Below are 55451 nucleotides of genomic sequence, written 5' to 3' on the forward strand. Positions count from 1 at the left end.
CCGGACTGCCCGCGCTGCGCACCGCGTTGGACGCCCTGCTGGACAAGGAGCGGGAGGAATTCCTCGACAAGGGATGAGCTCCCGCCGCACCCGCGCGGCCGCCGCGGCGCCGACGCCATACGCTGAAGGGGCGGCGGCCCCCGCCGCCGACACCACACGACACCGCGCCACCCACCGCGAAGGACTTAAGACCCCATGACCCGCGTGATCGCCGGCGCCGCCGGCGGACGCCGCCTGGCCGTGCCGCCCGGCACCGGCACCCGTCCGACCTCCGACCGGGCGCGCGAGGGCCTGTTCTCCACCTGGGTGTCCCTCCTCGGCACCCTGGACGGCACGCGTGTGCTGGACCTCTACGGCGGCTCGGGCGCGGTCGGACTGGAGGCCCTCTCGCGCGGCGCCGCGCACGTCCTGCTGGTCGAGGCGGACGCCCGCGCGGTCCGGGTCATCCGGGAGAACGTCCGTGCGATCGGGTTGCCGGGCGCCGAGGTGCGCAGCGGCAAGGCCGAGCAGGCCGTCGCCGGCCCGCCGCCGGCGAGCCCGTACGACGTGGTCTTCCTCGACCCGCCCTACGTCGTGAGCGACGACGAGCTCCGCGAGATCCTGCTCACACTGCGTACCGGGGGCTGGCTCGCGGACGACGCGCTGATCACCGTGGAGCGCAGCACCCGGGGCGGGGAATTCCGCTGGCCGGACGGCTTTGACGCACTGAGGGCCCGTCGTTACGGCGAGGGGACGCTTTGGTACGGTCGCGCCGCCTCGGCGTGCACTGCCGACACACCGTCAGGCACGTCATGAATGGACCGGAGAGCGAGGAACCACCGTTGCGCCGCGCCGTCTGTCCGGGGTCGTTCGACCCCGTCACCAATGGACACCTCGACATCATCGCCCGCGCGTCCAAGCTGTACGACGTCGTGCACGTGGCCGTGATGATCAACAAGTCGAAGCAGGGCCTGTTCACCGTCGACGAGCGGATAGAGCTGCTGCGGCAGGTCACCGCCGAGTACGGCAACGTGCGGGTCGAGTCCTTCCACGGCCTTCTCGTCGACTTCTGCAAGCAGCGTGACATCCCCGCCATCGTCAAGGGCCTGCGGGCGGTCAGCGACTTCGACTACGAGCTGCAGATGGCCCAGATGAACAACGGGCTCTCGGGCGTCGAGACCCTGTTCGTCCCCACCAACCCCACCTACAGCTTCCTCTCCTCCAGCCTGGTCAAGGAGGTCGCGACCTGGGGTGGCGACGTCTCCCACCTGGTGCCGCCGCTGGTGCTGGAGGCGCTCAAGGAGCGGCTGGGGCAGCAGTGAGAATCTGACGGGCCGTCAGTAGCTGCGGGGCGGGTCCGCCGGCCGTACAGTCGTCTCGTTCGTTACGTCGGCCGGAAGGCCCCCCGGATTCCAAGAAGGCGGCGACCGTCAAGGTGGACGTCCAGAAGAAGCTCGACGAGATCGTCACGACCGTCGCCGGCGCCCGTGCCCTGCCCATGTCGGCCTCCTGCGTCCTCAACCGGGCCGAGCTGCTCGCCCTGCTCGAGGAGGTGCGCGGCGCCCTGCCCGGCTCGCTCGCCCAGGCGCGGGAGGTCATCGGCGGCCGGGAGCAGCTCGTGGCGGACGCCCGCGAGGAGGCCGAGCGCATCCTGGAGTCGGCTCGCGCCCAGCGCGGCTCCCTGATCTCCGACACCGAGGTCGCCCGCCAGTCCCAGGAGGAGGCCGACCGCATCCTCGCCGAGGCCCGGCGGGAAGCGGCGGAGATCCGCGCGGAGGCCGACGACTACGTCGACAGCAAGCTCGCCAACTTCGAGGTCGTCCTCACCAAGACCATCGGCTCGGTCGACCGCGGCCGCGAGAAGCTGCTCGGCCTGCCCGGCGCGGACGCCCAGTCGGCGGACGAGGACGCTCCGGAGCGCAGCGCCGACCCCGCGACCCAGCGCCACCGCGCCGACGAGTACGTCGACGCCAAGATGGGCGCCGTCTCGGCGGTGCTGGCCAAGACGCTGGAGGCCGTCGGGCGGGGCCGCGAGAAGCTGCTCGGGGCCCGGCCCGCGGACGAGCTCGGCGCCCACATGGCCGCCCAGGACGGTCTGCGTACCGGCCGCCCCACGAGCGACGCCGACTTCCTGGCCGAGCTGGCCGCCCCGCAGGAGGCGCCACAGCCCTACTCCGCGCCTCAGGAGCCCCAGCAGCCCCCGCAGCCCGCTTGGGGCGACTACGCCGCCCCCGCGCCCGCCTATGCCGCTCAGCAGGACCCGTACGGCTACCCCCAGCACCAGGGCGCCCCCTACGCACCCCAGACCGATCCGTACGCCGTCCACGGCGGCTACCAGCAGCCCGACCCCTACGGCTGGCAGCCCCAGGACGGCGGGCACGGCTACGGCGCCCCGGGGGGCTACGGCGAGCCGCAGCAGCACGCCCAGCCGTACCAGCCCCAGCACGCCCAGGGTCAGCAGCCGCAGGGCGGGGCGCTCGACGAGACCAGCCTCTTCGACACCTCGATGATCGACCTCGACCAGCTCCGGCGGTACGAACAGGGGCGCTGAACCGGCCTCGCCGGCCGGTCCGATGGGTCCGGATTGGGTCCAGGGCGAGCCGTCCAGTATCCTGGCTCTTCGGTCGCGTGTACGTCCGCGATCCAGGCTGCCCTCCGTGCGTCAGAGCCCGGGGGTCGTCGTCACCGCAGCGTAGAAAGCAGGAAGCCCTGAACGCCCGCCTTGATCCCCGCAACCCTCTCGTGTTCGACACACGCGAGCTGGGCCGGCGACCCGGCGCGCTGAAGCGGGTCTCCCGCTCCGTCCCCGCTCCCCAGGACCTCGGCATCGAGGTCATCGGTGTGCCCGAGGGCGCCGCGGTGGAGCTGGACCTCCGGCTCGAGTCGGTCATGGAAGGGGTGCTCGTCACAGGCACCGCCCGTGCACCGCTCACCGGGGAGTGCGTAAGGTGTCTGGAGCCGCTGGAGCGAGAGCTCGAAGCGGACTTCCAGGAGATGTTCTCCTACCCCGACGCCGACGCCCGGAGCCGCCACGCGGACACCGGCGACGACGCCGAGGACGATGAGGAGGACATGCTCTTCCTCGAGGACGACATGTTCGACCTCGAACCCGTGCTGCGGGACGCGGTGGTGCTCTCACTGCCGCTGCAGCCGGTGTGCCAGGAAGACTGCCCTGGCCTGTGCTCCGAGTGCGGGGCACGGCTGGCGGACGACCCGGACCACCACCACGACGCCGTCGACATCCGTTGGGCGGCACTGCAGGGACTCGCCGGTTCCGACCAGGACGGCGAGAAGGAAAACGCACCCCGTGCCAACGGGGATGACTCACAGGAGAAGTAGCCGTGGCTGTTCCGAAGCGGAAGATGTCGCGCAGCAACACGCGCCACCGCCGGTCGCAGTGGAAGGCTGCGGTCCCCACCCTGGTGGCATGCGCTAGCTGCCACGAGCCGAAGCTGCAGCACATCGCGTGCCCGAGCTGCGGCACCTACAACAAGCGCCAGGTCATCGCGGTCTGATCGGCGGGTGACAGGCTTCATGTCAGATGCCACTACGCCGTCCCGCAGTCGCGGGAATGGATCGGCGCCGGCGGACACGGCCTCGTCTCACACGCTTCTGGAAGGGCGGCTCGGGTACACACTCGAGACCGCCCTTCTGGTGCGTGCGCTGACGCACCGGTCCTACGCGTACGAGAACGGCGGTCTTCCCACCAACGAGCGGCTTGAGTTCCTCGGGGACTCGGTCCTGGGTCTGGTGGTCACGGACACCCTCTACCGCATCCACCCCGACCTGCCCGAGGGCCAGCTGGCCAAGCTGCGGGCCGCGGTGGTCAACTCGAGGGCGCTGGCGGAGGTCGGCCGCGGCCTGGAGCTCGGCTCCTTCATCCGGCTCGGCCGGGGCGAAGAGGGCACGGGCGGCCGGGACAAGGCGTCGATCCTCGCGGACACCCTCGAAGCGGTCATCGGTGCGGTCTACCTCGACCAGGGCCTGGAGGCCGCTGCCGAGCTGGTGCACCGGCTCTTCGATCCGCTGATCGAGAAGTCCTCCAACCTCGGCGCAGGCCTGGACTGGAAGACCAGCCTCCAGGAGCTGACCGCCACCGAGGGTCTCGGGGTCCCCGAGTACCTGGTCTCCGAGACCGGTCCCGACCACGAGAAGACCTTCACGGCTGCTGCCCGCGTCGGTGGTGTCGCGTACGGCACCGGCACCGGCCGCAGCAAGAAGGAAGCGGAGCAGCAGGCGGCGGAATCCGCCTGGCGCGCCATCAACAGCGCGGCGGAAGCCCGCGTGGCGGCCGAGAAGGCCGCCGCCGAATCCGGTGTGGTGCCGGGGGACGACGCGTCCTCCGACAGCGTGCCGGGCACGGCGAACTGATACCCGGGCCGGGGGGGGGGGGGGGGGGGGGGGGGGGGGGGGGGGGGGGGGGGGGGGGGGGGGGGGGGGGGGGGGCGGCGGGCGGGGGGGGGGGGGGGGGCCCCCGCCGCCCCGCGGGGGGGGGGGGGCCCCCCGCCCCCCCCCCCGGCCCGCCCGGGGGGGCCCCGCCCCCCCCCGGGCCGGCCCCTTTTTCTCTTCCCGTTCCCGTCCCGGAAGGAATGCCGTGCCCGAGCTGCCCGAGGTCGAGGTCGTCCGCAGTGGCCTGGAGCGCTGGGTCTGCGGGCGCACGGTCGCCGCGGTGGAGGTCCTGCACCCCCGGGCCGTACGCCGCCACCTCGCCGGGCCGGACGACTTCGCCGCCCAGCTGACCGGGCAGCGCCTCGGCCCCGCCCGGCGGCGGGGCAAGTACCTCTGGCTGCCCGTCGAGCCGCCCACGGACACGGGCGAAGCCCCGGCCCGGGCCGTCCTGGCCCACCTCGGCATGAGCGGTCAGCTGCTCGTACAGCCCCAGGGCTCGCCCGACGAGAAGCACCTGCGCATCCGTGTCCGCTTCGCCGACGCCGAGGCGACCGAGCTGCGCTTCGTCGACCAGCGCACCTTCGGCGGGCTCTCGCTGCACGACACGGTGCCCGGGGACAGTGAGGGCCTTCCCGACGTCATCGCGCACATCGCCCGCGACCCCCTCGACCCCGCCTTCGACGACGACGCCTTCCACGCCGCGCTGCGTCGGCGCCGCACGACGATCAAGCGCGCGCTGCTCGACCAGTCGCTGATCAGCGGCGTGGGCAACATCTACGCCGACGAGGCGCTGTGGCGCACCCGGCTGCACTACGACCGGCCGACGGCGGGCCTGACCCGGCCGCGCACGGCCGAGCTGCTCACCCACATCCGCGAGGTCATGAACGAGGCCCTCGCCGCCGGCGGGACCAGCTTCGACGCGCTCTACGTCAATGTGAACGGCGAGTCGGGGTACTTCGACCGCTCGCTGGACGCCTACGGCCGGGAGGACGAGCCCTGCCGCCGCTGCGGCACGGCGATGCGCCGCCGGCCCTGGATGAACCGCTCCAGCTATTTCTGCCCGCGCTGCCAGCCCGCTCCGCGCCCCGCGCGATAAGCCCTAGCGCCCCGCGTCGTAGCGCTCCTGAGCCGCCAGGACCTCCGGCATCCGCTCCTCCAGCAGCTCGATCAGGCTCAGCAGCCGCTCGGCGGCCTCCCGTCCCAGCGGCGTCAGCCGGTAGTCCACCCGCGGAGGGTTGGTCTGCTGCGCCTCGCGGTGCACCAGCCCGTCACGCTCCAGCGCCTGGAGCGTCTGCGCCAGCATCTTCTCGCTGACGCCCTCCACCCGCCGGCGCAGCTCGTTGAAGCGCAGCGTGTCCTCGCGGAGCGCGCCGAGCGTGAGGCTGCCCCAGCGACCCGTGACGTGCCCCAGGGTGTCGCGCGCCGGGCAGTTGCGCGCGAAGACGTCGAAGGGCAGGTGCTCGTCCGGGCCGTCGTGCGTCGTCATGAGGACACCATACTGTGATGCAGCGCTAACCAGTAGGTTGCGCTTTCTAAAAGTTAGTGCTTTCCTGTGGTCACCCATTCGGCGCAACCGCTTCCTGGAGCCCCCTGTGACCACGCCTGTCGTCTCCATCGCCTACCACTCCGGCTTCGGCCACACCGCCGTCCTCGCCGAAGCCGTCCGGACCGGTGCCACCGAGGCCGGCGCGACCGTCAACCTGATCAACGTCGCCGAGATCACCGAGGCCCAGTGGGAGCAGCTCGACGCCTCCGACGCGATCGTCTTCGGCTCGCCCACCTACATGGGCACCGCCTCCGGCGCCTTCCACGTCTTCGCCGAGGCCACCTCCAAGCGCTGGTTCACCCGCGCCTGGCAGGACAAGCTGGCGGCCGGCTTCACCAACTCCGCCTCCAAGAGCGGCGACAAGCTGCACACCCTGCAGTTCTTCACCGTCCTCGCGGCCCAGCACGGCATGCACTGGGTGGGCCTCGGCGCCATGCCCGGCTGGAACAGCTCCACGGCCTCCGAGAACGACATCAACCGCCTCGGCTTCTTCCTGGGCGCCGGCGCCCAGACCAACAACGACCAGGGCCCCGAGGGCGTGCACAAGGCCGACATAGCCACCGCCGAGCTCCTCGGCCGCCGCATCGCCGAGCAGGCGCGGGTCTACGTCGCGGGCCGCGCCGCCCTCTGACGCACCCCGCCCGGCGCACCCCCGCCCCGGCCCGGACGGCTTGGAGACCGTCCGGGCCGGGGCGGCGGCGTTCAGTAGCCGAAGTCCTGCGTCCAATAAGGGCCGTTGCCGCCGTGATGCACTCCGACGCCGATGCTCTTGTAGTCGCAGTTGAGGATGTTCGCCCGATGACCGCTGCTGCGCATCCAGGCGTCCATCACCGTGTGCGCGTCCGGGTGGCCGCGCGCGATGTTCTCCCCGCCCAGGTTCCTGACGCCGCGTTTGGCGGCCCGGTCCCACGGCGTCCTGCCCTCCGGGTCGGTGTGGTCGAAGAACCCCCGTCGGGCCATGTCGTCACTGAAGGACTGGGCGAGGCGGTTGAGCTTGCCGCTCGCCCGCAGCGGACGGCAGCCCGCCTTCGCCCGCTCCGCGTTGACCAGGGACAGCACCAGGTGCGCCGCTGACGACCGGGGGTCGGCCAGCGTGCCGTGCACCTGCGCCAGGCCGTCGTCGGCGGCGGCCGCGGGGGAGTGCGGCTTCACCGCCGTGCGGGCCGGCCGCGCGGCGGGGGCACCGCGGCGTGGATCGGCGCCGGCGAACCGGTCGGCGGGCGTGGCCGACGGTGACGCCGAGGAAGGGGGCGCGGAGGCCGGGGCGGACGGCGGGCGTTCGGCCCCCCGGCTCGCCGGTACCGACTCGCGCAGACCGGCCTCGTCCACGCCGCCCGCCCGCGCCGCCCGGGCCCGCTGCCGCGGCTGCTCGCGCTGGTCCGCCCGGTCCGCCGGGGCGGCGGCCGGGCGGGAGTGCTGCTCGGGGGTCTCGGGCGGACCGTCGGCCCGCACCTGCCCCGTCGTACCGGCGCCGGGGGAGTGCCCGGCGCCGCCGCCCATCGAGAAGACACCGCTGGGCAGCAGTCCGGAGACCACCGCGACCGCGCCCATGGCCACGGCGGCGGACGCGCCCAGCAGTCCCGTGCGCCGGCCGGGCGCCGTGGCCTTGCCGCCCTTGGCCGTCTTGCTCGCCTTGCCGGTCCTGCCACCGGCCTTGCCCGCCGCGCCCGCCCGGGTCCGCTTGGCCCGGTGCGGACTCCTGTGGCGTCCGGCACCGGGGGGAGCGGTGCGGATGACGGGGATGGGCTGGGTTACTGCTTCGGCCGGATCCTCGAGCTCGAACACTTCGGCCGACTCGCTCGTGAGGGGATCCCGGGCTTTCCGGGCATTCGCCACCGCTTCGTCAGCGGTCGCGCGGGCAGAGCGTCGATGGCGACCCATCCGCTGCCTTCCTTACGTGTTCGGCGTGAAAGTGCGTCACTCGTACGGGGGAGCCGTATTTGGGCGCGACTGTACGGCACGGTGTGCCGGGCCGAAGTGCTGCTTATGTAATTGGCCGGTTAACGTGCAGACATGAACGAAGATGTCCGCCTCACTGCGTGGGTCCGTGGTCATGTGCAAGGTGTCGGCTTCCGTTGGTTCACCCGGGCCAACGCATTGCGCATCGGGGAGCTGATCGGCTTCGCCTCCAACCTCGCCGATGGCCGGGTCCAGGTCGTCGCCGAGGGGTCCCGTCAGGGGTGCGAACAGTTGCTCGACTGGCTCCGGAAGGGCGACACGCCCGGGCGCGTGGACGGTGTCACCGAGATCTGGGACACACCCAAGGGTGGATACGACGGCTTCGAGATCCGCTGATCGCACGACCGGGAAATCGCATTCCGACTCGATTCCGAAGGTCGGTCACGGGGGATGACCTACGAACACATATGCCTTTGGCATATGTGTTCACTGGAAATTGCCTGATGGTTGCCAACTCGGCCGCATCGTGCAAGGCTGCCTCTCAACGGATGATCTCTACGCCCCTCGGGCCCCGGGAGCGGAATGCGGCGCGGTTTCTCCCGCGTGCACCCCCGGGACGCCCGTGGATACAGGGTGTGATCGTGTTGACCGTCAAACCATTTGGTGAGACTCTGGAAGCCCCGCGCACCTTAGCTGTTTGGCATTGAAACACCGCAGTATGTGATGGCAGACACCGCGGGTGCGAATCCCTCACGACCCACACCGCTACGGTCGGTCACTCAGTGTGGAGGACCATCCATCATGGCAAAGGCGCTTCTCGGTTACGTCGGCGGCTCCGACCCCCGAGTCCTCTCCGAGATGCGACGGCTCCAGCAGCGTGTCCAGGACCTCGAATCCGAGCTCATTCGGATGCAGGCCGAGAACGACGCGCTGGCTGCCGCCGCTCACCACGGTGACTCGCTGCTCGACAGCATCGACGTAACCAAGGCGGAGCCTGCGCTCGCCTGATCGCGCTGCCCTGCCCCGGGGGCCCGGTCGGGCTGCACTGTCAGCCGCTTGAGAGTTGCAGTTGCAAGGGACGCTTCGGCGTCCCTTCGTCGTTTCCGGAGAATCGCCAGATTTCCCCCGTCGCCTCCTACGGATGATGTGCCCGGCACGTTCCCGGGTGAAACCGAGATGAACGGTAGAGTCCTACCGCGTGCACCTCAAGAGCCTGACCCTGCGCGGGTTCAAATCCTTCGCCTCTGCCACCACCCTGCGCTTCGAACCCGGCATCACCTGCGTCGTGGGTCCCAACGGTTCCGGGAAGTCCAATGTCGTCGACGCCCTTTCCTGGGTCATGGGCGAGCAGGGCGCCAAGTCGCTGCGCGGCGGCAAGATGGAGGACGTCATCTTCGCCGGGACGACCGGCCGCCCCCCGCTGGGCCGCGCCGAGGTCTCGCTGACCATCGACAACTCCGACGGCGCGCTCCCCATCGAGTACGCCGAGGTCACCATTACGCGGATCATGTTCCGCAACGGCGGCAGCGAATACCAGATCAACGGGGACACCTGTCGGCTCCTGGACATCCAGGAGCTGCTCTCCGACTCCGGCATCGGCCGCGAGATGCACGTCATCGTCGGCCAGGGCCAGCTCGACTCCGTCCTGCACGCCGACCCCATGGGCCGCCGCGCCTTCATCGAAGAGGCCGCCGGCGTCCTCAAGCACCGCAAGCGCAAGGAGAAGGCGCTGCGGAAGCTGGACGCGATGCGCGCCAACCTCGCCCGCGTCCAGGACCTCACCGACGAGTTGCGGCGCCAGCTCAAGCCGCTCGGCCGGCAGGCCGCCGTGGCCCGCCGGGCCGCCGTCATCCAGGCCGACCTGCGCGACGCCCGGCTGCGGCTGCTCGCCGACGACCTGGTCGCCCTGCGCGAGGCCCTGCGCACCGAGATCGCCGACGAGGCCGCCCTCAAGAGCCGCAAGGAGGCGGCCGAGGCCGAGCTGCGCACGGCCGCCCAGCGCGAGGCGGCGCTGGAGGAGCAGGTCCGCGAGCTGACCCCGTGCCTGGCCCGGGCCCAGCAGACCTGGTACGAACTCTCCCGCCTGGCCGAGCGGGTGCGCGGCACGGTCAGCCTCGCGGACGCCCGCGTCGTCAGCGCCACCACCGCCCCCGAGGAGGAGCGGCGCGGCCGCGACCCGGAGGACCTCGAGCGGGAGGCCGTCCGCATCCGCGAACAGGAAGCGGAACTCGAAGCCGCCCTGGAGGCCGCGAGCCGGGCCCTGGAGGACACCGCCGAGCACCGCGCCGACCTCGAACGCCGGCTCGCCGAGGAGGAGCGCCGCCTGCGCGACGCCGCCCGCGCCATCGCCGACCGCCGCGAACAGCTCGCCCGGCTGCACGGCCAGGTCACCGCGGCCCGCGGCCGGGCCGCCTCGGCCGAGGCCGAGATCGGCCGCCTCGCGGCCGCCCGCGACGAGGCGGCCGAGCGGGCCGCGGCCGCACAGGAGGAGTACGAGCGCCGGCAGGCCGAGGCCGACGGCGCCGACGCGGACGACGCCGAGCTGACCGGCCGTCACGAGAGCGCCAAGGCCGCCCTCGCCGACGCCTCGGCCGCCCTCGAAGCCGCCCGGGAGGAGGCGACCGAGGCCGAGCGCCGCCGGGCGGCGATCACCGCCCGTCACGACGCCCTGGCCCTTGGCCTGCGCCGCAAGGACGGCACGGGTGCGCTCCTGTCGGCGAAGGAACGATTGGGCGGACTCCTCGGCCCGGCCGCGGAACTCCTGTCCGTCACCCCGGGTTACGAACTTCCCGTCGCCGCCGCGCTGGGCGCCGCGGCGGACGCGCTCGCCGCCACGAGCCCCTCCGCCGCCGCCGAGGCCCTGCGCCTGCTGAAGAAGGAGGACGCCGGCCGCGCGGTCCTGCTGCTCACCGGGGCCCCCGAGGAGGCCCCGGAACCGCCCGGCCCGCACCGGAGTGCCGCCGAACTCGTGCGCGCCCCCCTCGAACTGCGGCCCGCCGTGCGCCGGCTCCTGCGCGGCATCGTGGTCGTCGACACCCTCGAGGACGCCGAGGACCTCGTCACCTCGCACCCCGCGCTGACGGCCGTGACGGCCGAGGGGGACCTGCTCGGCGCCCACTTCGCGCAGGGCGGCTCCAGCGGAGCGCCCAGCCTGCTGGAGGTCCAGGCGGCCGTCGACGAGGCGGCGGCCGAGCTGACCGCACTCGACGCGCGCTGCACCGCCCTGAACGCGCGGCGGCGCGACGCCGAGGAGCACCGTGCCCGCTGCGCCGCGCTCGTGGAGGAGCTCGGGGCCCGGCGCAGCGCCGCCGACCGGGACAGGTCGCAGGCCGCCCAGGCCCTCGGCCGGCTCGCCGGAGCGGCCCGGGCGGCGGCCGGCGAGGCCGAGCGGACGGCCGCGGCCGCCGATCGCGCCAGGGAGGCCCTGGCCCGTGCCACCGAGGAGGCCGAGGAGCTGGCCGAGCGTCTGGCGGCGGCCCAGGAGCGGACTTTCGACGAGGACGGCGCGGACGAGCCCGACACGTCCGTACGCGACCGCCTCGCCGCCGACGGGGCCAACGCGCGGCAGACCGAGATGGAGGCCCGGCTCCAGGTCCGTACGCACGAGGAGCGCGTGAAGGCGCTTTCCGGCCGGGCGGACGCGCTGGACAGGGCGGCCCGGGCCGAGCGCGAGGCGCGCGAGCGCGCCGAGCGGCGCCGGAGTCGGCTGCGTCACGAGGCCGAGGTCGCGGCGGCCGTCGCCGCCGGAGCCCGTCAGCTGCTGGCGCACGTCGAGGTCTCGCTCGTGCGGGCCGACGAGGAGCGGCAGGCGGCGGAGGCCGCCAAGGCCGAGCGGGAGGTCGAGCTGACCGCAGGCCGCGACCGGGCGCGCGAGCTGAAGAACGAGCTGGACAAGCTCACGGACTCGGTTCACCGGGGCGAGGTGCTGGGCGCCGAGAAGCGGCTGCGGATCGAACAACTGGAGACCAGGGCCCTGGAGGAGCTCGGCGTCGAGCCGGCCGGGCTGGTCGCCGAGTACGGCCCCGACCAGCCCGTTCCCCCCTCGCCCCCGGCGGAGGGCGAGGAGCTGCCCGAGGACCCGGACCACCCCCGCAACCGGCCCGTCCCCTACGACAGGGCCGAGCAGGAGAAGCGCCTCAAGGCCGCCGAGCGCGCCTACCAGCAGCTGGGCAAGGTCAACCCGCTCGCCCTGGAGGAGTTCGCGGCGCTGGAGGAGCGCCACAAGTTCCTCTCGGAGCAGCTCGAGGACCTGAAGAAGACCCGCAGCGACCTCCTCCAGGTGGTCAAGGACGTCGACAAGCGGGTGGAGGAGGTCTTCACCGCGGCGTACCACGACACGGCCCGCGAGTTCGAGGGCGTCTTCTCCCGCCTCTTCCCCGGCGGCGAGGGCCGCCTGGTCCTCACCGACCCGGACGACATGCTCGCCACCGGTGTGGACGTCGAGGCCCGTCCGCCGGGCAAGAAGGTCAAGCGACTCTCCCTGCTCTCCGGCGGCGAGCGCTCCCTCACCGCCGTGGCCCTCCTCGTGGCGATCTTCAAGGCCCGCCCGAGCCCGTTCTACGTCATGGACGAGGTCGAAGCGGCCCTGGACGACACCAACCTCCAGCGTCTGATCGCCATCATGAAGGAGCTCCAGGAGAGCTCCCAGCTCATCGTGATCACCCACCAGAAAAGGACCATGGAGGTCGCCGACGCGCTCTACGGAGTGTCCATGCAGGGCGACGGAGTGTCGAAGGTGATCAGTAGTCGACTCGGCTAAACCAAGATCACTTCAAGTGTTGAACTCAACCTGGTCAAAACCTGGGAGAAACTTCTTCGTCACGTTCTATTGACTTCGAAAAATGAAGACGTAGGGTCTCCCACGTTGCTTACGCCTTCAAGTGGTGGGCGCTTTGATCTTGTGCCCCACTGGAATGGCCACCCCCTCACCCCGGCAACGTGGCCGGGCCCCAGGAGTACACGTTGACCAGCACTGCGACGGCGCCGGGGACGGAGGGCCGCAAGGCCCAGCCCGACCACCTCGGCCATGTCATCTTCATCACCGCGGCCGCGGCCATGGGTGGCTTCCTCTTCGGCTACGACAGCTCCGTGATCAACGGCGCCGTCGAGGGCATCCGCGGGAAGTACGACATCGGCTCCGCCGCCCTGGCCCAGGTCATCGCCATCGCGCTGATCGGCTGCGCCATCGGTGCCGCCACCGCGGGCCGCCTCGCGGACCGCATAGGCCGCATCCGCGTCATGCAGATCTCCGCGACGCTCTTCACCATCAGCGCCGTCGGCTCGGCGCTGCCCTTCGCCCTGTGGGACCTCGCCTTCTGGCGCGTCCTCGGCGGCATCGCGATCGGTATGGCCTCGGTCATCGGCCCGGCCTACATCGCCGAGGTCTCCCCGCCCGCCTACCGCGGCCGTCTCGGCGCGTTCCAGCAGGCCGCGATCGTCATCGGCATCGCCGTCTCGCAGCTGGTCAACTGGGGCATCCTCAACATCGCCGACGGCGACCAGCGCGGTGACGTCATGGGCATCGAGGCCTGGCAGGTCATGCTCGGCGTCATGGTCGTCCCGGCCGTCCTCTACGGCCTGCTGTCCTTCGCGATCCCCGAGTCGCCCCGCTTCCTGATCTCGGTCGGCAAGACCGAGAAGGCCAAGCAGGTCCTGGCCGACGTCGAGGGTCACACCGTCGACCTCGACAAGCGCGTCGCCGAGATCGAGCACGCCATGAAGAGCGAGCAGAAGTCCACCTTCAAGGACCTGCTCGGCGGCCGCTTCGGCCTCCTGCCGATCGTCTGGGTCGGCATCGGCCTCTCGGTCTTCCAGCAGTTCGTCGGCATCAACGTCGCGTTCTACTACTCCTCGACGCTGTGGCAGTCGGTGGGTGTGAACCCGGAGAGCTCGTTCTTCTACAGCTTCACCACGTCGATCATCAACATCGTCGGCACCGTGATCGCGATGGTCCTGGTGGACCGCATCGGCCGCAAGCCGCTCGCGCTCGTCGGCTCCGTGGGCATGGCCCTCTCCCTGGCCCTCGAGGCCTGGGCCTTCGCCTCCAAGACGGCGGACGGCACCCTGCCGACCACGCAGGGCACGGTGGCCCTCGTCGCGGCCCACGCCTTCGTCCTCTTCTTCGCCCTCTCCTGGGGCGTCGTGGTCTGGGTCTTCCTGGGCGAGATGTTCCCCAACCGCATCCGCGCCGCGGCGCTCGGCGTCGCCGCGTCCGCCCAGTGGGTGGCGAACTGGGCCATCACGGCCAGCTTCCCGAGCCTCGCGGACTGGAACCTCTCCGGTGCGTATGTCATTTACGCGGTCTTCGCCGTGCTCTCGATTCCCTTCGTGCTCAAGTACGTGAAGGAGACCAAGGGCAAGGCGCTGGAGGAGATGGGCTAACCCCCCCCGCCGCCCCTCTCCTCGAAAGGGCGCTGCCCCCGGCTACGGCTGGGGGCAGCGCCCTTTCTTGTTGTGCGCGGCACGGCTGCGGCGTGCGGGCGAGTCGGTGCGGCCCGGTGGGCACGTTTGTGCCCACCCGTTCCGCCCTGCGGAACGATTGCCCACAAACGGGCGGCGCGGTTGCCCACAAACGGCGGGAGGGGGCGGGGTGGGATGGGGTCTGGCAGGGGGCGTAAAGCGTGATTTGCGGCGGCATTCGGGGTGCCGGCGCCAGGTGGGGCAGCCGCCGTAAATCATGCAGCCCCCAGAAGACCCCGTCCCACCCCGCCCCCGGACCCCAGGCGGGGCCGCACAAACGAAGAGGGCCCCCATGACGGGGGCCCTCAACAGAACAAGCGGTCAGCGCCTACGCGGCGGCAACCTTCTCGCGCTCCGCGCCAGAGGCCTCAACCGCCGTCTCGTTCTCGCGCGGCACCGGCAGCACCGCCATCAGCGCCGCCGAGATCACAATGGTGGCCGCCCAGCCCAGCCCGTACTTGCCGACGAACGTGCCGGACAGCGGCCCGCTGAACCAGTCGCACTTCGTGAAGCACAGGCCCGCCGCCAGCGCCACGGTCCACGCCGTCATCGCCTGCCAGCAGAAGCCGCCCACGTACCAGTACCGGCTCGTACGGCCGGTGTCCATCAGCCCCTCGGCGTCGTACCGGACGGCCCGCGCCCGGCGCCGCGCCATGTCGACGGCGTAGACGCCGATCCACGCGGAGAAGGAGACGGCCAGCAGGATCAGGAACGTGATGAAGGAGCTGAGGAAGCTCTTCGCGACGAGCATCAGCAGCAGACCGCCCACCAGGGAGATCATCGCGTTGATGCTGACGGCCATCGCCCGAGGCAGCTTGACGCCCATGGTCTGGGCGGTGAAGCCGGCCGAGTACATCGAGAGGCTGTTGATCAGCAGCATGCCCACGATCGCGGTGGCCAGGTACGGAACCGCCAGCCACGTCGGCAGGATGTCACCGAGGAAGGACACCGGGTCCGGCGCATCGGCGAGCTCGGGCGTGGCCACGGCCATCACGGCGCCCATGAGAACCATCGGCACCATCACCAGACCGGCACCGGAGACGGTCGCCCCGACGATCTTCTTGCCCGACGCGGCGTGCGGCAGGTACCGCGCGAAGTCGGGACCGGTCGGCACCCAGCTGATGCCACCGGCCGCGATGGTCCCGATGCCGGCGATCATCATCGCGGTCGTACCGGCCGGCTTGGAGAAGACCTCGTCCCACTCGATGTGCACGATCAGATAGCCGAGCACCAGCACGCTGAAGATGCCGAAGAGGTACGTCGACCACTGGTTGCACACGTTGAGCGCCTTGCGCCCCATGCCGCTCACCAGGAACGTGCAGGCGACGAAGACGAACAGCGTGACGACGATCAGCGGGGTGTTGCTCTTCACGCCGAGGAGCAGATCGAGAACGGTGAGCACCGCGTACGCGCCCGTGACCGCGTTGATCGTCTCCCAGCCGAAGCGGGCGACCCACAGGATCGCGCCCGGGAAGAGGTTCCCGCGCACTCCGAACGTGGCCCGGGAGAGCATCGCGCCGGGCGCGCCGCCCCACTTTCCGGACACGGACAGCACGCCGACGAGCCCGAACGACACGAGCGCGGCACACGCCGCGACGACCAGGACCTGCCAGAAGTTCAGGGCGTTGAAGACGATCAGCGCCGCGCCCATGGTGAGCAGCAGAACGCTGATGTTGGCGGCGACCCAGGTCGGGAAGAGCTCCCGGACCCGGCCGTGCCGCTCGTGGTCGGGTACGGGCTCGATGCCGCGGGTCTCGATGGCGCTTTCGGCGCCGGCGGCGCCTTCGGGGCTGGACACGTTGGCGCCGTCGGCAGCGTTGTCCATGGTGGGGGCCATATCGGGGGCTCCGTGCGGGGTGTGACAGGGCGGGGCCTGGGCAGAAAGGGACGTTGGGACTCTACGCGCGTCGCGTGAGCCCACGCCATCGTACTTTGATCTAACTTTGGCCGGTTAGTGCCGTTAGTCCTTGTCGTAAAGCACGAACCCCGCCGTCCCGACGGCACTGCGGCGCCCGGCGCCCGAGGTGTCCGATACTGGGTGCGTTATGGAAATCGTCATCCTTGCTGTAGTCATCGCTGTGGTCGCGCTCGGCGCGATCAGCGGGCTCGTGGTCAGCAGCCGCAAGAAGAAGCAGCTGCCCCCCGCTCCGCCGAGCAGCCCGTCCGTCACCGCGCCGCCCGCCGAGCCGCACGTCGGCGAGGAGGCCGAGACCCCGCGCGCGGAACCGCGCCGCACCGTCGAAGAGGTCGAGCTCCCCGAGGCCCCCGCCGCGGAGGAGACCGCTCCCGCCGTCGAGCCGGAGACCGCGGCCCCGGCACCGGCCGCGCCCGAGATCGAGGTCCCGGAGCCCACCGCCGGCCGCCTCGTGCGGCTGCGCGCCCGGCTCTCCCGCTCGCAGAACTCCCTCGGCAAGGGTCTGCTGACCCTGCTCTCCCGTGAGCACCTCGACGAGGACACCTGGGAGGAGATCGAGGACACCCTGCTCACCGCCGACGTCGGCGTCGCGCCGACGCAGGAACTGGTGGAGCGGCTGCGCGAGCGCGTGAAGGTGCTCGGCACCCGCACGCCCGAGGAGCTGCGCGCCCTGCTCCGCGAGGAGCTGCTGACCCTCATCGGCACCGACTTCGACCGCAGCGTCCACACCGAGCCGGGTGTGGGCGTGAACGGCGAGGAGAAGCCCGGCGTCGTCATGGTCGTCGGCGTCAACGGCACCGGCAAGACCACCACCACCGGCAAGCTCGCCCGGGTGCTCGTCGCCGACGGCAAGTCCGTCGTCCTGGGCGCGGCGGACACCTTCCGCGCCGCCGCCGCCGATCAGCTCCAGACCTGGGGCGAGCGCGTGGGCGCCCGCACGGTCCGCGGCCCCGAGGGCGGCGACCCGGCGTCGATCGCCTTCGACGCGGTCAAGGAGGGCATCGCCGAGAACGCCGACGTCGTGCTCGTCGACACCGCCGGCCGGCTGCACACCAAGACCGGGCTCATGGACGAGCTCGGCAAGGTCAAGCGCGTCGTCGAGAAGCACGGCTCGGTCGACGAGGTGCTGCTGGTCCTGGACGCCACCACCGGTCAGAACGGCCTGGTGCAGGCGCGTGTCTTCGCCGAGGTCGTGAACATCACCGGCATCGTCCTCACCAAGCTGGACGGCACCGCCAAGGGCGGCATCGTCGTGGCGGTCCAGCGCGAGCTGGGCGTCCCGGTCAAGCTCGTGGGCTTGGGCGAGGGCGCGGACGACCTGGCGCCCTTCGAGCCCGAGGCGTTCGTGGACGCCCTCATCGGCGACTGACGGGCACGTCGCCCGCAGCAGCAGGAAGAAGAAAGGGCCGCCGTCGCAGGTGCAGCTGCGACGGCGGCCCTTTCGCATGCGGGGGTGGGCTCCCGGACCCGCCGGGCGTCAGCCGGCGCCCGCGGAGCGGTGGCAGACGTACGCCAGCGTCCCCAGCAGCAGCCGCGCCTCCGGCGGGCGCCCCGCCGTGTCCAGCGCCGGCGGCAGCAGCCAGCGCATCGGGCCCAGGCCCGCGAAGTCGGACGGCGGCGCGGTGATGTGGTCGCCGTGGCCCAGGCCGCGCAGATCGAGCCGGGCGTCGTCCCACCCCATGCGGTACAGGAGCTGGGGGAGTTCCGCGGCGGCGCCGGGGGCGACGAAGAACAGCGCGCGGCCGTGCGGGGTGAGGGCCACGGGCCCCAGCGGCACCCCCATCCGCTCCAGCCGCGCCAACGCGTGCCGGCCCGCCGCCTCCGCGACCTCCAGTACGTCGAACGAGCGCCCGACGGGCAGCAGCACGGCCGCGCCGGGCACCTCGGCCCAGGCCGCCGCGGCCTCGTCCAGCGTGGAGCCGGCCTTGACGGGCGGGGCGAACGAGAGCGGGTGGGCTCCGGGCGAGGGGCACTCGGCGGCGCCGCACGAGCAGCTGACCCGGCTGCCGCGCGAAGCCCGGGCGCCGGGAACGACGTCCCATCCCCACAGGCCGGTGTACTCCGCGACCGTCGTCACGGACTCGGACGCGCGGCCCCGACGCCGAGAGCCCGAGCGCAGATCCCGGATGCCGCCGATTGTGAAGCCCATGCCCCCTCCAACGGGTCGTGCTCGCAGTTGGTTACGTGTCGGAGTGTCTCGGACACGGACGGTCGCCGACCCATGCCGCGAGGCGGCGCGACGGTGCGCGACCGGTGGTGCGCCGCATGACGCGCGCCGTGGCGTACATCCATTCACCTTCCCGCCGGTTTCCTCGTGTTCGTTCCGTGTCAAGTCAATCGCGATGCGGGCGGAAGGAGTTCATTCGTTGGGGTGGCGAATGGTGGCGTTTACTGGACTGCCCTCGCGGGAGCGGTGATCGTAGGATTACTTTCGGTACATGGGCCCTGCCGGACAAGCGGCCGCAAAGCGCGGCAAGCTGTTGGCGGTTCGCGCGTAGACGTGCGGATGCACGCTATGGATGTGGTTGCACGCATGGATGTCGAGGCACGTCATGGGTGCGGACGCGTAGACGCAGAGTTTTCGGATGGGGGCGTTCCCGTGAGCGGCAATGTCAGTGGTACCGGTGGTGCCGACAGGGCTGATAAGGCCGAGAAGCGCCCCAACGAGCAGCTGAACTCGTGGTTCCTGCGCAGCGGATGGTCGAAGGGCGAGCTGGCGCGGCAGGTGAACCGCAGGGCCCGGCAGCTGGGTGCCCATCACATCAGCACCGATACCTCCCGCGTACGCCGCTGGCTGGACGGCGAACAGCCGCGCGAGCCGATCCCGAAGATCCTCTCCGAGCTGTTCTCCGAGCGCTTCGGCTGTGTGGTGGGCGTCGAGGACATCGGGCTGCGCGCCGCCCACCAGTCGCCCTCCGTGTCGGGCGTCGACCTGCCCTGGGCGGCCCCGCAGACCGTGGAGCTGCTGAGCGAGTTCTCCCGCAGCGACCTGATGCTGGCCCGCCGCGGCTTCCTCGGGACCTCGCTCGCGCTGTCCGCCGGCCCCGCCCTCATCGAGCCCATGCAGCGCTGGCTGGTGCCCGGCACCCCCGGCCGGGAGAGCGCGGGCCCGTCGGACCGGGAGCGCCCCCGCCGCTCCCGGCTCTCCGCCCCGGAGCTGGAGCTGCTGGAGTCCACGGCCGTGATGTTCCGGCAGTGGGACGCCCAGTGCGGCGGCGGCCTGCGCCGCAAGGCCGTGGTGGGGCAGCTCCACGAGGTCACCGACCTGCTGCAGGAGCCCCAGCCCGAGGACACCTCCCGGCGGCTGTTCCAGGTCGCCGCCGAACTGTCCCAGCTCGCGGGCTGGATGAGCTACGACATCGGGCTGCACCCCACTGCCCAGAAGTACTTCGTGCTGGCCCTGCACGCCGCCAAGGAGGCCGGCAACCGCCCCCTGGGCTCGTACATCCTCTCCAGCATGAGCCGCCAGATGATCCACCTGGGCCGCCCGGACGACGCCCTGGAGCTCATCCACCTCGGGCAGTACGGATCACGGGAGACGGCCACCCCGCGGACGCAGGCCATGTTGTATGCGATGGAGGCCCGCGCGTACGCCAACATGGGCCAGCCCGCGAAGGTCAAGCGCGCGGTGAGCATGGCGGAGGACTGCTTCGGCGACTGCGAGCCGGGCGACGGCGACCCCGACTGGATCCGGTTCTTCTCCGAAGCCGAGCTCAACGCCGAGAACGCCCACTCCTTCCGCGACCTCGCCTACGTGGCCGGCCGCAGCCCCACCTACGCCTCGCTGGCGCGCCCCAAGATGGAGCGGGCCGTCCAGCTGTTCGAGCAGGACAACGAACACCAGCGTTCGTATGCGCTCAACCTCATCGGCATGGCCACCGTGCACCTGCTGGAGCGCGAGCCGGAAGAGGGCGCCGTCATGGCCGGGAAGGCGCTGAGGATCGCCAAGCAGGTGCGGTCCGAGCGCGTCAGCAACCGCCTGCGCAAGACCGTCGACAACGCCGTCCGCGAATTCGGCGACGTCGCCGAGGTCGTGCAGCTCACCGAGCAACTCGCCGTCCACCTGCCGGAATCCGCCGAGGCCACCCACGCGGTCTGAGCCGTCCGGCCCCCGTACCCGGCCGCGGTGACCCTCCCGTACCGCCCGACTCGGCCCCCCACGCCAGGTCACTCCGGAGGGTCGCCGCGGTCGGTTGTTCCCGTCGCGAGCCGTCCCGGGGGACGGCTCGCGCGGCCGTCCCGCCGTTCATCGGCGCGTAACACGTCCCCCCTCATCGTCACCGGCGCGAAACAACCCGTGGCGTCGGCTGAAACCGTGCCGCGCGAGCCTCGTGGCGACACCGGCCCACTGGGAAGACCGGCCCGCACGGGGGCACGGGCCGCGGCCACGAGGAGACGTCGACATTGAATGGCGCAGATACCGCATTCGTATTGATCAGTGCCGCGCTCGTGATGCTGATGACACCGGCCCTGGCCTTCTTCTACGGCGGCATGGTGCGGGTCAAGAGCGCGCTCAACATGCTGATGATGTCGTTCATCTCGCTCGGCATCGTCAGCGTCCTGTGGGTGCTCTTCGGGTACTCGCTGGCCTTCGGCGATGACCTCGGCGCCGGACTTCTGGGCAACCTCGACCACATCGGCTTCAAGGGCATCAGCCCCGAGACCCTCACCGGCGGCAAGGAGGGCATTCCTGTCCTGGCCTTCGCCCTCTTCCAGCTGATGTTCGCCGTCCTCACCCCCGCCCTGATGAGCGGCGCCCTCGCGGACCGCGTGAAATTCAGCGCCTGGGCGCTGTTCATCACGCTCTGGGTGACGATCGTCTACTTCCCCGTCGCCCACTGGGTCTGGCAGGCCGACGGCTGGCTCTTCAAGCTCAAGGTGATCGACTTCGCCGGCGGTACGGCCGTCCACATCAACGCCGGCATCGGCGCGCTCGCCGCCGTCCTGGTCGTCGGCAAGCGCATCGGCTTCAAGAAGGACCCCATGCGCCCCCACAACCTGCCGCTGGTGATCCTCGGCGCGGGGCTGCTGTGGTTCGGCTGGTTCGGCTTCAACGCCGGCTCGGCGCTCGCCGCCAACGGCGTCGCCGCCAACATGGCCATGAACACCCAGGTCGCCACGGGCGCCGCCATGCTCGGCTGGCTCGCCTACGAGCGCATCAAGCACGGCGCCTTCACCACCCTCGGCGCGGCCTCCGGCGCCGTCGCCGGACTGGTCGCCATCACCCCGGCCGGCGCGGCCGTCAACGCCTTCGGTGCCATCCTCATCGGCCTCGTCGCCGGCGCCGTCTGCTCCTGGGCCGTCGGATGGAAGTTCAAGTTCGGCTTCGACGACTCCCTCGACGTCGTCGGCGTCCACCTCGTCGGCGGCATCATCGGCACCCTGCTCGTCGGCCTCCTGGCCACCGGCGGCGTCGGCGGCCTGACCCAGCTCGGCCGCCAGGCCGCCGGGGCGTTCTCCGTCCTCGCTTACTCCTTCACCGTCTCCTGGGTGCTTGCCAAGCTCGTCGACAAGCTGATCGGCTTCCGGGCGAGCGAGGAGGACGAGCTCAGCGGCGTCGACCAGGCCTACCACGCCGAAACCGCCTACGACTTCAGCGCCGTCGGCGGCGCCGCGGCCGGCCGCGGGTCGACGCCCGCCCCCGCGCAGCAGACCCGGAACAAGAAGGTGGACGCATGAAGCTCATCACCGCGGTCGTCAAACCGCACCGGTTCGAGGACGTCAAGAAGGCCCTGCAGGCCTTCGGCGTCAAGGGCCTGACCGTCACCCAGGCCAGCGGCTACGGACGCCAGCGCGGCCACACCGAGGTCTACCGCGGCGCCGAGTACGAGATCGACCTCGTACCCAAGATCCGCATCGAGATCCTCGCCGAGGACGACGACGCCGACGACATCATCGACGTCGTCGTCGCGGCCGCCCGCACCGACAAGATCGGCGACGGCAAGGTGTGGGTCGTCCCGGTCGAGACGGTCGTCCGCGTCCGTACCGACGAACGCGGCGCGGACGCGCTCTGAGCACAGGGGAAGGGGCCTGACATGACGCGGACCGAGGCCGCCGCCACCGACCCGGAATCCGGCGGCTACGCCGCGGCCCGGCTGCGGCTCCTGCACGAGGAGTCCCTGTCCGGACCCCCGCTGCGGGCGGAGCTCGCCCGGCTCACCGACCGGTGGCTGAGCGGGCTCCTGGGCCCCTCCCAGGGCATCGCGCTCGTGGCCGTCGGCGGCTACGGGCGCGGCGAGCTCTCCCCGCGCAGCGACCTCGACGTCCTCCTCCTGCACGACGGCAGGACCGGCGCCCCCGGCATCGCCGCCGTCGCCGACCGCGTCTGGTACCCCGTCTGGGACATGGGCCTGGCCCTCGACCACTCCGTCCGCACCCCCGCCGAGGCCCGCAAGACCGCCTCCGGCGACCTCAAGGCCCACCTCGGCCTCCTCGACGCCCGCCACATCGCCGGCGACGCGGACCTGACCGGCGCCCTGCGCACCGCCGCCTACGAGGACTGGCGCGCCCAGGCCCCGGCCCGCCTGCCGGAGCTGCGCGAGCTGTGCGAGGAGCGCGGCCGCCGCCAGGGCGAGCTGCGGTTCCTGCTGGAGCCCGACCTGAAGGAGGCGCGCGGCGGACTGCGCGACGCCACCGCACTGCGCGCCGTCGCCGCCTCCTGGCTCGCCGACGCCCCCCGCGAGGGCCTCGAACACGCCCGTTCCCTCCTTCTCGACACCCGCGACGCCCTCCACCTGACCACCGGCCGGGCCACCGACCGGCTCGCCCTCCAGGAACAGGCCGAAGTCGCCGCCGGCCTCGGCCTCGCCGACGCCGACGCGCTGCTGCGCGGCGTGTACGAGGCCGCCCGCACTGTCTCCTACGCCGCCGACGTCACCTGGCGCGAGGTGGGCCGGGTGCTGCGGTCGCGCTCCGGGCGGCCCCGGCTGCGCCGCATCCTCGGCGGCCGCGGCGGGCGGGGCGGCTTCGTCGAGCCCGAGCGGATCCCGCTCGCCGAAGGCGTCGTCGAACAGGACGGCGAAGTCGTCCTGGCCCGCACGGCCCGCCCCGACCGCGACCCCGTGCTGCCCCTGCGCGCGGCCGCGGCCGCCGCCCAGGCGGGACTGCCGCTGTCCCGGCACGCCGTGCGGCGCATGGCAGCCGCAGCCCCGCTGCCGCTGCCGTGGCCCGCGGAGGCCCGCGAGCAGCTCGTCACCCTCCTCGGAGCGGGCGAGCCCACGGTGGCCGTCTGGGAAGCCCTGGAGGCCGAGGGCCTGGTCTCCCGGCTGCTGCCCGAATGGGAGCACGTCCGCTGCCGCCCGCAGCGCAACCCCGTGCACCGCTGGACCGTCGACCGGCACCTGATCGAGACGGCCGCGCGCGCCTCGGCCCTCACCCGCCGCGTCGGCCGCCCCGACCTGCTGCTCGTCGCCGCGCTCCTGCACGACATCGGCAAGGGACGCCCCGGCGACCACAGCGCGGTCGGCGAGAGACTCGCCCGCGACATCGCCCCCCGCCTCGGCTTCGACGCCGCCGACACGGCCGTCCTCGCCACGCTCGTACGCCACCACCTCCTGCTCGCCGAGACCGCCACCCGCCGCGACCTCGACGACCCCGCCACCATCCGTGCGGTCACGGACGCGGTCGGCTGCGCCGGGACCCTGGAACTGCTGCACGCGCTGACCGAGGCCGACGCCCTGGCCACGGGACCGGCGGCGTGGAGCGACTGGCGGGCCTCGCTGGTGGCCGAGCTGGTCCGGCGCGCGGCCGCGGCCCTGGCCGGGGAGCCGGTGGCGGCCCGCACGGAGCCGGCGGCGCCGACGGCCCGGGAGGAGGCGCTTGCGGCCGAGGCGCTGCGCACCGCGGGGCCCGTGGTGGATCTGAGCGCGCCCCCGGAGGGCGTCGGCGACACCCTGGAGCTGATCGTCGCCGTCCCCGACCAGCCCGGCGTCCTGCCGGCGACGGCCGGCGTCCTCGCCCTGCACCGCCTGACCGTCCGCACGGCGGAGCTGCGCGGCCTCGGCGGCGCCCTGCTGCTGAACTGGCGCGTGGCGGCCGAGTACGGCGCACCGCCGGACGCCGCGCTGCTGCGCGGCGACCTCGTCCGCGCCCTGGACGGCTCGCTGGACATCGCGGGACGCCTCGCCGAGCGCGAGGCCGCCTACGGCCGGCGGCGCAGGGGAGCGGCGCACGCGCCGGCCCGGGTGACGATCGCGCCCGGCGGCTCGCAGGTCGCGACGGTGCTCGAGGTACGGGCCCAGGACGCCCCCGGGCTGCTGCACCGCATCGGGCGGGCACTGGACGAGGCGGACGTATGGGTGCGCAGCGCACACGTGAGCACGCTGGGGGCGAACGTGGTGGACGCGTTCTATGTGACGGACGCGGACGGGGCGCCGCTGGCGGGGGACGAGGCCGTGGCCGTGGCACAGCGCGTGGAGGGGGCGTTGGACCGGGGGACGGGGTGAGGGTTCGCCGTCCCCGTACGACGGGCGCCGAGGCGGCGCCCGGAGGCCGTCGGTTTCACCGGATTCGGCAGGCGAGGGCGTCGCGCTTGCCGGGCCGGATACCCTGGGTGCGACTGACCCGCCCCCGACCCGAGGATCTGCGACCGCCGTGTTCGACACTCTTTCCGATCGCCTCGCAGCGACTTTCAAGAACCTTCGCGGCAAGGGGCGCCTCAGCGAGGCGGACATCGATGCCACGGCGCGCGAGATCCGCATCGCCCTCCTCGAGGCCGACGTGGCGCTGCCCGTCGTCCGCGCGTTCATCAAGCAGGTCAAGGAGCGCTCGCTCGGCGCCGAGGTCTCGCGGGCCCTCAACCCCGCCCAGCAGATCATCAAGATCGTCAACGAGGAGCTCATCGGCATCCTCGGCGGCGAGACCCGCCGCCTGCGCTTCGCCAAGACCGCGCCGACCGTCATCATGCTCGCCGGTCTGCAGGGTGCCGGTAAGACCACGCTCGCCGGAAAGCTCGGTCACTGGCTGAAGGCGCAGGGCCACGCCCCCCTGCTCGTCGCCTGTGACCTGCAGCGCCCCAATGCCGTCAACCAGCTCGGCGTCGTCGCCGAGCGCGCCGCCGTCGGCTTCTACGGGCCCCAGCCCGGCAACGGCGTCGGTGACCCGGTGCAGGTGGCCAAGGACTCCATCGAGTACGCCCGCACCAAGCAGTTCGACATCGTCATCGTCGACACCGCCGGCCGCCTCGGCATCGACGCCGAGATGATGCAGCAGGCCGCGGACATCCGCGACGCCGTCAGCCCCGACGAGATCCTCTTCGTCGTCGACGCGATGATCGGTCAGGACGCGGTCAACACCGCCGAGGCCTTCCGCGACGGCGTCGGCTTCGACGGCGTGGTGCTCTCCAAGCTCGACGGCGACGCCCGCGGTGGTGCCGCGCTGTCGGTCGCGCACGTGACCGGCAAGCAGATCATGTTCGCCTCCAACGGCGAGAAGCTGGACGACTTCGACGCGTTCCACCCGGACCGCATGGCGTCCCGCATCCTCGGCATGGGCGACATGCTCAGCCTCATCGAGAAGGCCGAGCAGACCTTCAGCCAGGACGAGGCCGAGAAGATGGCGGCCAAGCTGGCGAAGGGGCCCAAGGAGTTCACGCTCGACGACTTCCTGTCCCAGATGGAGCAGGTCCGCAAGATGGGCAGCATCTCCAAGCTGCTCGGCATGCTGCCCGGCATGGGGCAGATCAAGGACCAGATCAACAACCTCGACGAGCGCGACGTGGACCGCACCGCCGCGATCATCAAGTCGATGACGCCGGCCGAGCGCCAGGACCCGACGATCATCAACGGCTCGCGCCGTGCCCGTATCGCCAAGGGTTCCGGCGTGGACGTCAGCGCGGTGAAGAACCTGGTCGAGCGGTTCTTCGACGCCCGCAAGATGATGTCGCGCATGGCCCAGGGCGGCGGCATGCCGGGCATGCCCGGCATCCCGGGCATGGGCGGGGGCCCCGGCAAGAAGAAGAAGCAGATCAAGCAGGCCAAGGGCAAGCGCCAGAGCGGCAACCCGATGAAGCGCAAGGCCGAGGAGCAGGCCGCGGCCGCCCGCCGCGAGCAGGCGCAGGCCGCCAACCCGCTGGGCCTGCCGCCCGGCGGCCAGGACGCCCAGAACTTCGAACTCCCCGACGAGTTCAAGAAGTTCATGGGCTGATCAAGCCCTCGCGACAGCCCCCTCGGCCTCGGCCGTGGGGGCTGTCGGCGATTTCGGCGGTGTCGGCGGGTTTCAGACCCGCGCTACCAGATAACGGAAGACGTTCGGCATCCACACCGTCCCGTCGCACCGCAGGTACGGGTGGAGGGCCTCGGTCAGCTCCTTGACGACCTGCTCCTCGTCCGTGGCCCGGGCCGCCGCGTCGAAGGCGCCCGTGGACAGCAGGCCGCGGACGGCGCTGGCGAGGTCGGCGTAGCCGTACGGGCAGGCGACCCGGCCCGAGCCGTCCGGGGCGAGGCCGGCCTCGCGGGCGAGGTTCTCCAGGTCGTCGCGGCCGCTGGGGCGCCAGCGGGCGGGGGCGCACATCGGATCGGCCAGGCGCGCGGCCACCCGGAGCGCCCCGGAGGCCGCGCAACGCTCCTGCGGGCCCCAGCCGGCGAGGACCACGGGCGAGCCGGGCTCGGCACAGGCGGCGGCGCGGGAGAGGGCCTCCGCCAGGCCGTGGGACCCGGCGCCCGCGCAGAACAGCGGGTCGAAGGCGGTCACGAGGGTGAAGGGCGGGCCGTCGGGGTCGAGCACGGTCTCCGGGCCGCCGAGGCCGAGGCGGGTGCCGTGGCCGGCGGCGCCCTCCGGCATCAGGCGCTCGCGGGCCAGCTCCAGCCGGCGGCCGTCCAGGTCGACGCCGCACACCGTGGCGCCGCGGGCGGCGGCCATCAGCAGGGCGAGTCCGGATCCGCAGCCCAGGCTCAGCAGCCGGGTGCCGGGGCCGGCCTCCAGGCGCTCGTACACCGCTTCGTAAAGCGGAACCAGCATCCGTTCCTGGATTTCCGCCCAGTCGCGGGCCCGTGACGCGGGCGAGGTCGGGGACGGCCGGTGCCGCCGCACGAGCGTTGGTGTCATCGAATGCGCCCCATTCCGCGGGTGAGGTGTCCTGATCCTTGTCCGTGGTTCCGCCCCCATGAGTGCTGCCGAAGTGCTGCCGTGCGCGCGGTGCGGTGAAGAACCCCCCGATGCCAGAGAACTCCGCTTCCGGCCGGGAGTCCAGGGGGAAGGCGCGAGAACGTTCCCGTATGCCCACGATGGCATGTGCCGGGCGTCATCGCATGAAATGGAACGGCCCCGGCACGGCCGTACGGCAGGGTGGCGGGGCGGGAAAGCGGGGGTTGCGGGCGGACGGATTCACACTCGGCCTGATGGGCCCCGTACCATTCGCAGCATGGCAAAGGCTCCCATTCTCACCCCCCAGGCGGAAGACTTCCCGCGCTGGTACCAGGACTTGATCAACAAGGCCGAGCTGGCCGACAACGGCCCGGTGCGCGGCACCATGGTCATCCGACCGTACGGCTACGGTCTCTGGGAGCGCATGCAGCAGGAGATGGACGCCCGGATCAAGGACGCGGGCGCCTCCAACGCGTACTTCCCGCTGTTCATTCCGCAGTCCTACCTCACGAAGGAAGCGGAGCACGTCGAGGGCTTCGCCCCCGAGCTCGCGGTCGTCACCCACGGTGGCGGCAAGGAGCTCGAGGAGCCGGTCGTCGTCCGGCCGACGTCCGAGACGATCATCAACGAGTACTTCTCGAAGTGGGTGCAGAGCTACCGCGACCTGCCCCTGCTGATCAACCAGTGGGCGAACGTGGTCCGTTGGGAGATGCGCCCGCGCGTCTTTCTCCGTACGAGTGAATTCCTCTGGCAGGAGGGCCACACCGCCCACGCCACGTACGAGGACGCCCGTGACTACGCGGCCCGTATCCACCGCGACGTCTACTACGACTTCATGGTGAACGTCCTGGGCATCGACGTGGTGCTCGGCCGCAAGACGCCCAAGGAGCGTTTCGCGGGCGCCATCAACACCCTCACCCTCGAGGGCATGATGGGCGACGGCAAGGCGCTGCAGATGGGCACCAGCCACGAGCTGGGCCAGAACTTCGCCAAGGCGTTCAACACCTCCTACCTGTCGAAGGACGGGCAGCAGGAGCTGGTCTGGCAGACGTCCTGGGGTGTTTCGACCCGCATGGTCGGCGGTCTGATCATGTCGCACGGCGACGACAAGGGCCTGCGGGTCCCGCCGCGGCTGGCGTCCGTCCAGGCCGTGGTCCTGGCGATCAAGGGCGACGAGGCCGTGCTGGCCAAGGTCCGCGAGATCGGCGACGTCCTCAAGGCCGCGGGCGTGCGGGTGCAGGTCGACGACCGCACCGACACCCCCTTCGGCCGCCGCGCCGTGGACTGGGAGCTCAAGGGTGTTCCCGTCCGCATCGAGATCGGCCCGCGCGACCTGGAGAACGGCACGGCCATGCTGGCCCGCCGCATTCCGGGCGGCAAGGAGCCGGTGCGCATCGACGAGCTGGCCGCGCTGCTGCCCAAGGTCCTGGAGGAGGACCAGGAGCAGCTGCTGCGCGAGTCGCGTGAGCGCCGCGAGTCCCGCACGACGGACGTGAAGACCATCGAGGAGGCCGCCGAGGCCGCCGTCGCCGGTGGCTGGGCCCGTATCCCGTGGGCGACGCTGGGCGCGGAGGGCGAGGCCAAGCTGGCCGAGCAGGCCGTGACCGTGCGCTGCCTGGTGATGCCGGACGGCTCGGTGCCGGAGTCCGACGACGCCGAGGGCGCCATCGCGATCGTCGCGCGCGCCTACTGATCCACCTCTGGCCCCCGGTCGTGCGCTTCGGCGCACGGCCGGGGGTTTTGCGCTCCGGCGTGCGCCGGGGTTTGCGTACGAGACTCGCACTTACTGATGCGTCAGTACGTCCCACCTTGCGAACTGGTGCACGGCTAATCCGCCTTCTCCGTAGTTCTGCGCACCCGCCCTCCTCAGGACGTATGAGGCGGGAAACTGACTGGTACGTGCAAATTATTTGGGATGGCCCGGTATCGGAACACCGGGCTGTGCCCGCTCGTTGTCACGACGTGAGCACGACACCACCTGTTCTCGCCGCAGAGCTGGCGCAGGCGTGGGCCGACATTCAGCGGTTCCACCCCGAGCTGCCGGATCTAGCCGCGCCCGAATCGTTGATCGGGGAGTCGTCGTCCGCCTGCGGCGCCGAGCTCTCCTTCGAAAGGCTGCTGCACGAGGCAGTGCACGGCATCGCGGCCGCCCGCGGTGTCCGCGACACCTCTCGTGCCGGCCGCTACCACAACCGCCGGTTCCTGGCGATCGCCGAGGAGCTCGGGCTCGACCACAGCGAGGAGCCGCATCCCAGCAGTGGTTTCTCGCTCGTCGTGCTCAACCCGGAGGCGCGCAAGCGCTACCGCCCGACGATCGACAGACTCCAGCGCGCCCTGAAGGCCCACACGGTCGCCACCACCGCCGACACCTCGCGCACCTTCCGGGGCCCGGCGGCGCGCCACGGCTCCTCCGGCGGCGGTGTCCGGGTGAAGGCGGTGTGCCAGTGCGGGCGCAACGTCCGGGTCGTTCCGTCCGTGCTCGCCCAGGCGCCGATCATGTGCGGCGGCTGTGGCCAGCCGTTCCGGATCCCCGAGGCCGTCTCGGTCGGCTGAGCGGAGCGGTCGCCGGCAGGGTTCGGCGGCCGCGTGGCGGTGTGGCACAATGAGTGGCTGTACTCGACAGTCGCATAGGACCCCTCTCTCCTCCGGCTGACGCGTCCATCGGGCACCCGAGTACCGCAAACCCCACGTGGCATCTCGTTGTGCCCAACCACGTCAAGACCAGGAGACACCACTCCAGTGGCAGTCAAGATCAAGCTGAAGCGTCTGGGCAAGATCCGTTCGCCTCACTACCGCATCGTCGTCGCCGACTCCCGTACCCGCCGTGACGGCCGGGCCATCGAGGAGATCGGCCTGTACCACCCGGTGCAGAACCCCTCGCGCATCGAGGTCGACAGCGAGCGTGCCCAGTACTGGCTGAGCGTCGGCGCGCAGCCGACCGAGCCCGTTCTGGCCATCCTCAAGGTCACCGGCGACTGGCAGAAGTTCAAGGGCCTGCCCGCCCCGGCCCCGATGCTCGTGGCCGAGCCGAAGAAGGACCACAGCGGTCTCTTCGAGGCCGTCGTGAACGCCGCCGACGCGTCGAAGGGTGAGGCCATCACCCCGAAGGCGAAGAAGTCGGAGAAGAAGGACGAGGCCGCTGAGGTCGAGTCCGCTGAGTCGACCGAGGCCTGAGCATGCTCGAGGAGGCTCTCGAGCACCTCGTCAAGGGCATCGTCGACAACCCCGACGACGTCCAGGTAGCCTCGCGCAACCTGCGTCGCGGGCGTGTGCTGGAGGTCCGGGTCCACCCCGATGACCTCGGCAAGGTGATCGGTCGCAACGGCCGCACCGCGCGCGCACTGCGCACCGTCGTGGGCGCCCTCGGCGGCCGCGGCATCCGCGTCGACCTCGTCGACGTCGACCAGGTCTGACCTGTGCGGCCCGGCCGCCACCGCTCACGCGGCGGCGGCCGTCGGTCGTGAGGTCGCTCGATCGATGGTTGCGAGACACTGAGAGCCGGGGGCATCACGCCCCCGGCTCTCAGCCTTTTTCCGCAACCCTTCTCAACTTCTCAACGGAGTGAAAGCGTGCAGCTCGTAGTCGGCAGGATCGGCCGCGCCCATGGGATCAAGGGCGAGGTCACGGTTGAGGTGCGCACGGACGAGCCCGAGCTGCGGCTCGGACCCGGCGCCGTGCTGGCCACCGACCCCGCGGGTACGGGGCCGCTGACCATCGAGACCGGCCGCGTCCACAGCGGCCGGCTGCTGCTGCGCTTCGCGGGCGTGAGCGACCGCAACGCCGCCGAGGCGCTGCGCAACACCCTGCTGATCGCCGAGGTGGACCCGGACGAGACTCCCGAGGACCCCGAGGAGTTCTACGACCACCAGCTGATGGACCTCGACGTCATCACCGTCGACGGCACGGCCGTCGGCCGGATCACCGAGATCTCCCACCTGCCGTCGCAGGACCTCTTCATCGTCGAGCGGCCCGACGGCAGCGAGGTGATGATCCCCTTCGTCTCCGAGATCGTCACCGAGATCGACCTGGACCGGCAGGTGGCGGTCGTCGACCCGCCGCGCGGCCTGCTCGACGGCGACCAGGCCGAGGTCGCGAGCTCCCGCGACGCCGAGGAGGGGCAGGAGTAATGCGCCTCGACGTCGTCACGATCTTTCCCGAGTACCTCGAGCCGCTGAACGTCTCGCTCGTCGGTAAGGCCCGCGCCCGCGGTCAGCTGGACGTACGCGTCCACGACCTGCGGGAGTGGACCCACGACAAGCACAACACCGTCGACGACACCCCGTACGGCGGCGGCCCCGGCATGGTCATGAAGCCCGAGCCCTGGGGCGAGGCGCTGGATTCGGTCATCGAGTCCGGTCAGGGCGAGGACCGCCCGGTGATCGTCGTCCCGACGCCCAGCGGTAGGCCCTTCACGCAGGAGCTCGCCGTCGAGCTCTCCGAGAAGCCCTGGCTGGTCTTCACCCCCGCCCGCTACGAGGGCATCGACCGCCGCGTCATCGAGGAGTACGGCGACCGCCTCGACGTGCGCGAGGTCTCCATCGGCGACTATGTGCTGGCCGGCGGCGAGGCCCCGGTCCTGGTGATGGTCGAGGCCATCGCCCGGCTGCTCCCCGGCGTGCTCGGCAACGCCGAGTCGCACCGCGACGACTCCTTCGCGCCCGGTGCCATGGCCGACCTGCTCGAGGGCCCCGTCTACACCAAGCCGCCGCAGTGGCGCGACCGAGGCATCCCGGATGTCCTGCTCAGCGGCCACCACGGCAAGATCGCCCGCTGGCGCCGCGACGAGGCGTTCCGGCGCACGACCGCGAACCGGCCGGATCTGATCGAACGGGCCGACCCCGCCGCCTTCGACAAGAAGGACCGCGAGATGCTCTCGATCCTGGGCTGGGCGCCGGGCGAGGACGGCCGATTTGGGCGTCTGGGCCCGGTCGTGGAAGAATAAGCCGTTGCCTTGCGTCCGGCGCACGCCCCTGCCACAGGGGGAACGACGTCCGCCCGGCGCTTTCGGCACCCTTCACTTTCGGCACGAATTCCGCTGATGACCTGTGGCATCGGCGAGGAAGCAGACGCTCATGTCCTCCCTGCTCGACAACGTCAACGGCGCCTCCCTGCGCACCGACGTCCCGGCCTTCCGCCCCGGCGACACCGTGAACGTCCACGTTCGCGTCATCGAGGGCAACCGCTCCCGCATCCAGCAGTTCAAGGGTGTCGTCATCCGCCGCCAGGGTGCGGGCGTCAGCGAGACCTTCACGGTCCGCAAGGTCTCCTTCTCCGTCGGCGTCGAGCGCACCTTCCCGGTGCACAGCCCGATCTTCGAGAAGATCGAGCTCGTGACCCGCGGTGACGTCCGTCGCGCCAAGCTGTACTACCTCCGTGAGCTCCGCGGCAAGGCCGCGAAGATCAAGGAGAAGCGCGACAACTGAGCTTCTCGCCGGAGTCCAGGACCGGCCGGATAGGCTTTCGGTCCGATGGACACCGACGCACAGCTCGCACAGCTTCCGGAGCGCGACCGCTCTCCCGACCCCGACGAGGGGGAGGGACGGCGGTCGCGCTCCGCGCGTTTTCCCGCCCGTGCGCGGCAGTGGCTGGCCGGCGGCGGCCCGCTGCGCCGGGCCGGGCTGTTGCTGATCGTCTGTTTGGTCTTCGTGCTTCTGGTCAGCAGCTACGTTGTGCAGCCTTTTCTGATCCCCAGTGGATCGATGAAGAGCACCTTTCAGATCGGCGACCGGGTACTGGTCAACAAGCTCGCCTACCGCTTCGGTAACGAGCCGCACCGGGGCGATGTGATCGTCTTCGACGGCACCGACTCGTTCGTCCAGACCAGGCCGGCCGAGAACCCGGTGGCCGCGCTGGTGCGCAAGGGCGCGTCGTCCGTCGGGCTGATGCGGCCGGCGGCGACCGACTACATCAAGCGGGTCGTGGGCGTCGGCGGCGACCGGGTCCGGTGCTGCGACAAGCGCGGGCGGCTGGAGGTCAACGGCCGGCCGGTGCTCGAGGACTATCTGTTCCCCGGTGACGAACCTTCCCAAGTGCCGTTCGACATCGTGGTGCCGGAGGGCAAGCTATGGGTCATGGGTGACCATCGCAGTGACTCCCGTGACTCCCGTGACCACTTGGGCGAGCCCGGGGGTGGCACGGTCCCGCTGGACCATGTCATCGGCCGTGCCGACTGGATCGGCTGGCCCCTGGGCCGGATGACCTCGCTCAAGCGGCCGGGTGCGTTCACCGACGTACCGGATCCGGGCGATCCGGGCCACGGCGCGGGCGGGGGTCACCTCGGCGGCCCGCATGGGTAGCCGGGGGCGTACGGAGGCGCGGACGGATGCGGAGGCCCGTACGGGCGCCGGTGCGCATGCACGGACGAACGCCGGTGCCCATGCCCGGACCGACGCGGGCGCCCGGGCCCGGATGGACGCGGATGCCTCCGCGCGTACCGCGGAGGCCGGTACGGCTCCGGCGGGGCACCGCAGGGGCTCCGGGGCGGGGCCGGCGTCGCCGCCCCCGGCCGGTGGCCGGGCGGCCCGGCGGAAGGCGGCGACGCGGATCAAGCGGCGCCGGCAGCGCCGGTCGGCCGCCAAGGAGGTGCCGATCCTCATAGGCGTGGCCCTGCTGATCGCCCTGGTGCTGAAGACCTTCCTCCTACAGGCGTTCGTCATCCCGTCGGGCTCGATGGAACAGACCATCCAGATCGGCGACCGCGTGCTGGTGGACAAGCTGACGCCGTGGTTCGGGACCCGGCCGGAGCGGGGCGACGTGGTGGTCTTCAAGGACCCGGGGGGCTGGCTGGACGGGGAGCAGTCGTACGGGGGCCGGGACCCGGTGGGGATCAAGCAGGCGAAGCAGCTGCTGGCCTTCATCGGCCTGCTGCCCTCGGCCGACGAGCAGGACCTGATCAAACGTGTGGTCGGCACCGGCGGGGATACGGTCAAGTGTTGCGACAACGACGGCAGGGTCACGGTCAACGGGACGCCCCTGCTCGAGCCGTACGTCCATCCGGGCAATCCGCCCTCGCAGCTGAAGTTCGAGGTGAAGGTGCCGGCCGGCCGGCTCTTCGTCATGGGGGACCACCGTTCGGACTCGGCGGATTCGCGCTATCACCTGGACGAGAAGGGCCAGGGCACGATCGCGGAAGACCTGGTGGTGGGGCGTGCGGTGGTCGTCGCATGGCCGGTGGGGCACTGGAAGGGGCTGTCGGAACCGGAGCCCTTCGCTTCGGTACGGGACGCGCCGCAGACGGGGACGCGTGCGGACGCTTCGCCGCATAGTGTGTCCTCCACGGATCAAGAAGGGTTGATCCGGCTCCCGACCCCTGCGGAACTCCCGCTCGTTATGGGAGTGGTGGGCCTGCGTCGTTTGTGCGACAGGCGGCAGCGTGGAGTGAGGAGTGGATGTGGGGGATTTGGCGGTCGGCGCGCGTTCCGGTCACGGAGAGCCCGAGAAGCGGCCCGGGCGGACGGACGAGGCGCTCGGGCAGTCGTCCGGAGAGTCCGCGGGCGTCGCGCCCGAGGAGGCCAGGTCCCAGGCGACCGACGGACCCGCCGCGGAGCCGGGCGCCGCGACCGTGACGCCCGAGGCGGGCGCCGGGGGAGCGGGCGGTTCGGAGCCGCGTACGAGGGAGCCCAAGAAGCAACGATCCTTCTGGAAGGAACTGCCGATCCTGGTCGGCATCGCCCTGCTGCTCGCGCTGATCATCAAGACGTTCCTGGTGCAGGCGTTCTCGATTCCCTCCGAGTCGATGCAGAACACCCTCCAGCGCGGTGACCGGGTGCTGGTGGACAAGCTGACGCCGTGGTTCGGGTCGAAGCCCGAGCGCGGCGAGGTCGTCGTCTTCCACGATCCGGGCGGCTGGCTGGGCGAGACGGCCACCACCGACAACGGTCCGGTGGCCGGCGCCGTCCAGAAGGTGCTCAGTTTCATCGGTCTGATGCCCTCCGCGGAGGAGAAGGACCTGATCAAGAGGGTCATCGCGGTCGGCGGCGACACGGTGGAGTGCAAGGGCAACAACGAACCGGTGACGGTCAACGGCAAGGCGCTGAACGAGCCGTACATCTTCCCGGGCAACACCCCCTGCGGTGACAAGCCCTTCGGCCCGATCAAGGTCCCGGACGGCCGCATCTGGGTGATGGGCGACCACCGCCAGGACTCCCTCGACTCGCGCTACCACCAGGACCTCGACAAGTTCCAGGGCACGGTCTCCGAGGACGAGGTCGTCGGGCGCGCGATCGTCGTGGCCTGGCCGGTGAACCGCTGGTCCACTCTGCCGGTGCCGTCCACCTTCGACCAGCCGGGGCTGAGCGCGGCGGCCGCGGTGGCGCCGCCCGCGCTCGGGCTCGCGGGCGCGGTGCCGCTGGTGCTCTGGCGCCGCAGCCGCAGCCGGCGCGCGCTGGAGGAGCAGGCTGCGACGAAGGCCGAGACGAAGGCCGTGACGAAGGCCGCGACGAGGGGCTGACTGACGTCCTACCGCCGGGTAGTGTGCGATTCCATGCCCCTGGGCATTCGGAATCCGACTTCCACCGGGTGCGGTCCGCGCCCGGTGGATCCTGACGCGGCGCGGGGGACGGACATGCGCGACATGGAGCGGGACGAGGACGGCCACGGCCGCGCGGGCAGAGCACTGTCCGGGCTGGCCGTGGCCGTCGGCTGTGTGCTCTTCCTCGGCTCCTTCGCCTGGGCCGCGTTCCTGTACCGGCCCTTCACCGTCCCGACCGACTCGATGGCGCCCACCATCGGGATCGGCGACCGGGTTCTCGCCCAGCGGATAGCGGGCGGCGAGGTGCGGCGCGGGGACGTCGTCGTCTTCGAGGACCGGGTCTGGGGCAACGATCCGATGATCAAGCGCGTCGTCGGCATCGGCGGCGACAAGGTCGAGTGCTGCGACCGGCAGGGCCGGCTGACGATCAACGGCGTGGCCGTCGAGGAGCCCTATCTCCACACCCCCGGCCAGGCCTCGCCCAGCGGCTTCTCCGCCACCGTGCCCCCGGACCGGCTCTTCCTCCTGGGCGACCACCGCATCACCTCGGTGGACTCCCGCACCCATATGACCGACGGCGGCCAGGGCACGGTGCCGCGCGACGCGGTACGGGCGCGCGTGGACGCCAAGGCCTGGCCGCTGTCCGGCTGGGGCATGATCGAGCGGCCCGGCGCGTTCGACTCCCTGCCCGGCGGCACGTCCCGGCCCGGGCCGCTGCCGCTGATCGTGACGTGCGCCGTCGTGGGTGCCGTGCTCATCCTGGGAGGTGCGGCGTACGGGCCGCTGGCACGGCGGCTCGCGGGCCGTGGGAAGGCGGCGGTGCCCCATGGCTGACTCCGGTGCGATCGGCGGCGGCCTGCGCCGGGCCGCGCGGGTGATCCTGCTCGACCCTGCCGACCGCGTGCTGCTGATGCACGGCTTCGAGCCCGGCGACCCGACGCTCACCTGGTGGTTCACCCCGGGCGGCGGGCTGGAGGGCGACGAGGGCTGGGAGGAGGCGGCGCGCCGTGAACTGGCCGAGGAGACCGGGATCACGGACGTCGAGCTGGGCCCGGTGCTGTGGACGCGGACCTGTTCCTTCCCCTTCGACGGCCGGCGCTGGGACCAGGACGAACGGTATTACCTCGCCCGTACCGCGCAGACGCCCGCCTGGACCGGTGGCGGTACGGAGCTGGAGCGGCGCAGCGTCACGGGACTGCGTTGGTGGACCTGCGAAGAACTGTTCGCCACCCGTGAGACGGTGTACCCGACCAGGCTCGCCGAGCTGCTGCGTACGCTGCTCGACGAGGGACCCCCGAGTACGCCGGTGCTCCTGGAGACTGAGCGCGCCTGACGCACAATGGGGGGACGCACGGCTGAAGGGGAACATGCCATGAGCGCCGAGGACCTCGAAAAGTACGAGACCGAGATGGAGCTGAAGCTCTACCGGGAGTACCGCGACGTCGTCGGTCTGTTCAAATACGTGATCGAGACCGAGCGGCGCTTCTATCTCACGAACGACTACGAGATGCAGGTGCACTCCGTGCAGGGCGAGGTCTTCTTCGAGGTCTCGATGGCGGACGCCTGGGTGTGGGACATGTACCGGCCCGCGCGCTTCGTGAAGCAGGTGCGGGTGCTCACGTTCAAGGACGTGAACATCGAGGAGCTCAACAAGAGCGATCTGGACCTTCCGGGGACATGAGTCCTGTGGGGACATGAGTCCCGTGTGGCGCGTGTGGGTGACGAAGTTGTCCACATTCCACCGGTTGTCCACCAAGATCCCATAGCGATCGGCGGGGGCTCCATAGTCGGCACCGGAGGTGGTGCCGATGAACGCCCGAGGGGGACTCGGCCGCTACGGGGAGAACCTGGCGGTGCGGAGGCTGACCGAGGCTGGAATGACCGTGCTTGCCCGCAATTGGCGGTGCCGCGCGGGCGAGATCGACATCGTGGCGCTGGACGGCGACGTCCTGGTCATCTGTGAGGTCAAGGCCCGGCGACAGGGGTCGTACGAACATCCGATGGCAGCGGTCCGGGCCGGCAAGGCCGACCGGCTGCGGCGGCTCGCCGGGCACTGGCTGGCCCGGCACGGCGGTGCGCCGCCGGGGGGCGTGCGGATCGACCTGGTGGGCGTGGTGGTGCCCGACCGAGGTGCGCCCCTCGTCGAGCACGTCAAGGGGGTGGCCTGATGGGCTTCGCCCGTACGTGCTCGGTGACCCTGGTCGGGGTCGAAGGGGTGGTGGTCGAGGTCCAGGCCGACCTCGAGCCCGGAGTGGCCGCCTTCACGCTGGTGGGGCTGCCCGACAAGAGCCTGGTCGAGAGCAGGGACCGGGTGCGCGCCGCGGTGGTGAACTCCGGGGCCCAGTGGCCGCAGAAGAAGCTGACCGTGGGGCTGAGCCCGGCATCCGTGCCCAAGAGCGGTTCGGGGTTCGACCTGTCAATGACTAGAGCAAGACGCTTTTAGCGCGCTACCGTCTTCCCATGACCACGACGCAGGCTCAGCGCCCCCGTCGCCGAGTGGTGATCCTCTGCCGCATCAGCGACGACCGAGAGGGCAAGCGGTGGGGAGTGGCCCGCCAAGAGAAGGTATGCCGTGAACGCGCCGACCGGAACGAGTGGGATGTCGTCGCGGTCCTGGTCGAGAACGACGTGTCGGCATACTCCGGCAAGCCTCGCCCCAAGTACCAGCGCCTCCTTGAGATGCTTCGAACCGGGGAGGCTGACGCCGTCCTCGCTCTGTCGGTAAAGCGGCTGCAACGCAACTGGCGTGACGCTTTTGCCTTCCTCGACCTGGCGGAAGAACGGGACATCGCCATCGACACCATCAAGGCCGGCCGCTACAACCTCAACACGGCTGAGGGACGGGCCCAGGCCCGACGTGCCGCCATCGACGCCCAGGAGGAGTCGGAGGAGATCGCCGAACGGGTCCGCGATGCGAAGGCCGACAACGTCCGCGAAGGCACGTACCGGGGCGGCCCCCGTCCGTTCGGCTACGAAGCGGATGGGGTCACACCGAGAACCCTGGAGTGCTCAAACTGCCCCGGCGGCCAGGGCTTCTCTTTGGAGCGCGAGTGCCTGGCGTGCGGTACGGCCGCCAACAACGCGATCGAGTCCGAAGCCTGGTACACGGAGAAGGCAACGGACGCCGTCATCGCCGGTGACTCGCTCCGGTCCATCTGCCGGTACTGGGCGGCCAAAGAGGTTCGGACGGTCGCGCGCCGGTACAAGCAGGAAGACGGCACCCGCGGCGAGCCGGAGTCAAAGGAATGGGCGCCCGAGGAACTGCGGGGCCTGCTACTGAGGCCCCGGAACGCCGGGCTGATGGAGCACAAGGGTGAGATCGTCGGCCGGGCCGCGTGGGCGCCCATCGTCGCTGAAGAGAAGTGGCGGGCCTGCAGGGACATTCTGATGAACCCGGAGCGCCGAACCACGCCAGGAAACGCGCGCGTCTGGCTCGGATCGGGCCTCTACTTCTGCGGAACGCTGGTCTGCCAGACAGCCCAGGACCCCGATCGCCCTGGCCACGACTGCGAGGACAATCCCGGCGAGTGCGAGATGGCACTGTGCCCGGAGACCATGCGCTGCTCCACCTCGGGGAAGGGCAGCGGTCACGAACACGTGCCGGCCTACCGGTGTCGCTCCGGTGGTCACGTAACGCGGGTCTCGGGACCGCTCGACGAGTACGTCGAGCGAGTCGCGATCGATCGCCTCCAGCGCCCGGACGCCGTGGAACTCCTTCTCCCGCCTCCGCCGGAGAAGGGGAAGCGCGAGGACCTTGCGGCCGCTGCGAATGCGCTACGCGCCAAGCTGGACGGTCTCGCGGCTGACTACGTCGATGACCTCATCACCCGCCAGCAGATGCTTGACGGAACGGCGCTGACGCGTAAACGGCTAGAGAAGCTTGAGGCGGAGATGGCCGCCCTTGCCAAGGGCTCCGTACTGGGCGCGCTTCCCCTCGGGACGGACGAGATCGAGAAGCAGTGGCCGACCTACCACCTGGACAAGCGGCGGGCGATCGTCGATGCCCTCATGACGGTACGGATCCTGCCAGCGCGGCGAGGCCGGCCGCCGGGATACAAGCCGGGCGTGAGCACCACGTACTTCGATCCGCGGGCCGTCGCGATCGAGTGGAAGACCCCCGTCTCCTGATCGCGACGAAGGGCCTGCGCTGATAGGTGCAGGCCCTTCCGTCTGTCGTGCTCAGGTGTCTGAACCGCCAGGCATCCCGCCCTGGGTGCTGTGGGGCTTGCTGTTGTCGCTCACGGACAAGATTGCCTGGGGTTCGCCTGGACGGTCCGTATTGACGACGACGCGTTCGATGACGCCAGGGAAGAGGTGAGTGAACTCGTTCAGGTCCACGACCGTGTCGAAGCCTTCCTTACGCGCTTGATGCACCCAACTGCGCACGGTGGCCGGTGCTACGCCCCGGGCCTCGGCAACCGTCGCCGCTGGCGACTTATCACCCCTCGCCAGCGCCATCTGATACTCCTGGACGACTTCCGCCAGGCGCACGAGTCGCTTCCAGCGGCGAGCAGCGCCCGCGCCGGCCATTTCGTCGAGATCCGGATGAAGCTCGCGGACCATGGCTTGGGCGGCCTCGGAGATGGTGGCAGCGTCCTGCTTGCCCATGCGGACTACGCCTTCTCGTGGGCCCCTGTATGAGAACTCAAAGAGGCCCCTGGCGGCGCGCTCCAGACGGGCCAGGGGAAGTTCTCGGACGACCGTAGCGCCGACTTGCTGGCGAGACCCTGCAGCCACTCCCGGGGCCGGCTCGACCTTGAAGCCGCAGGGCTGCATGGCTTCGCCTTCGCGATACACGTACTGCCAGGTGATCAGGAGATCGGACTGATCTGCTGGCACGAACGAGACCTCGACCGACGCCAGGCCCTCGGCCCCTTCGATCGGCTGGGGTCCCTTGATGTAGGCGGCGTGGTGGGTAAGAGGCATGCGGCCATCATCACGCTTGCATCGGCGTTGCGCAACGCTGCCATAGTTCGTTCCTCAACGGAGCGGGAGCGTTTCACAACGTGCGTAGAAGCGTTGCGCAACGGGCCTCGGAATGCTGTACTTCTTGCATGAGTCCCGATGACCTTCGGCGAATTAGCGCCGTGCGCTGTCTGGTCGCAAACGGTGAGGCTCGCGACCTGCGAAAGAGCCGGCACCTGACGCTGTGGGAGATTGCCGACGCGATCGGTTGTAGCCCATCAACGGTTTATCGCTGGGAGCAGGGCAAGAGCGCCCCTCGCGGGGTACATGCACTGCTCCTCGCTGACGTCCTGGGAGTCCGCAGTCCCGACCAGGGCCAGAAGGTGGAGGTCGCGTGAGGGCCGCCGAACGGGCCCGCATTGCGCGCGAACTGGGCAACGGGTACGAAGCGGCCTACTGGCAAAGCATCGCTGATCTTGTCGATGCCGCCCCGCCTCTCAGTGCCGAGCAGCAGGCGCGCCTTCGAGTGCTCCTGCGGCCCGCTCCGGTACCAGCGCCTCGGCGGCCCCTCGCCGCCTAAAGCTCGACGGCCGCCAGCAGGACGGCAATCCCACTGGCGGCCCACGTCCACGACAAAGCCCCGGGCTCATCGCCTGGCAGCGACCCGGGGTCAATCGCTCAGAAATGAGGACGCACATGCAGAATCTCACGGTCGCCTCAGAGATCGCCAGTGAGCACGCTGACCCCCAGCAGCGCCCGGCAACCTGGCCCACGGCGATCACGCCCGCCACCGCGGAAATGAGGGCGCTGGATGTCTTCCTCGGCATCCACGGCGTCCTCAAGGTCGAAGCTGGCCCCGGTGCCGATCTGCTCGGCGGCGTCCCTCTCCACGTCGAACTCGAAGGCCGGCCGGTCCTCATCGTCCCGCCCGGCCTGCCTGCGGTGGAGACCCTGCTGCACGCCCGCCGCACCCTCGCCCCGGAGGCCACCCAAGCCGTTGATCAGGCGGTGGAGCAGCTGGACGACCTCATCGCCGCCAGCGAAGGTGACCAGGCCGAGCTATACCGGATCGTGCGAAGTCTCGTCATCCGGACCGGAGACCCCGCAGGCGTCACCTCGCGAGTCCGGGAGTTGTTCAGCCTCGCCGAAGCCGAGGCTGCCCAGTGACCGGCCAAGACCTCCGTCCCCGCTCGCTCGCAGGGCGGGGGCGCCCCCTGCGAGCGGTACCGGAGAACGCCACCGCAGGAGACATCACGGGCCTGTGGGCGGAGCAGCAGCACACCGCCCTCGGCGTCGCCGAGGCGCCGGAGTACGGGAGCCCCGCTTGGGTCCAGCTCCGTGCTGAGGACCCCCGGCGCGCCGCCGCCATCATCGAGGCCGCCGAACTGTGGCGCCGCCGCCGGGCCCATGAGTTGTGGTTGGACCGGCTTCTCGACGAGGACCCGGACCGCTGGTACTCGATCGTCACCGAGGAGGCGAACGCCGCCGCCCGCGCAATCGCTCCGGCGCTCGCCCGTCGGCTCACTGCCGACGAACTCCGCGCCCGACGTGCACAGATCAAGCCGGTACACGTCGTCAGGGCATCGCCCGGTTGGCCCCCCGTCGCCATCCCCGGGCGACCTGGTTGGTACCGCCACCTGATCAACGACGGGCAGGTCGACCTTCAGCGCAGTGCGACACCCGGTCAGGAGAACAGAGCTTGACCACGTACGACGACATGGCCGCACCGCCGGAGGTTGACCCGGCGGTGCGGCTGCTGAGCACCACGCCCGTCCCACAGCCGCGGGCCGCCGATGACACCCCATGGCCTGACGAGCCACCACCGGATGAGGCGCTGCCAGACGGCGCCGCCCCACGTGAACTGGTTCTCACGCCCGCCTCAAAGATTAAGATCAAGCCCGTTCGATGGCTATGGGACACCACCCCCAACGGGGCCGCGCCCACATCACACGGCCGCATCCCCATGTACTCGCTCGCCATCGCCGCGGGCGGCCCAGGGCTAGGGAAGTCACAGTTCGCCGTCTGGATGACCGCTCGCATCACCACCGGCACCCTGCCCGGCGAACTCCTCGGCAAGCCACGCGGCGTCATCTACGCGGCGGCAGAGGACTCCTGGACGTACACCATCGCCCCCCGCCTCATCGCGGCCGGCGCGGACCTGGACCTCGTCTTCCGCATCGACGTCAGGGACGACAACGAGCCCCACGCCCGCCTGACCCTGCCCATCGACACATCACTCCTCGGGAAGGCCGCCGAGGCGTACAGCGTCGCCCTCGTCGTCGCCGATCCCCTTCTCTCGCTCATCGACAAGAACATCAACGACTACCGAGCAGCCGAGGTCCGCCAAGCCCTCGAACCGCTTGTTGCTGCTGCCGACCGGTACCACTTCACCATCCTCGGCCTGGCGCACTTCACGAAGGCCGGAGCCGCCGACCCCCTCGCGCGCGTCGCCGGATCTGGTGCCTTCGGCCAGCTCATCCGCTCGCTCATCGCCTTCGCCGAGAGGGACACCGAGGACGGCGAGAAACAGTTCGTGATGTCGCTGGAGAAGAACAACCTCGGTCGGCTCGGACTGCCGTCACACACCTATGTGATCCAACCCTGCGCCGTGGACACCGAAGAGGGGCCCTCGTACGTCTCTCGCTTCGCGCTTGGCCCCGAGACGAACACCTCCGTCCGGGACGTCATGCGCGACGAGAACGCCGTCGGAGGCGTGGACCGCGTGGAGAGAAGCGAGGCTGTCGAATGGCTAGAGGACTACCTGATTGACCCCGCACGCGGCGGCGAGGCCACACCGAAGGACGTCCAGGCCGCGGCCCGAGGAGCGGGCATCTCCCCCAACGCACTCCGGGAAGCGAAGAAGAAGCTGAACGTCCAGAGCCACAAGCCCGCCGGCGTCCACAACGCCCATTGGGTCTGGCGCCTACCTGGCTCCGCCCCGACCGCGGGGGATGCCGATGGATGATTCCTCCTTATACGCGCTCCGCATCTTCCCCATCTTCCTTCTGACCTGCTGTTTTCCACCCCGCGACTTCTCCTCATCTTCTCCTCCACTTCTAGTTAGCCGCACCTTCGAAAGCGTTCGAAGGAACAGAAGACGAGGAGTAGATGAGGGAGAAGGCGAGGGGCCGTATCCCCAGGTCAACCAGAAGGTGTGGAAGGCGGGGCCGTACCAACAGACCGTGCAACCCCAGGCCGTCGCAACGCTGACAGCCACACCAGCGCCTGACCGCACCAACGCCAGGCCGTACTAACACTCAGCCCCTCCACTGACCGACCGCCACCACGAGAAGGCCGCATGAACGTCGATGACATAGTCCGTGAACGCATTGAAGCTGCACGACGCAAGATCCAAAACGACCGTCAACAGCGAGACGAACTCAACGCCGCACGCAAGGCCGGACTCGCTCGGCGCCATGTCCAGAAGCTCCACAACCTCAACCTGCACACTCGCACGACTGGCCGGTCTGACAACGATGTCAAGGAGTTCGGTATGACCGTGTCCCACAACATCACTGACACTGAAATCGCGGGTGTCGAGGAACAGATTGCGAAGCTTCGCGCAGACGTGGAGCGGTTGGAGTCGGGCAACGCCAGCCCGGACACGCTGCGGGACATCGATCGGCAGCAGGCGCGTCTGCATGCTCGGGTGTCAGAGATGCGTAAGCGGAAGGCCGCACAGGAGGCCGCTCGGGCGGCGCGGTTGACCACAGAGGAGCCGCATGTGGTCGAGCTGGAGGAGTTGATCCTGCGGCTCGATCGGAGTCGCAGGAAGGCCGCACAGGCTGCCAGGAGTGTGCAGAACGCCATGGAGCGTCTGCTTGCTGCTCTGGACGCACATGTCACGGAGGTGGAGGTGGTACATGGGCGGCTGCTGGAACTCGGTCTGCCGCTGGCAGACGACGTCGCCTTGTACGGACTGGGGGCGGCGGAGAAGGGAGCGGTGCAGCTTGGCGGGGAGTGGTGGGGGCCAGTGTCCCCGGACGCGGTGCTGACGGAACTGGTCGGACGTCTGGCGCGGAAGCGGTTCGGGCTGGGGCATCGGCTGGCGCTTCGGACGGACGGAAGACTGGGCACGGAACCGGCACGCGCATTGCTCGGGCTTGTCGACCAGGTCGACGAGTAGTAGCAGCCGCCGTTGGGTGAGCGCCAGTGCTGATGACGTCCGCCGAGCAGGTGCGGTACGGGCGGGAAGCGGTCGAGTTGGTCGCCGCGCTCAAGGCGGGGGAGGACGCCTATGCGGTTGATGGAGGGCTGGATTCAGGCAATTCCGCCCTGGCTCCTGATAATGTTTATTCTCTGGAGCCAGCAAGGGAGTTAGTGTGACCGGCGAGATCCTCCCCGCAGCATCCGCGCCGCCCATCGCAGTCGAATCGACGATCGACACCCACCTGTCCCAGGAAGCCCGGGACGCCATCGCGGCTGGGACCGCGACCTCCACCCGCCGCAACTACGCCGGAGACTGGGCCCGCTTCACCGAATGGTGCACAAGCGTCGGGCGCCGCTCCCTGCCGGCCACCGCGGAGACCGTCGTCGAGTACACCGCCTGGTGCACGCGGACCATCCGCCCGCGGACCGGCCGCACCTATTCCGTCACAGCGATCGAGCGCGCGCTGTCCGCGATCCGTACCGCTCACCGCCTGGCCGGCCACACTCCACCGGAGACTAAGGCCGCCCGCATGGTCCTGCGCGGCTACGCCGAGCATCTGGCCCTCACCAAGTCCCCGGCCGCTCAACCGCGCAAGGCCACGCCCGCCGAGCCGCCCGCACTCCGGAAGGCCCTCGCGACTCTGGACCGCAACACGCTGATCGGTAAGCGGGACGCCGCCCTGATGCTCATCGGCTACGCCGTCGCTGGGCGCGGCTCCGAACTGGTGCCGCTCGACATCCCCGACTTCACGGACGTGGAGGAGGGGCTGGAGGTCCCGATCTATCGGGTGAAGAAGAAAGAGTTCACCCAGACCGCGATCCCGTTCGGGAGCGTCCCGAGCACGTGCCCCGTACGGGCCTTCCGCGCCCTGGTGATGGCGATGGCTGAGGTGGGGCGGACCGAGGGGCCGCTGTTCGTCCGTATCGACCGGCACGGGCGCGTGGCGCCACCGATGTTTCGGGGCGGCAAGCCGATCGGCGACCCATCCGGGCGGATGACGGCCGAAGCCGCCTCGGACATCGTCGAGCGCAGCATGGAGGCTGCAGAGCTGGAGGGGCGGTGGCGGAGCCACTCCCTGCGTCGCGGGTTCGTGAACGCCTCCCGGAAGGCTGGCCATGACATCGTGAAGATCGGCCGACACGGTGGATGGGCGGATGGCAGTAAGGCCCTGCTCGGCTACATCGACGACGCCGACAAGTGGGAAGACAACCCTGTGGCAGGCACTGGCCTGTAGCTCACATGGCTCTACACACGACCGCAGCGGCCCATGTGACCGGGTGCCGCTGCGGTCGTGGCCTATCAGCGGATCTCGCGGAGCATGGCCGTCAGAGTTGGCCCGTCCGGTGACGGCTGCTGCTCGCTGATCTTCTCGTACCCCCACGACTCGTACAGCGCCAGCACCTTGCCGCCGCCGGCCTCGGGGTTCACCAGCAGGGACACACGCTTCTCCGGGCGGCCGGCCAGCAGCTCGTCATGGATACGCCGGGCGGCTCCGGTCTTCCTCCACGCCTCCCGCAGCATGATCTCCTTCAGCGCGACCGTGGGTGTGGTGGTGCAGTCCTCGGGGAGCGGGGTCGTCATGCGCTGCCACCACCGGTCACCCGGGGTGAGGGTGTTGACGTAGGCGTAGCCGACGGGCTCGTCCCCGTCGTAGCCGACGACGGCCTCCCACCCCGGGTCATGGGCATGGCGGGCCAGGCGCTCGCCATACCGCTCGACCGAGTAGTGCGGGCGGTGGAGCTGGTCGGCGCGAACCTCGGCATAGACCTCGATCAGGGTCTCCCACACGGGGTCGATGTCGGTGGCGTGGCGCAGGATGATGCGGCTGCTGGCGGTGGTCACGCGGCTCCTTAGGCGTCGTGGGTGTACTGGTCCCAGGTGCGGGCGGCCGTGCTGCCGGGCGCGGTGGCGTTGAGCCTACGGCCGAAGTCGTTGAGCATCCCCGCGACTCGGGGGTGGGCGATCCCTTCCGCCGGCACGGTCCTGGCGGTCGTCACGGCGGCCTCGACGGAGCCTTGCCCGAGTTGTGCGCGGGCCAGGCGGGCGGTGGTGATGGCGCGGGAGCGGTGCATGTACGGGCGGAGCCCGGCGAGGCTGCGGTGGGCACGGGCTTCGGCATCCTCGTACTGGCCGAGGGCCATGAGGGCGGCGACGGCCAGGCCGTCGAGTTCGGCCTGATCGTAGAAAGCGGCCATCCATACAGGGCGCGGCTCGTCGTCGGCGGCCCGTTCGAGGGCGTCCTGGGCGTAGCCGAGCGAGCGACGGACGGCACCCTGGTTGCCGGTCAGGCCGTGGATGGCGGCGTGCCGGGCGTGGCCGAGGGAGGCGAACAGCGGGTCGCGGCGGACGATCGGCAGGCTTCGGGCGACGTCGTTGGCGGCCAGGGCGTCGGTCGGGCGGCCGAGGTGGCGGTAGAGGCTCCCGGCGTGGGACCAGATGCGGAACTGGATGGCCACGTCCCCGGACATGGCCGCCAGGCTGGACGCGCGGTCGTGGTGGCGCTGTGCGGCCTCGAACCGCTTGCCGTCGATGGCGGCCCACATCGCGGATGAGATGAACGAGGCGGCGGTGGCGTAGAGCGCGCCGCGGGTTCGCTGGCTCGCGGTACCGCGTGACTGGAGGGCGAGCGCTTCGCCGGCGAGACCCTGGGCCTGGGTCTCGATGCTGACTCGCCCGCCGACGCGGTGGTCGGTGGCGATGATCGCGGCGAACTTTTCCTGAAGGCGTTCGACGTCGGACATGCCGACGCGCTTGGGGGTGGCCAGGGCGGGAACGGCGGCGGCCACAGCGGTTCCGGTGGCGGCGGCCGCGAAGGTTCGGCGGCGCACGGACTCTTCCTCATCTTCTGGTGGCGGGGGGATGAAGCCGAGCTGCTCGGCCGTACATCCGAAAAGCTTCTCTAATGCTTCCCGGTGACGGGGGTGCGGCCAACGTGTCTTCCCTCGAAGCCAGTTGCGGACCGTGCGATCACTGACCGTCCCGTGATATCCGGCGGACATGAGGGCGCCGACCTTCTCAGCTAGCTCGGCCTGTTTGTATCCCGCGTCGGCCATGCGGCGGCTCAGGCGTTCGTTGCCCTCCATGGGCCCCAAGGTAGCCATCAGGCGCAGGGCAGCGGCACCGCGCGCCCCCGAAATTTCCGGTCCCGTGCACTCAACACCCGGCGGAACTTTCCTCCCGGCCTCAGGCAGAACGCCGTTGTACTGGCGTCGGACACGCCGCGTGCAAATGCGTGGCGCATTGATCTGCTGCTGCCCCCCCTTGCGTCCCTCGTCCGGGGCGGGCGGCGGCACCGGAACCGCTGAGGCGACCAATGATCATGACCGCACACCCCGCCGCGACCGGCGTTCCCGCGTACACCCAGACCATGCCTCGCGAGGCCGCATCCGCGCGCCGCGCCCGGCTCCTGGTGGCCGCCGCCCTCAACACCTGGAACCTGCCCGGCCTGATCGATACGGGCGTGCTGATCGTGTCCGAGCTGGTTACCAACGCCGTCGAGCACACCGAGTGCCGCAACCTGCGGGTGACCGTCTCCCGACCGCGGCCGGACCGCGTCCGGGTGGCCGTGGTCGACATGTCCCAGCAACGCCCCGTCCGGCAGACGCCGCCCTTCGACGAGGAGAGAGGGCGGGGCCTGGCCGTGGTCGCCGCGCTCGCCGACCGGTGGAAGGTCGATTCCCTGCCGTGGGGGAAACGGGTGTGGGCCGAGCTCCATACGGGGGCCGGAGCGTGACCGGCCAACTTCAGGCTCCTTGTACGGCTCCACTCCATTCCCGTAGCCGTACAAGGCCCGGCCGCTTCCCCCGAGGCGGCCAGCCCTTCCCGACGCCGGGGCCTGGTCAGCCCACGACATCGGGGAGGGCACTCTCCGCAAGCGATCGAGGAAAGGAAGCGCTCATGAACCCAACCGTTCAGCCATGGGGTCTGACCCGCATGGAGCCCTACCCGTCGCTGATCACCAACGCCGGGACCGCCGTACGGCTCGACCCCGACACGCAGACCACCCTCTACCACGACGTCCATGGCCGGCCCATGGAGATGGGCAAGCACGGCACCGGCACCGGCAAGGAGACCAAGACCCGCACCAGCCAGGGCGACGGCTCCGGCCCGTCGAACGCCGACGAGGGCCACGACCAGGAAAGCGACCAGGACTGACCGATGACCTCTCCTCGTCCGGTCATCGTCCTGACCGCGCTGGATGACCTGACGGCGGACCACGTCATCACCGAGCTGCACGGCCGGGACATCCCGGTCGTGCGGCTCGACCCCGGCCAACCGGGTGACGTGACGTTCTCCGCCCACGCGGGCGCCGGCCGCTCATGGCACGGCCCGCTCACCACCCCAACCCGCTCCCTCGGCCTGGACCACGCCAGGGCCGTCTACTACCGGCGCCCGTCCCGCTACGCCGCCCCTGGCGGCCTGGACGACCAAGAGCGGGAGTTCGCCGCGGCCCAGGTCCGGCACGGCCTGAGCGGGCTCCTGGCCGCCCTTCCCGGTTGCCTGTACGTCAATCACCCGCACCGCAACTCGGGCGCCGAGTACAAGCCCCGCCAGATCACCGCCGCCCTGCGGGCGGGGCTCGAGGTCCCCCCGACGCTGATCACGAACGATCCCGAGGCCGCCCGCACCTTCACGAAGGAGTACGGCCCGGTGGTCTACAAGCCGCTGCGCTCCACCGAGTACCGCCAGGACGGCGAACTGCGCACGATCTGGGTCCGGCCAGTCCAAGCCGGCGAGATCGGGGACGGCGTCTCCGCCTGCCCCCACCTGTTCCAACAGGCCGTGGACAAGGTTGCCGACGTACGGATAGCGGCCGTTGGCACCGAATTGTTCGCCACCCGCATCACCATCGACGGCGACCATCTGGACTGGCGCATGGAGTACGACCGGATCACCTACGACCCCATCGACGTGCCCGGACCGGTCCGCAACGGCATACGCACCTACCTGCACACCTTCGGCCTGGCCTTCGGCGCATTCGACTTCGCCCTGGGCCGTGACGGGGTGTGGCGCTTCTACGAGTGCAACCCCAACGGCCAATGGGCCTTCGTCGATGACCACACGACCGGGGCCATCGCCGGCGCCCTGGCCGACCTGCTGGAGAAGGGACTCCCCGCATGAACGACCCCACCCCGCCCGCCGTGGACGAACACCGCGCCGCCGAGCTGCGCGAGCGCCTGGCGCAGCAACTCGAAGACGGCGGACATCTGCGCTCGCCCGCCTGGCGGGCGGCCGTCGAGACAGTGCCTCGGCACGAATGCGTCCGGACCTTCTTCCGCCGGTCCCAGGGCCCCCGGGGCACCCTATGGACGCCGGTCGTGCCGACGCAGGAAAACGCCAGCACGTGGCTGGAGGAGGCGTACGCGGACACGACGCTGGTGACGCAGCTGGACGGCGGCACGCACCCCGCGGACGTGGCGGAGCCCGTGCACGGTGATCCCACCTCGTCGTCGACCCTGCCGAGCCTGGTGGTGCGCATGCTGGAGGACCTGGACCCAAGGGACGGTGACCGGGTGCTGGAGGTGGGCACCGGCACCGGCTACTCGACCGCCCTCATGTGCGAACGCCTCGGCAGCAAGCACGTGACCTCCATCGAGTTCGACCCGGCCGCCGCCGGCCGCGCCCGAGCCGCGATCAGCGCCGCCGGATACGAACCGACGCTCGTCAACGACGACGGCCTCCTCGGCTACGCCAAGAACGCCCCCTACGACCGTCTGATCGCCACCTGTTCCGTGCGCACCATCCCGGCGACGTGGCTGGAGCAGGTCCGGCCCGGGGGCACGATCGTGACCACCGTGTCGGGGTGGCTGTACGGCTCCGGACTCGTCCGGCTGACCGTCGGGGAGGACCGTACGGCCGAGGGACGGTTCCTGCCCGGCACGGTGTCGTTCATGATCGCCCGCCCGCAGGCCGCACCCCCGCTTACAGGCGCGTCCGATCTGCTCGCCCAGGCCGCCGAGGAACGGCCGACGCAGGTCGGCCCAGAGATCCTGAGCGACTGGACGCCCCAGTTCGTCGCTCAGCTTGCGGTCCCCGCCGCCCAGTACCTGGGCATGGCCACAGACGGCGGCCCGATGGCGGACCACCTGATCGACCTGCCGAGCCAGTCGTTCGCCTCCCTCGTACCGGACGGCAAGGACGGCTACCTCGTCCGCCAGGGCGGTCCACTGCGCCTATGGGACGCCGTCGAGGACGCCATCGACACGTGGAAGGCGGCCGGCACACCGCCCCAGACCGAGTTCGGCTTGACCGTCACCCCCCAGAGGCAGCGGGTATGGCTCGGTTCTCCAGAGGGGCCGGGTTGGGACCTGCCGACATGAACCACCACGAGAGGACGGCCGGCATGGACGACCAGACCGAGGTCCCCGACGAGCGTGACCACGAGGTTCTGGAGCACGAGCTGGCGCCGGACACTGCGCCCCCGACCAGGGCCTGGGCGATGACCGCCTTCGGGTGGCCGATCAACCCGGCGCCCCCCATCACGTTCATGACCTGACCCGGACTGGCGTGCTCGGTGCTGTACCCGTCCCCCAGGCGGCGGCGCCGAGCATGACCGGCGCCCGTGTGCGGCGCACCTCGCGGCGCCGCTCACCCGTCCCGATGACGGGGCACGGGCGCGTAGACGGCCCCCGGAAGCGTTTCGCGCAACGGCTTCCGAGGGCCGTCACGACACCGTCAGGGGACGAGGGCGGCCGTGTGGCGATGCGCAATGTTGCGCATCGCCTGACCGAGCTGCCCGCACGCGGGAGCTGAGGCTTTCAGGGTTGAAAGCCTGCGCGTCTCCACGCTGCCACGCGCGAAGTAGGGGCGAGGACTCCGCGAGGCCCTCGAAGTTCTGGTCCGATGGTTCGATCCAGTCGTGTCCGGCCAGGAAGTTCGGAGTGCGGGCTGGCCGCAGCCTGCTCCACACCGTCGGCTCCGATCCTGGTGGAAAGTTTTTCCACCGTGCCGGATGCCTCCAGGTCGCGCCGTACGCTCGCGACCGTCGGGTGGGTGCTGCCGGTCCGCTCGCCGTGCTGACGGTCCGAGAGCAGAGGATCAGCCACGAGGGACCGCTGGATGAGCTGGCGTTTCTGCTCGCGGGACAGTGACCGGCGGTGGATGTTGACGGCGATGGCGTGCGTGCGCCGCTGCTCGTCAGTCAGGGCCGTTCGAGGCGCGGGGCGCACACGCCGGACCCCATCAGCGCCTACCGAGAGTGACGACTGGGGAATTTCCCCACTCGCTACCATCTGTGACCTCTGTTTACCGACTGTTGGGGCGTCCTCCTCGAACGTGATCGTCAGGGGTACACGTTGACGGGTACCTCTGACGGCGTCTGGTGTGGAAGGGGTACTCACTGGTGAGTACCCCTGGTTCGGGGGTGGGCGCTGGTGCCCACCCTTACGGCACGGGGTACGCGCCAGTCCCGACCCCTGGCGGACGGCAGGTCGGAGACAACTCCGATCAGGTTCAGCTCCAGCCGGTGACCCTGGCCGTGAGCGGCCACGTGTGCAGAGTTGAGGAGGGTCCGCATTGTTGCGGACCCCTGGTTCCGTCTCCTTGGCGAAGATCCGAAAACGCAGATGCGCCCCGCTCCCGGAAGCCCAGGAACGGGGCGCATCTTGTTGGCCCTCGGCTGAGGAGAGGTCCCGGGTCAGCGCCGGAAGAGACCCCGGATCGAGGTAGCTATGCCGGTAGTCGGGTCGGGAGCGGGGGTAGTTGGCGGGTAGTCGTCGCAGGTCACAGGTGGACTACCTGCCGAACTACCCGCCCCGGGGGCCTCCATGGACAGAGCCAGGGGAGAGGGGGCGCCAGCCTCCAGGAGCGCGTCCCGGTGGACCCCGACGGAGGTGTCCCCGGCCACCTTGATGGAGCCCTTCACGGTCACCCCCAGGGCGGTACATAGGGCCCGCGCTTCGGGCACCCTCCAGTCGGCCGGGACGCCGGCCTTGTGGAGGTCGGCGACGACGGTTCGGAGCAGCACCCCGTTGCGGTCCCCGATCAGCTTTCGGATCCGGGCGAGGAACGCCGTCGGTTCGAGGGGATCGGAGGGTGCCATGTCCGGCTGCTCGTCGTCCGGCTCCTCGTCCGCCTCGGCGGCCGGGACGACAGCCTCGTCCACCTCGTCCTCGTCCTCGTCCTCGGGCTCCGCGGCGAGCGCGGGCGACTGCATCCAGGCGACACCGAGCCACGCGAGGTACGCACCACCGGCCACGATGGGAGAGGACCCCGTCAGCCGGTAGGCGGTGCCGACGCCGACCATGAGCGCGAGGGCGCGCCAGACCTTGCTGGCTCCCTCGCCCGCCATGCACCAGGCACAGACACGGCCGAGCGCGCGGTAGGTCAGGGCCCACGAGCCGCGCACGAGGTCGAGCGCGACGGCCCTCATGAGGCGAACCCCACGGCGAACTCGCCGAGGCTGCCCGCGATCATTGCCCAGCCGCCGCCCGCGTTCGCGAAGACGGTGGCCATGGCCAGGCCGTTGATCCCGGCGGTGCGGGGCTTGAGCTTGACCAGATAGGCGATCAGGACGAGGACCAGGGCGACGGCGCCAGGCTCGACGTCGCCGAGCGGGCCGGAGCCGTCGCCGACGTGGAAGGCGTGCAGGGCACCGAGGGTGAGGTCGTTGGGCATGCCCCAGATGTGGCCGGCCGCGGTCAGCGCGGTACCGGCGGCGAGGCCGCAGGTGACGGCCTGGCCCTTGCTGAACCTGTGCTCGGCCTTGTCGCGGGTGCCGAGGATGAGGGCGGTGGTCAGGACACCGGCGACGCCGCCGGTGCCGAGGCTGCCGAGGATCTCCGCGCCCGTGCTGGCGGCGGCGAGGGTGACGTCGTCGTGCATCGTGGGTTCCTCCGGTCAGAACTGGGCGTCGGGGGTGTACAGGGCGAGGGCGAGCACGGCGGTGGCGAGGGGGATGCGGGCGAGCCAGCCGAGGAGGCGCATGACGGCGTGGTTGTTGGGGCCGCGCCAGTTGTGGGAGCGGACCTCCGCGAGGGCGGCGACGGCAACGACGCCGCAGCCGACGTAGACCCCGTTGGGTGTGTCGTGCTGGCCGTAGTAGGTGAGGGAGTCGTGGACCCACGGGCCGATCCCGAGCCACCACCCGGCCCCGGCCGCCGTGCCGCTGTAGGCGAGGACCTCGAGGCGGCGCCGGCGCTTCGGGTCGTTGGTGGCCGTGTCCAGCACGGCGTCGAGGCGGCGGCGCGGTGTCTGCCGCTGGCTCGGCCGCTCGGGGCTGGCTGGTTCCTCCTCCGGCTGCTCGTCCTCGGCGCCGTCCTGCTCGTGCTCGTCGTCTTCGGCCGTGGGCTCGTCGTCCTCGCGCTCCTCCGGCTCTTGGACCTGGTCCTGGTCGGGCGTCGGCAAGGGCGGCTTGGGCTTCCGCCAGTCGGGCAGACGCGGGGCCGTCGCAGGGGCAGGGGACGGCTTGCCGTCGTCGGGGTACAGGGCATCCCACCAGTCCGGGGCGGGTGCGCCGATCGTCGGCGGGTGCGCGGGCGGCAGTGGGATCAACTGATCGGTCATGGAGTCCCCCAGCGGAAGAGCGCGGCGACGTACGCCACGGCGAAGGTGATCAGGGCGGTGGTCTGGAGGGCGGGGAGCGCGTAGCGGCCGGGCCGCTTGCGTCCGCAGGCGATGAGGCCCAGGAGCGCCAGGACGGCGGCGGGCGGGAAGAGCCACGGCAGGTGCATCTCAGGTCTCCCGGGTGAGGCGCTGGAGGCGCTGCGCACGGACCTGGCCGATGCCGAGTTCGGTCTTGAGAGTGCGCAGGGACGCGGGGGTGCCGAGTGCGCGTGCGGCTTCGAGGAGCGGGTCCGGGTCCTCAGGTGCACTCGCTTCCGGGTCCGGCTCGTCGGGCGCCTTTGGGGGATCGGCGCCCTCAGTCCCGGGGTCCGGGGTCTTCGGCTTCGGCGGCCAGATGAGCGGGACCTGGAAGAGGTAGCCGAGACCATGCGTCACCCCAGTCCCCGATGCGTCGGGTACGCGGGCGTGGACGGCTTGTCTGCGCTGAGCGGCGGCGGAGACGAGTGCGGGTGCGCTTACGTCGGGGTGCACCCGGGGCATGGGAGCCAGGTCGAGCACGAGTGCACCCCCAGGTGCAGGTGGAGGTGCGCTCACGGCCGGCGGGACGGGTCGGGGGGACGCGGGCGGGTTGCCGACGCCGGTGGCGACACGTACCTGGGTCTCGGAGACGACGACGCCGAGTTCGGTCAAGAGGCTGGCGAGTGCACCCGGGTGCAGGTTCGGGTGGGCACTGCGTACCTTGCGGATCGCGTCGATGGGGTGCATGTCGGTGAGGCGCTGGCGCGCGAGTACGGGCAGGGTTCGTGGCCGTGCTGGCGGCAACGGCGGCTCCCAGGGCGATGGCAACTCGATTGAGGCCAGCGCACGGGCGTTGCGCCGCGCTGCGAGCTGCTGGAGGAGAGCGGAACGCTGGTTCGGGTTCGCCCCGACCCCGGCCCGGCCGACGGCGATATCCAGACGGCGTTCCAGGCGGCGGGTGTACCAGGCCCAGCCCCGTTCGCCTCGGAAGGCCAGGCGCGCCGCGAGTGCGACGGCGCGTGCGGTCCAACGCTCGTGGGTGATCTGCTCCGCGCTACGGTCCCGTACGGCCAGGCCGAGGCGGGACAGCAGCCGCTCGCGCAGTTCGCGGCCGACCATGGCCGGCAGGCTGTTG

At 70.9% G+C, this 55451-nt stretch carries 57 protein-coding genes and 2 pseudogenes (2 of these 59 cut by a window edge); 46 read left to right on the forward strand and 13 right to left on the reverse strand.

The window, feature by feature from the left end:
- From recG to mutM, 8 genes are all read left to right on the forward strand, one after another.
- Positions 1-77: the end of an ATP-dependent DNA helicase RecG gene (gene recG / locus ACIGXW_RS12165; RefSeq protein WP_071961646.1), read on the forward strand. Its footprint begins 2119 nt before the window's first position; the window shows 77 of its 2196 coding nt (coding positions 2120-2196); its start codon lies beyond the left edge, outside the window; it ends in the stop codon at positions 75-77.
- A 118-nt stretch (positions 78-195) separates the two neighbouring features.
- Positions 196-795 (forward strand): 16S rRNA (guanine(966)-N(2))-methyltransferase RsmD, encoded by a 600-nt coding sequence (gene rsmD, locus ACIGXW_RS12170; RefSeq protein WP_071961647.1) that lies wholly within the window; start codon positions 196-198, stop codon positions 793-795.
- A complete protein-coding gene (gene coaD, locus ACIGXW_RS12175; RefSeq protein ID WP_071961648.1) occupies positions 792-1301 on the forward strand; it encodes a pantetheine-phosphate adenylyltransferase in 510 nt (169 codons plus the stop codon). The genes rsmD and coaD overlap by 4 nt, the downstream gene beginning before the upstream one ends.
- Positions 1302-1414: 113 nt before the next feature.
- Positions 1415-2530 carry an ATP synthase F0 subunit B gene (locus tag ACIGXW_RS12180; protein WP_399572357.1) on the forward strand — a complete coding sequence of 372 codons (1116 nt, stop codon included), beginning with the start codon at positions 1415-1417 and terminating at the stop codon, positions 2528-2530.
- A gap of 191 nt (positions 2531-2721) precedes the next feature.
- The gene (locus ACIGXW_RS12185; RefSeq protein ID WP_399572359.1) at positions 2722-3318 is read left to right on the forward strand and encodes a YceD family protein; all 597 of its coding nucleotides are present in this window, start codon (positions 2722-2724) and stop codon (positions 3316-3318) included.
- A 2-nt stretch (positions 3319-3320) separates the two neighbouring features.
- Complete coding sequence (rpmF, locus tag ACIGXW_RS12190; RefSeq protein WP_360915403.1) at positions 3321-3494, forward strand: 50S ribosomal protein L32; 174 nt, start codon at positions 3321-3323, stop codon at positions 3492-3494.
- Positions 3495-3513: 19 nt separating this feature from the next.
- Complete coding sequence (gene rnc, locus ACIGXW_RS12195) at positions 3514-4350, forward strand: ribonuclease III (RefSeq protein WP_399572361.1); 837 nt, start codon at positions 3514-3516, stop codon at positions 4348-4350.
- Between the two features lie 223 nt (positions 4351-4573).
- Positions 4574-5464: a bifunctional DNA-formamidopyrimidine glycosylase/DNA-(apurinic or apyrimidinic site) lyase gene (gene mutM / locus ACIGXW_RS12200; protein ID WP_399572363.1), complete on the forward strand. Its 891-nt coding sequence runs from the start codon at positions 4574-4576 to the stop codon at positions 5462-5464.
- A gap of 3 nt (positions 5465-5467) precedes the next feature.
- Here mutM and ACIGXW_RS12205 read toward each other — a convergent pair whose 3' ends face one another.
- Positions 5468-5854 (reverse strand): helix-turn-helix domain-containing protein, encoded by a 387-nt coding sequence (locus ACIGXW_RS12205; RefSeq protein WP_071964641.1) that lies wholly within the window; start codon positions 5852-5854, stop codon positions 5468-5470.
- Positions 5855-5960: 106 nt separating this feature from the next.
- Here ACIGXW_RS12205 and ACIGXW_RS12210 point away from each other — a divergent pair, with 106 nt between their 5' ends.
- The gene (locus ACIGXW_RS12210; RefSeq protein ID WP_399572365.1) at positions 5961-6545 is read left to right on the forward strand and encodes a flavodoxin family protein; all 585 of its coding nucleotides are present in this window, start codon (positions 5961-5963) and stop codon (positions 6543-6545) included.
- A 71-nt stretch (positions 6546-6616) separates the two neighbouring features.
- Here the strand turns inward: ACIGXW_RS12210 and ACIGXW_RS12215 are convergent, their stop codons facing one another.
- Positions 6617-7699: a CAP domain-containing protein gene (locus ACIGXW_RS12215; RefSeq protein ID WP_399572367.1), complete on the reverse strand. Its 1083-nt coding sequence runs from the start codon at positions 7697-7699 to the stop codon at positions 6617-6619.
- Positions 7700-7927: 228 nt separating this feature from the next.
- Here ACIGXW_RS12215 and ACIGXW_RS12220 point away from each other — a divergent pair, with 228 nt between their 5' ends.
- The 4 genes from ACIGXW_RS12220 (at position 7928) to ACIGXW_RS12235 (ending at position 14194) form a co-directional block, all read left to right on the forward strand.
- Positions 7928-8209 carry an acylphosphatase gene (locus tag ACIGXW_RS12220; protein ID WP_071964639.1) on the forward strand — a complete coding sequence of 94 codons (282 nt, stop codon included), beginning with the start codon at positions 7928-7930 and terminating at the stop codon, positions 8207-8209.
- A 405-nt stretch (positions 8210-8614) separates the two neighbouring features.
- Positions 8615-8821: a hypothetical protein gene (locus ACIGXW_RS12225; protein ID WP_071964637.1), complete on the forward strand. Its 207-nt coding sequence runs from the start codon at positions 8615-8617 to the stop codon at positions 8819-8821.
- 190 nt (positions 8822-9011) lie between these two features.
- Entirely contained in the window at positions 9012-12572 is a 3561-nt protein-coding gene (gene smc, locus ACIGXW_RS12230) for a chromosome segregation protein SMC (RefSeq protein WP_399572369.1), read from the forward strand.
- A gap of 203 nt (positions 12573-12775) precedes the next feature.
- On the forward strand, positions 12776-14194 hold the full coding sequence (locus tag ACIGXW_RS12235; protein ID WP_071964643.1) for a sugar porter family MFS transporter: 1419 nt from the start codon (positions 12776-12778) through the stop codon (positions 14192-14194).
- 406 nt (positions 14195-14600) lie between these two features.
- Here the strand turns inward: ACIGXW_RS12235 and ACIGXW_RS12240 are convergent, their stop codons facing one another.
- The gene (locus tag ACIGXW_RS12240) at positions 14601-16097 is read right to left on the reverse strand and encodes a purine-cytosine permease family protein (RefSeq protein ID WP_399572371.1); all 1497 of its coding nucleotides are present in this window, start codon (positions 16095-16097) and stop codon (positions 14601-14603) included.
- A gap of 220 nt (positions 16098-16317) precedes the next feature.
- Between ACIGXW_RS12240 and ftsY the strand changes: the two genes are divergently transcribed.
- Positions 16318-17556 carry a signal recognition particle-docking protein FtsY gene (ftsY, locus tag ACIGXW_RS12245; RefSeq protein ID WP_071964635.1) on the forward strand — a complete coding sequence of 413 codons (1239 nt, stop codon included), beginning with the start codon at positions 16318-16320 and terminating at the stop codon, positions 17554-17556.
- A gap of 108 nt (positions 17557-17664) precedes the next feature.
- Here the strand turns inward: ftsY and ACIGXW_RS12250 are convergent, their stop codons facing one another.
- On the reverse strand, positions 17665-18336 hold the full coding sequence (locus tag ACIGXW_RS12250) for a bifunctional DNA primase/polymerase (RefSeq protein WP_071964634.1): 672 nt from the start codon (positions 18334-18336) through the stop codon (positions 17665-17667).
- A 384-nt stretch (positions 18337-18720) separates the two neighbouring features.
- On the opposite strand from ACIGXW_RS12250, the gene ACIGXW_RS12255 reads away from it, so the two are divergent.
- The 5 genes from ACIGXW_RS12255 to ffh all read left to right on the forward strand — a co-directional run bounded on the left by ACIGXW_RS12255 (position 18721) and on the right by ffh (position 26330).
- Positions 18721-20286 (forward strand): hypothetical protein, encoded by a 1566-nt coding sequence (locus ACIGXW_RS12255; RefSeq protein WP_399572373.1) that lies wholly within the window; start codon positions 18721-18723, stop codon positions 20284-20286.
- Positions 20287-20591: 305 nt separating this feature from the next.
- Complete coding sequence (locus ACIGXW_RS12260) at positions 20592-21866, forward strand: ammonium transporter (protein ID WP_399572375.1); 1275 nt, start codon at positions 20592-20594, stop codon at positions 21864-21866.
- Positions 21863-22201: a P-II family nitrogen regulator gene (locus ACIGXW_RS12265; protein WP_399572377.1), complete on the forward strand. Its 339-nt coding sequence runs from the start codon at positions 21863-21865 to the stop codon at positions 22199-22201. Before ACIGXW_RS12260 ends, ACIGXW_RS12265 begins: the two co-directional genes overlap by 4 nt.
- 21 nt (positions 22202-22222) lie before the next feature.
- The gene (locus ACIGXW_RS12270) at positions 22223-24631 is read left to right on the forward strand and encodes a [protein-PII] uridylyltransferase (protein WP_399572379.1); all 2409 of its coding nucleotides are present in this window, start codon (positions 22223-22225) and stop codon (positions 24629-24631) included.
- A 148-nt stretch (positions 24632-24779) separates the two neighbouring features.
- Complete coding sequence (ffh, locus tag ACIGXW_RS12275) at positions 24780-26330, forward strand: signal recognition particle protein (protein ID WP_360915450.1); 1551 nt, start codon at positions 24780-24782, stop codon at positions 26328-26330.
- Between the two features lie 72 nt (positions 26331-26402).
- On the opposite strand, the gene ACIGXW_RS12280 is transcribed toward ffh, so the two are convergent.
- Positions 26403-27230, reverse strand: a complete 828-nt coding sequence (locus ACIGXW_RS12280) for a class I SAM-dependent methyltransferase (RefSeq protein ID WP_399572381.1) — start codon at positions 27228-27230, stop codon at positions 26403-26405.
- A 316-nt stretch (positions 27231-27546) separates the two neighbouring features.
- On the opposite strand from ACIGXW_RS12280, the gene proS reads away from it, so the two are divergent.
- The 16 genes and pseudogenes from proS to ACIGXW_RS12360 all read left to right on the forward strand — a co-directional run bounded on the left by proS (position 27547) and on the right by ACIGXW_RS12360 (position 39867).
- A complete protein-coding gene (gene proS / locus ACIGXW_RS12285; protein ID WP_399572383.1) occupies positions 27547-28962 on the forward strand; it encodes a proline--tRNA ligase in 1416 nt (471 codons plus the stop codon).
- A 269-nt stretch (positions 28963-29231) separates the two neighbouring features.
- Positions 29232-29822 carry a hypothetical protein gene (locus tag ACIGXW_RS12290; RefSeq protein ID WP_360915459.1) on the forward strand — a complete coding sequence of 197 codons (591 nt, stop codon included), beginning with the start codon at positions 29232-29234 and terminating at the stop codon, positions 29820-29822.
- Between the two features lie 186 nt (positions 29823-30008).
- Positions 30009-30443, forward strand: coding sequence for a 30S ribosomal protein S16 (gene rpsP, locus ACIGXW_RS12295; RefSeq protein WP_399572385.1), 435 nt, complete (start codon positions 30009-30011; stop codon positions 30441-30443).
- A 2-nt stretch (positions 30444-30445) separates the two neighbouring features.
- The gene (locus tag ACIGXW_RS12300) at positions 30446-30682 is read left to right on the forward strand and encodes an RNA-binding protein (protein ID WP_360915465.1); all 237 of its coding nucleotides are present in this window, start codon (positions 30446-30448) and stop codon (positions 30680-30682) included.
- 156 nt (positions 30683-30838) lie between these two features.
- Positions 30839-31396 (forward strand): ribosome maturation factor RimM, encoded by a 558-nt coding sequence (rimM, locus tag ACIGXW_RS12305; protein ID WP_399572387.1) that lies wholly within the window; start codon positions 30839-30841, stop codon positions 31394-31396.
- Positions 31396-32211, forward strand: coding sequence for a tRNA (guanosine(37)-N1)-methyltransferase TrmD (trmD, locus tag ACIGXW_RS12310; protein ID WP_399572389.1), 816 nt, complete (start codon positions 31396-31398; stop codon positions 32209-32211). The genes rimM and trmD overlap by 1 nt, the downstream gene beginning before the upstream one ends.
- A 130-nt stretch (positions 32212-32341) precedes the next feature.
- Positions 32342-32692 carry a 50S ribosomal protein L19 gene (rplS, locus tag ACIGXW_RS12315; RefSeq protein ID WP_071961628.1) on the forward strand — a complete coding sequence of 117 codons (351 nt, stop codon included), beginning with the start codon at positions 32342-32344 and terminating at the stop codon, positions 32690-32692.
- A 45-nt stretch (positions 32693-32737) separates the two neighbouring features.
- Entirely contained in the window at positions 32738-33565 is an 828-nt protein-coding gene (gene lepB, locus ACIGXW_RS12320) for a signal peptidase I (RefSeq protein WP_399572391.1), read from the forward strand.
- A 112-nt stretch (positions 33566-33677) separates the two neighbouring features.
- Positions 33678-34778, forward strand: a pseudogene (gene lepB, locus ACIGXW_RS12325) (signal peptidase I); the annotation flags it as partial.
- Complete coding sequence (gene lepB, locus ACIGXW_RS12330; protein ID WP_399572393.1) at positions 34669-35718, forward strand: signal peptidase I; 1050 nt, start codon at positions 34669-34671, stop codon at positions 35716-35718. The pseudogene lepB (ACIGXW_RS12325) and the gene lepB (ACIGXW_RS12330), both read left to right, overlap by 110 nt.
- A 114-nt stretch (positions 35719-35832) precedes the next feature.
- Positions 35833-36573 carry a signal peptidase I gene (gene lepB, locus ACIGXW_RS12335; RefSeq protein ID WP_399572395.1) on the forward strand — a complete coding sequence of 247 codons (741 nt, stop codon included), beginning with the start codon at positions 35833-35835 and terminating at the stop codon, positions 36571-36573.
- Positions 36566-37072 (forward strand): NUDIX hydrolase, encoded by a 507-nt coding sequence (locus tag ACIGXW_RS12340; protein ID WP_399572397.1) that lies wholly within the window; start codon positions 36566-36568, stop codon positions 37070-37072. The genes lepB (ACIGXW_RS12335) and ACIGXW_RS12340 overlap by 8 nt, the downstream gene beginning before the upstream one ends.
- A 39-nt stretch (positions 37073-37111) precedes the next feature.
- Positions 37112-37420, forward strand: a complete 309-nt coding sequence (locus tag ACIGXW_RS12345; RefSeq protein WP_071965846.1) for a DUF2469 domain-containing protein — start codon at positions 37112-37114, stop codon at positions 37418-37420.
- A 127-nt stretch (positions 37421-37547) separates the two neighbouring features.
- A complete protein-coding gene (locus ACIGXW_RS12350) occupies positions 37548-37907 on the forward strand; it encodes a YraN family protein (RefSeq protein WP_399572399.1) in 360 nt (119 codons plus the stop codon).
- A pseudogene (locus ACIGXW_RS12355) lies at positions 37907-38170 on the forward strand (magnesium chelatase domain-containing protein); the annotation flags it as partial. The gene ACIGXW_RS12350 and the pseudogene ACIGXW_RS12355, both read left to right, overlap by 1 nt.
- Positions 38171-38199: 29 nt before the next feature.
- Positions 38200-39867: a recombinase family protein gene (locus ACIGXW_RS12360; protein ID WP_399572401.1), complete on the forward strand. Its 1668-nt coding sequence runs from the start codon at positions 38200-38202 to the stop codon at positions 39865-39867.
- Between the two features lie 51 nt (positions 39868-39918).
- Here the strand turns inward: ACIGXW_RS12360 and ACIGXW_RS12365 are convergent, their stop codons facing one another.
- The gene (locus tag ACIGXW_RS12365) at positions 39919-40665 is read right to left on the reverse strand and encodes a hypothetical protein (protein WP_399572403.1); all 747 of its coding nucleotides are present in this window, start codon (positions 40663-40665) and stop codon (positions 39919-39921) included.
- A 128-nt stretch (positions 40666-40793) separates the two neighbouring features.
- Here ACIGXW_RS12365 and ACIGXW_RS12370 point away from each other — a divergent pair, with 128 nt between their 5' ends.
- From ACIGXW_RS12370 to ACIGXW_RS12395, 6 genes are all read left to right on the forward strand, one after another.
- Positions 40794-41042, forward strand: a complete 249-nt coding sequence (locus ACIGXW_RS12370; RefSeq protein WP_399572405.1) for a helix-turn-helix transcriptional regulator — start codon at positions 40794-40796, stop codon at positions 41040-41042.
- A gap of 298 nt (positions 41043-41340) precedes the next feature.
- Positions 41341-41811: a hypothetical protein gene (locus ACIGXW_RS12375; protein WP_399572407.1), complete on the forward strand. Its 471-nt coding sequence runs from the start codon at positions 41341-41343 to the stop codon at positions 41809-41811.
- Entirely contained in the window at positions 41808-42347 is a 540-nt protein-coding gene (locus tag ACIGXW_RS12380; RefSeq protein WP_399572409.1) for a hypothetical protein, read from the forward strand. The genes ACIGXW_RS12375 and ACIGXW_RS12380 overlap by 4 nt, the downstream gene beginning before the upstream one ends.
- On the forward strand, positions 42344-43609 hold the full coding sequence (locus ACIGXW_RS12385) for an AAA family ATPase (RefSeq protein ID WP_399572410.1): 1266 nt from the start codon (positions 42344-42346) through the stop codon (positions 43607-43609). The genes ACIGXW_RS12380 and ACIGXW_RS12385 overlap by 4 nt, the downstream gene beginning before the upstream one ends.
- A 333-nt stretch (positions 43610-43942) precedes the next feature.
- The gene (locus ACIGXW_RS12390; RefSeq protein ID WP_399572412.1) at positions 43943-44770 is read left to right on the forward strand and encodes a hypothetical protein; all 828 of its coding nucleotides are present in this window, start codon (positions 43943-43945) and stop codon (positions 44768-44770) included.
- A 196-nt stretch (positions 44771-44966) separates the two neighbouring features.
- Positions 44967-46028, forward strand: coding sequence for a tyrosine-type recombinase/integrase (locus ACIGXW_RS12395; RefSeq protein ID WP_399572414.1), 1062 nt, complete (start codon positions 44967-44969; stop codon positions 46026-46028).
- Between the two features lie 65 nt (positions 46029-46093).
- Here the strand turns inward: ACIGXW_RS12395 and ACIGXW_RS12400 are convergent, their stop codons facing one another.
- Together ACIGXW_RS12400 and ACIGXW_RS12405 are read right to left on the reverse strand one after the other, a co-directional pair.
- Positions 46094-46636 (reverse strand): GNAT family N-acetyltransferase, encoded by a 543-nt coding sequence (locus ACIGXW_RS12400; protein ID WP_399572417.1) that lies wholly within the window; start codon positions 46634-46636, stop codon positions 46094-46096.
- 8 nt (positions 46637-46644) lie between these two features.
- Entirely contained in the window at positions 46645-47622 is a 978-nt protein-coding gene (locus ACIGXW_RS12405; RefSeq protein WP_399572419.1) for a hypothetical protein, read from the reverse strand.
- Between the two features lie 491 nt (positions 47623-48113).
- On the opposite strand from ACIGXW_RS12405, the gene ACIGXW_RS12410 reads away from it, so the two are divergent.
- The 5 genes from ACIGXW_RS12410 to ACIGXW_RS12430 all read left to right on the forward strand — a co-directional run bounded on the left by ACIGXW_RS12410 (position 48114) and on the right by ACIGXW_RS12430 (position 51290).
- A complete protein-coding gene (locus ACIGXW_RS12410) occupies positions 48114-48527 on the forward strand; it encodes an ATP-binding protein (RefSeq protein WP_399572421.1) in 414 nt (137 codons plus the stop codon).
- Positions 48528-48691: 164 nt separating this feature from the next.
- Entirely contained in the window at positions 48692-48949 is a 258-nt protein-coding gene (gene tgmA / locus ACIGXW_RS12415) for a putative ATP-grasp-modified RiPP (RefSeq protein ID WP_399572423.1), read from the forward strand.
- 3 nt (positions 48950-48952) lie between these two features.
- Complete coding sequence (gene tgmB / locus ACIGXW_RS12420; RefSeq protein ID WP_399572425.1) at positions 48953-49915, forward strand: ATP-grasp ribosomal peptide maturase; 963 nt, start codon at positions 48953-48955, stop codon at positions 49913-49915.
- On the forward strand, positions 49912-51114 hold the full coding sequence (tgmC, locus tag ACIGXW_RS12425; protein WP_399572427.1) for an ATP-grasp peptide maturase system methyltransferase: 1203 nt from the start codon (positions 49912-49914) through the stop codon (positions 51112-51114). Before tgmB ends, tgmC begins: the two co-directional genes overlap by 4 nt.
- Positions 51115-51137: 23 nt before the next feature.
- Positions 51138-51290 carry a hypothetical protein gene (locus ACIGXW_RS12430; protein ID WP_399572428.1) on the forward strand — a complete coding sequence of 51 codons (153 nt, stop codon included), beginning with the start codon at positions 51138-51140 and terminating at the stop codon, positions 51288-51290.
- Between the two features lie 1140 nt (positions 51291-52430).
- Here ACIGXW_RS12430 and ACIGXW_RS12435 read toward each other — a convergent pair.
- The 5 genes in view from ACIGXW_RS12435 to ACIGXW_RS12455 are tightly spaced (at most 15 nt apart) and all read right to left on the reverse strand, a layout consistent with a single transcriptional unit that may run on beyond the window.
- On the reverse strand, positions 52431-53165 hold the full coding sequence (locus ACIGXW_RS12435) for a hypothetical protein (RefSeq protein ID WP_399572430.1): 735 nt from the start codon (positions 53163-53165) through the stop codon (positions 52431-52433).
- Complete coding sequence (locus tag ACIGXW_RS12440) at positions 53162-53617, reverse strand: hypothetical protein (RefSeq protein WP_399572432.1); 456 nt, start codon at positions 53615-53617, stop codon at positions 53162-53164. The genes ACIGXW_RS12435 and ACIGXW_RS12440 overlap by 4 nt, the downstream gene beginning before the upstream one ends.
- Before the next feature lie 15 nt (positions 53618-53632).
- Complete coding sequence (locus tag ACIGXW_RS12445) at positions 53633-54298, reverse strand: hypothetical protein (RefSeq protein WP_399572434.1); 666 nt, start codon at positions 54296-54298, stop codon at positions 53633-53635.
- Entirely contained in the window at positions 54295-54465 is a 171-nt protein-coding gene (locus ACIGXW_RS12450) for a hypothetical protein (RefSeq protein WP_399572436.1), read from the reverse strand. Before ACIGXW_RS12450 ends, ACIGXW_RS12445 begins: the two co-directional genes overlap by 4 nt.
- Before the next feature lies 1 nt (position 54466).
- Positions 54467-55451 carry the 3' portion of a hypothetical protein gene (locus ACIGXW_RS12455; protein WP_399572438.1) on the reverse strand. 509 nt of this gene lie beyond the right edge of the window, so 985 of the gene's 1494 nt are visible here — the last part of the coding sequence; its start codon lies off the right edge, out of view; its stop codon occupies positions 54467-54469.

The sequence above is a fragment of the Streptomyces sp. NPDC053079 genome, from assembly GCF_044546695.1.
GTDB lineage: Bacteria > Actinomycetota > Actinomycetes > Streptomycetales > Streptomycetaceae > Streptomyces.

What these genes read in the sequence shown, in the direction of transcription:
- lepB (WP_399572395.1), top strand. Translation starts at nt 35,833, where the DNA reads ATGCGCGACATGGAGCGGGACGAGGACGGCCACGGCCGCGCGGGCAGA.
- coaD (WP_071961648.1), top strand. Translation starts at nt 792, where the DNA reads ATGAATGGACCGGAGAGCGAGGAACCACCGTTGCGCCGCGCCGTCTGT.
- rplS (WP_071961628.1), top strand. Translation starts at nt 32,342, where the DNA reads ATGTCCTCCCTGCTCGACAACGTCAACGGCGCCTCCCTGCGCACCGAC.
- ACIGXW_RS12250 (WP_071964634.1), bottom strand. Translation starts at nt 18,336, where the DNA reads ATGGGCTTCACAATCGGCGGCATCCGGGATCTGCGCTCGGGCTCTCGG.
- ACIGXW_RS12350 (WP_399572399.1), top strand. Translation starts at nt 37,548, where the DNA reads ATGAACGCCCGAGGGGGACTCGGCCGCTACGGGGAGAACCTGGCGGTG.
- ACIGXW_RS12360 (WP_399572401.1), top strand. Translation starts at nt 38,200, where the DNA reads ATGACCACGACGCAGGCTCAGCGCCCCCGTCGCCGAGTGGTGATCCTC.
- ACIGXW_RS12345 (WP_071965846.1), top strand. Translation starts at nt 37,112, where the DNA reads ATGAGCGCCGAGGACCTCGAAAAGTACGAGACCGAGATGGAGCTGAAG.
- ACIGXW_RS12280 (WP_399572381.1), bottom strand. Translation starts at nt 27,230, where the DNA reads ATGACACCAACGCTCGTGCGGCGGCACCGGCCGTCCCCGACCTCGCCC.
- ACIGXW_RS12300 (WP_360915465.1), top strand. Translation starts at nt 30,446, where the DNA reads ATGCTCGAGGAGGCTCTCGAGCACCTCGTCAAGGGCATCGTCGACAAC.
- ACIGXW_RS12445 (WP_399572434.1), bottom strand. Translation starts at nt 54,298, where the DNA reads ATGACCGATCAGTTGATCCCACTGCCGCCCGCGCACCCGCCGACGATC.
- ACIGXW_RS12410 (WP_399572421.1), top strand. Translation starts at nt 48,114, where the DNA reads ATGACCGCACACCCCGCCGCGACCGGCGTTCCCGCGTACACCCAGACC.
- proS (WP_399572383.1), top strand. Translation starts at nt 27,547, where the DNA reads ATGGCAAAGGCTCCCATTCTCACCCCCCAGGCGGAAGACTTCCCGCGC.
- rsmD (WP_071961647.1), top strand. Translation starts at nt 196, where the DNA reads ATGACCCGCGTGATCGCCGGCGCCGCCGGCGGACGCCGCCTGGCCGTG.
- ACIGXW_RS12430 (WP_399572428.1), top strand. Translation starts at nt 51,138, where the DNA reads ATGGACGACCAGACCGAGGTCCCCGACGAGCGTGACCACGAGGTTCTG.
- ACIGXW_RS12340 (WP_399572397.1), top strand. Translation starts at nt 36,566, where the DNA reads ATGGCTGACTCCGGTGCGATCGGCGGCGGCCTGCGCCGGGCCGCGCGG.
- ACIGXW_RS12390 (WP_399572412.1), top strand. Translation starts at nt 43,943, where the DNA reads ATGAACGTCGATGACATAGTCCGTGAACGCATTGAAGCTGCACGACGC.
- ACIGXW_RS12435 (WP_399572430.1), bottom strand. Translation starts at nt 53,165, where the DNA reads ATGAGGGCCGTCGCGCTCGACCTCGTGCGCGGCTCGTGGGCCCTGACC.
- rnc (WP_399572361.1), top strand. Translation starts at nt 3,514, where the DNA reads ATGTCAGATGCCACTACGCCGTCCCGCAGTCGCGGGAATGGATCGGCG.
- ACIGXW_RS12375 (WP_399572407.1), top strand. Translation starts at nt 41,341, where the DNA reads ATGCAGAATCTCACGGTCGCCTCAGAGATCGCCAGTGAGCACGCTGAC.
- ACIGXW_RS12265 (WP_399572377.1), top strand. Translation starts at nt 21,863, where the DNA reads ATGAAGCTCATCACCGCGGTCGTCAAACCGCACCGGTTCGAGGACGTC.
- ACIGXW_RS12365 (WP_399572403.1), bottom strand. Translation starts at nt 40,665, where the DNA reads ATGCCTCTTACCCACCACGCCGCCTACATCAAGGGACCCCAGCCGATC.
- ACIGXW_RS12225 (WP_071964637.1), top strand. Translation starts at nt 8,615, where the DNA reads ATGGCAAAGGCGCTTCTCGGTTACGTCGGCGGCTCCGACCCCCGAGTC.
- ACIGXW_RS12270 (WP_399572379.1), top strand. Translation starts at nt 22,223, where the DNA reads ATGACGCGGACCGAGGCCGCCGCCACCGACCCGGAATCCGGCGGCTAC.
- lepB (WP_399572391.1), top strand. Translation starts at nt 32,738, where the DNA reads ATGGACACCGACGCACAGCTCGCACAGCTTCCGGAGCGCGACCGCTCT.
- ACIGXW_RS12205 (WP_071964641.1), bottom strand. Translation starts at nt 5,854, where the DNA reads ATGACGACGCACGACGGCCCGGACGAGCACCTGCCCTTCGACGTCTTC.
- ACIGXW_RS12220 (WP_071964639.1), top strand. Translation starts at nt 7,928, where the DNA reads ATGAACGAAGATGTCCGCCTCACTGCGTGGGTCCGTGGTCATGTGCAA.
- ACIGXW_RS12370 (WP_399572405.1), top strand. Translation starts at nt 40,794, where the DNA reads ATGAGTCCCGATGACCTTCGGCGAATTAGCGCCGTGCGCTGTCTGGTC.
- tgmC (WP_399572427.1), top strand. Translation starts at nt 49,912, where the DNA reads ATGAACGACCCCACCCCGCCCGCCGTGGACGAACACCGCGCCGCCGAG.
- ACIGXW_RS12450 (WP_399572436.1), bottom strand. Translation starts at nt 54,465, where the DNA reads ATGCACCTGCCGTGGCTCTTCCCGCCCGCCGCCGTCCTGGCGCTCCTG.
- ftsY (WP_071964635.1), top strand. Translation starts at nt 16,318, where the DNA reads ATGGAAATCGTCATCCTTGCTGTAGTCATCGCTGTGGTCGCGCTCGGC.
- trmD (WP_399572389.1), top strand. Translation starts at nt 31,396, where the DNA reads ATGCGCCTCGACGTCGTCACGATCTTTCCCGAGTACCTCGAGCCGCTG.
- tgmA (WP_399572423.1), top strand. Translation starts at nt 48,692, where the DNA reads ATGAACCCAACCGTTCAGCCATGGGGTCTGACCCGCATGGAGCCCTAC.
- ACIGXW_RS12240 (WP_399572371.1), bottom strand. Translation starts at nt 16,097, where the DNA reads ATGGACAACGCTGCCGACGGCGCCAACGTGTCCAGCCCCGAAGGCGCC.
- tgmB (WP_399572425.1), top strand. Translation starts at nt 48,953, where the DNA reads ATGACCTCTCCTCGTCCGGTCATCGTCCTGACCGCGCTGGATGACCTG.
- ACIGXW_RS12440 (WP_399572432.1), bottom strand. Translation starts at nt 53,617, where the DNA reads ATGCACGACGACGTCACCCTCGCCGCCGCCAGCACGGGCGCGGAGATC.
- ACIGXW_RS12255 (WP_399572373.1), top strand. Translation starts at nt 18,721, where the DNA reads ATGGATGTCGAGGCACGTCATGGGTGCGGACGCGTAGACGCAGAGTTT.